At 50.1% G+C, this 57,671-nt stretch carries 55 protein-coding genes, 2 tRNA genes and 1 other annotated feature (1 of these 58 only partly in view); of the genes, 51 read left to right on the forward strand and 6 right to left on the reverse strand.

All coding sequences use genetic code 11. The features are described from left to right. Positions 1 to 49 precede the first annotated feature (49 nt). From mraZ to PAEVO_RS01510, 28 genes are all read left to right on the forward strand, one after another. Positions 50 to 487 carry a division/cell wall cluster transcriptional repressor MraZ gene (gene mraZ / locus PAEVO_RS01375; RefSeq protein WP_009590832.1) on the forward strand — a complete coding sequence of 146 codons (438 nt, stop codon included), beginning with the start codon at positions 50 to 52 and terminating at the stop codon, positions 485 to 487. A 77-nt stretch (positions 488 to 564) separates the two neighbouring features. Further along, positions 565 to 1,518, forward strand: coding sequence for a 16S rRNA (cytosine(1402)-N(4))-methyltransferase RsmH (gene rsmH, locus PAEVO_RS01380; RefSeq protein ID WP_100535950.1), 954 nt, complete (start codon positions 565 to 567; stop codon positions 1,516 to 1,518). A 34-nt stretch (positions 1,519 to 1,552) separates the two neighbouring features. Further along, entirely contained in the window at positions 1,553 to 1,966 is a 414-nt protein-coding gene (locus tag PAEVO_RS01385; RefSeq protein WP_100535951.1) for a cell division protein FtsL, read from the forward strand. Positions 1,967 to 1,984: 18 nt separating this feature from the next. Further along, on the forward strand, positions 1,985 to 4,291 hold the full coding sequence (locus PAEVO_RS01390) for a penicillin-binding transpeptidase domain-containing protein (protein ID WP_100535952.1): 2,307 nt from the start codon (positions 1,985 to 1,987) through the stop codon (positions 4,289 to 4,291). A gap of 86 nt (positions 4,292 to 4,377) precedes the next feature. After that, positions 4,378 to 6,321 carry a stage V sporulation protein D gene (locus PAEVO_RS01395; protein ID WP_100535953.1) on the forward strand — a complete coding sequence of 648 codons (1,944 nt, stop codon included), beginning with the start codon at positions 4,378 to 4,380 and terminating at the stop codon, positions 6,319 to 6,321. Between the two features lie 61 nt (positions 6,322 to 6,382). Next, positions 6,383 to 7,867 (forward strand): UDP-N-acetylmuramoyl-L-alanyl-D-glutamate--2,6-diaminopimelate ligase, encoded by a 1,485-nt coding sequence (locus tag PAEVO_RS01400; RefSeq protein WP_100535954.1) that lies wholly within the window; start codon positions 6,383 to 6,385, stop codon positions 7,865 to 7,867. After that, entirely contained in the window at positions 7,867 to 9,285 is a 1,419-nt protein-coding gene (locus PAEVO_RS01405; RefSeq protein ID WP_100535955.1) for a UDP-N-acetylmuramoyl-tripeptide--D-alanyl-D-alanine ligase, read from the forward strand. Before PAEVO_RS01400 ends, PAEVO_RS01405 begins: the two co-directional genes overlap by 1 nt. A 4-nt stretch (positions 9,286 to 9,289) precedes the next feature. Beyond that, positions 9,290 to 10,255: a phospho-N-acetylmuramoyl-pentapeptide-transferase gene (gene mraY / locus PAEVO_RS01410; RefSeq protein WP_100535956.1), complete on the forward strand. Its 966-nt coding sequence runs from the start codon at positions 9,290 to 9,292 to the stop codon at positions 10,253 to 10,255. Between the two features lie 3 nt (positions 10,256 to 10,258). Further along, on the forward strand, positions 10,259 to 11,692 hold the full coding sequence (gene murD / locus PAEVO_RS01415; protein WP_100535957.1) for a UDP-N-acetylmuramoyl-L-alanine--D-glutamate ligase: 1,434 nt from the start codon (positions 10,259 to 10,261) through the stop codon (positions 11,690 to 11,692). Between the two features lie 49 nt (positions 11,693 to 11,741). Beyond that, positions 11,742 to 12,839, forward strand: coding sequence for a stage V sporulation protein E (spoVE, locus tag PAEVO_RS01420; RefSeq protein WP_100535958.1), 1,098 nt, complete (start codon positions 11,742 to 11,744; stop codon positions 12,837 to 12,839). A gap of 5 nt (positions 12,840 to 12,844) precedes the next feature. Beyond that, positions 12,845 to 13,954: an undecaprenyldiphospho-muramoylpentapeptide beta-N-acetylglucosaminyltransferase gene (murG, locus tag PAEVO_RS01425; protein ID WP_100535959.1), complete on the forward strand. Its 1,110-nt coding sequence runs from the start codon at positions 12,845 to 12,847 to the stop codon at positions 13,952 to 13,954. Between the two features lie 158 nt (positions 13,955 to 14,112). Continuing rightward, complete coding sequence (gene murB / locus PAEVO_RS01430; protein WP_100535960.1) at positions 14,113 to 15,018, forward strand: UDP-N-acetylmuramate dehydrogenase; 906 nt, start codon at positions 14,113 to 14,115, stop codon at positions 15,016 to 15,018. A gap of 16 nt (positions 15,019 to 15,034) precedes the next feature. Beyond that, positions 15,035 to 16,318, forward strand: coding sequence for a UDP-N-acetylglucosamine 1-carboxyvinyltransferase (gene murA / locus PAEVO_RS01435; protein ID WP_071222989.1), 1,284 nt, complete (start codon positions 15,035 to 15,037; stop codon positions 16,316 to 16,318). Positions 16,319 to 16,378: 60 nt separating this feature from the next. After that, a complete protein-coding gene (locus PAEVO_RS01440; RefSeq protein ID WP_100539286.1) occupies positions 16,379 to 17,134 on the forward strand; it encodes a cell division protein FtsQ/DivIB in 756 nt (251 codons plus the stop codon). Positions 17,135 to 17,349: 215 nt separating this feature from the next. Next, on the forward strand, positions 17,350 to 18,633 hold the full coding sequence (gene ftsA, locus PAEVO_RS01445) for a cell division protein FtsA (RefSeq protein ID WP_100535961.1): 1,284 nt from the start codon (positions 17,350 to 17,352) through the stop codon (positions 18,631 to 18,633). 57 nt (positions 18,634 to 18,690) lie between these two features. After that, the gene (gene ftsZ / locus PAEVO_RS01450) at positions 18,691 to 19,818 is read left to right on the forward strand and encodes a cell division protein FtsZ (RefSeq protein ID WP_100535962.1); all 1,128 of its coding nucleotides are present in this window, start codon (positions 18,691 to 18,693) and stop codon (positions 19,816 to 19,818) included. A 390-nt stretch (positions 19,819 to 20,208) separates the two neighbouring features. After that, positions 20,209 to 21,225 (forward strand): sigma-E processing peptidase SpoIIGA, encoded by a 1,017-nt coding sequence (spoIIGA, locus tag PAEVO_RS01455; protein WP_243390838.1) that lies wholly within the window; start codon positions 20,209 to 20,211, stop codon positions 21,223 to 21,225. Positions 21,226 to 21,397: 172 nt separating this feature from the next. Continuing rightward, positions 21,398 to 22,120 (forward strand): RNA polymerase sporulation sigma factor SigE, encoded by a 723-nt coding sequence (sigE, locus tag PAEVO_RS01460; RefSeq protein ID WP_071222992.1) that lies wholly within the window; start codon positions 21,398 to 21,400, stop codon positions 22,118 to 22,120. Between the two features lie 77 nt (positions 22,121 to 22,197). Further along, the gene (gene sigG, locus PAEVO_RS01465) at positions 22,198 to 22,980 is read left to right on the forward strand and encodes an RNA polymerase sporulation sigma factor SigG (protein WP_006209087.1); all 783 of its coding nucleotides are present in this window, start codon (positions 22,198 to 22,200) and stop codon (positions 22,978 to 22,980) included. 199 nt (positions 22,981 to 23,179) lie between these two features. Then, positions 23,180 to 23,479 carry a YlmC/YmxH family sporulation protein gene (locus tag PAEVO_RS01470; protein ID WP_243390607.1) on the forward strand — a complete coding sequence of 100 codons (300 nt, stop codon included), beginning with the start codon at positions 23,180 to 23,182 and terminating at the stop codon, positions 23,477 to 23,479. Between the two features lie 69 nt (positions 23,480 to 23,548). Further along, positions 23,549 to 24,406 (forward strand): peptidoglycan editing factor PgeF, encoded by an 858-nt coding sequence (gene pgeF / locus PAEVO_RS01475; protein ID WP_100535964.1) that lies wholly within the window; start codon positions 23,549 to 23,551, stop codon positions 24,404 to 24,406. An 8-nt stretch (positions 24,407 to 24,414) separates the two neighbouring features. After that, complete coding sequence (locus PAEVO_RS01480; protein ID WP_100535965.1) at positions 24,415 to 25,104, forward strand: YggS family pyridoxal phosphate-dependent enzyme; 690 nt, start codon at positions 24,415 to 24,417, stop codon at positions 25,102 to 25,104. 2 nt (positions 25,105 to 25,106) lie between these two features. After that, a complete protein-coding gene (locus PAEVO_RS01485) occupies positions 25,107 to 25,553 on the forward strand; it encodes a cell division protein SepF (protein WP_009589651.1) in 447 nt (148 codons plus the stop codon). Between the two features lie 8 nt (positions 25,554 to 25,561). Then, positions 25,562 to 25,831 carry a YggT family protein gene (locus PAEVO_RS01490; protein ID WP_100535966.1) on the forward strand — a complete coding sequence of 90 codons (270 nt, stop codon included), beginning with the start codon at positions 25,562 to 25,564 and terminating at the stop codon, positions 25,829 to 25,831. A 15-nt stretch (positions 25,832 to 25,846) separates the two neighbouring features. After that, positions 25,847 to 26,629, forward strand: a complete 783-nt coding sequence (locus tag PAEVO_RS01495) for a YlmH family RNA-binding protein (RefSeq protein WP_100535967.1) — start codon at positions 25,847 to 25,849, stop codon at positions 26,627 to 26,629. Between the two features lie 172 nt (positions 26,630 to 26,801). Then, complete coding sequence (locus PAEVO_RS01500) at positions 26,802 to 27,296, forward strand: DivIVA domain-containing protein (protein WP_100535968.1); 495 nt, start codon at positions 26,802 to 26,804, stop codon at positions 27,294 to 27,296. A gap of 65 nt (positions 27,297 to 27,361) precedes the next feature. Continuing rightward, positions 27,362 to 27,643, forward strand: a binding site (T-box leader). Positions 27,644 to 27,704: 61 nt separating this feature from the next. Beyond that, positions 27,705 to 30,794, forward strand: a complete 3,090-nt coding sequence (ileS, locus tag PAEVO_RS01505; RefSeq protein ID WP_100535969.1) for an isoleucine--tRNA ligase — start codon at positions 27,705 to 27,707, stop codon at positions 30,792 to 30,794. 241 nt (positions 30,795 to 31,035) lie between these two features. Continuing rightward, on the forward strand, positions 31,036 to 31,383 hold the full coding sequence (locus PAEVO_RS01510) for a DUF5665 domain-containing protein (protein ID WP_100535970.1): 348 nt from the start codon (positions 31,036 to 31,038) through the stop codon (positions 31,381 to 31,383). A gap of 75 nt (positions 31,384 to 31,458) precedes the next feature. Here PAEVO_RS01510 and PAEVO_RS01515 read toward each other — a convergent pair whose 3' ends face one another. Then, positions 31,459 to 32,199, reverse strand: coding sequence for a TraR/DksA C4-type zinc finger protein (locus PAEVO_RS01515; protein WP_100535971.1), 741 nt, complete (start codon positions 32,197 to 32,199; stop codon positions 31,459 to 31,461). Positions 32,200 to 32,409: 210 nt separating this feature from the next. Here PAEVO_RS01515 and lspA point away from each other — a divergent pair, with 210 nt between their 5' ends. From lspA to PAEVO_RS01610, 21 genes are all read left to right on the forward strand, one after another. Further along, a complete protein-coding gene (lspA, locus tag PAEVO_RS01520) occupies positions 32,410 to 32,910 on the forward strand; it encodes a signal peptidase II (protein WP_100535972.1) in 501 nt (166 codons plus the stop codon). After that, positions 32,910 to 33,881 (forward strand): RluA family pseudouridine synthase, encoded by a 972-nt coding sequence (locus PAEVO_RS01525; RefSeq protein WP_100535973.1) that lies wholly within the window; start codon positions 32,910 to 32,912, stop codon positions 33,879 to 33,881. Before lspA ends, PAEVO_RS01525 begins: the two co-directional genes overlap by 1 nt. Before the next feature lie 152 nt (positions 33,882 to 34,033). Beyond that, positions 34,034 to 34,189: a hypothetical protein gene (locus PAEVO_RS33610; RefSeq protein WP_164817395.1), complete on the forward strand. Its 156-nt coding sequence runs from the start codon at positions 34,034 to 34,036 to the stop codon at positions 34,187 to 34,189. A gap of 142 nt (positions 34,190 to 34,331) precedes the next feature. Beyond that, complete coding sequence (gene abc-f / locus PAEVO_RS01530; RefSeq protein ID WP_100535974.1) at positions 34,332 to 36,296, forward strand: ribosomal protection-like ABC-F family protein; 1,965 nt, start codon at positions 34,332 to 34,334, stop codon at positions 36,294 to 36,296. Positions 36,297 to 36,448: 152 nt separating this feature from the next. Further along, positions 36,449 to 37,702 (forward strand): LL-diaminopimelate aminotransferase, encoded by a 1,254-nt coding sequence (locus tag PAEVO_RS01535; protein ID WP_100535975.1) that lies wholly within the window; start codon positions 36,449 to 36,451, stop codon positions 37,700 to 37,702. A gap of 317 nt (positions 37,703 to 38,019) precedes the next feature. Further along, positions 38,020 to 38,580, forward strand: coding sequence for a bifunctional pyr operon transcriptional regulator/uracil phosphoribosyltransferase PyrR (pyrR, locus tag PAEVO_RS01540; RefSeq protein WP_100535976.1), 561 nt, complete (start codon positions 38,020 to 38,022; stop codon positions 38,578 to 38,580). Then, a complete protein-coding gene (locus PAEVO_RS01545; protein WP_272868143.1) occupies positions 38,580 to 39,491 on the forward strand; it encodes an aspartate carbamoyltransferase catalytic subunit in 912 nt (303 codons plus the stop codon). Before pyrR ends, PAEVO_RS01545 begins: the two co-directional genes overlap by 1 nt. A 121-nt stretch (positions 39,492 to 39,612) precedes the next feature. Beyond that, a complete protein-coding gene (locus PAEVO_RS01550) occupies positions 39,613 to 40,914 on the forward strand; it encodes a dihydroorotase (RefSeq protein WP_100535978.1) in 1,302 nt (433 codons plus the stop codon). 60 nt (positions 40,915 to 40,974) lie between these two features. Continuing rightward, a complete protein-coding gene (locus PAEVO_RS01555; RefSeq protein ID WP_100535979.1) occupies positions 40,975 to 42,111 on the forward strand; it encodes a carbamoyl phosphate synthase small subunit in 1,137 nt (378 codons plus the stop codon). 1 nt (position 42,112) lies between these two features. Continuing rightward, a complete protein-coding gene (gene carB, locus PAEVO_RS01560) occupies positions 42,113 to 45,319 on the forward strand; it encodes a carbamoyl-phosphate synthase large subunit (protein ID WP_100535980.1) in 3,207 nt (1,068 codons plus the stop codon). A gap of 19 nt (positions 45,320 to 45,338) precedes the next feature. Further along, positions 45,339 to 46,076, forward strand: a complete 738-nt coding sequence (gene pyrF / locus PAEVO_RS01565; protein ID WP_100535981.1) for an orotidine-5'-phosphate decarboxylase — start codon at positions 45,339 to 45,341, stop codon at positions 46,074 to 46,076. Further along, positions 46,073 to 46,714 (forward strand): orotate phosphoribosyltransferase, encoded by a 642-nt coding sequence (gene pyrE / locus PAEVO_RS01570; protein WP_100535982.1) that lies wholly within the window; start codon positions 46,073 to 46,075, stop codon positions 46,712 to 46,714. Before pyrF ends, pyrE begins: the two co-directional genes overlap by 4 nt. A gap of 200 nt (positions 46,715 to 46,914) precedes the next feature. Next, positions 46,915 to 47,499: a TetR/AcrR family transcriptional regulator gene (locus PAEVO_RS01575; protein WP_100535983.1), complete on the forward strand. Its 585-nt coding sequence runs from the start codon at positions 46,915 to 46,917 to the stop codon at positions 47,497 to 47,499. A gap of 217 nt (positions 47,500 to 47,716) precedes the next feature. Next, positions 47,717 to 48,502: a hypothetical protein gene (locus PAEVO_RS01580; RefSeq protein WP_100535984.1), complete on the forward strand. Its 786-nt coding sequence runs from the start codon at positions 47,717 to 47,719 to the stop codon at positions 48,500 to 48,502. Between the two features lie 72 nt (positions 48,503 to 48,574). After that, a complete protein-coding gene (locus tag PAEVO_RS01585; protein WP_100535985.1) occupies positions 48,575 to 49,648 on the forward strand; it encodes a WXG100 family type VII secretion target in 1,074 nt (357 codons plus the stop codon). Between the two features lie 14 nt (positions 49,649 to 49,662). Further along, on the forward strand, positions 49,663 to 50,427 hold the full coding sequence (locus PAEVO_RS01590; RefSeq protein WP_100535986.1) for a hypothetical protein: 765 nt from the start codon (positions 49,663 to 49,665) through the stop codon (positions 50,425 to 50,427). A gap of 2 nt (positions 50,428 to 50,429) precedes the next feature. Then, the gene (locus PAEVO_RS01595) at positions 50,430 to 50,699 is read left to right on the forward strand and encodes a DUF4176 domain-containing protein (protein WP_100535987.1); all 270 of its coding nucleotides are present in this window, start codon (positions 50,430 to 50,432) and stop codon (positions 50,697 to 50,699) included. Positions 50,700 to 50,743: 44 nt separating this feature from the next. Next, complete coding sequence (locus PAEVO_RS01600; RefSeq protein ID WP_071223018.1) at positions 50,744 to 51,016, forward strand: WXG100 family type VII secretion target; 273 nt, start codon at positions 50,744 to 50,746, stop codon at positions 51,014 to 51,016. Positions 51,017 to 51,194: 178 nt separating this feature from the next. Further along, positions 51,195 to 51,359 (forward strand): hypothetical protein, encoded by a 165-nt coding sequence (locus tag PAEVO_RS33615; RefSeq protein WP_164817394.1) that lies wholly within the window; start codon positions 51,195 to 51,197, stop codon positions 51,357 to 51,359. Positions 51,360 to 51,441: 82 nt separating this feature from the next. After that, positions 51,442 to 51,518: transfer RNA gene (locus PAEVO_RS01605), tRNA-Met, on the forward strand. A gap of 55 nt (positions 51,519 to 51,573) precedes the next feature. Next, a tRNA-Ile gene (locus tag PAEVO_RS01610) sits at positions 51,574 to 51,647 on the forward strand. Positions 51,648 to 51,787: 140 nt separating this feature from the next. Here the strand turns inward: PAEVO_RS01610 and PAEVO_RS01615 are convergent. Both PAEVO_RS01615 and PAEVO_RS34075 read right to left on the reverse strand, forming a co-directional pair. Next, entirely contained in the window at positions 51,788 to 52,078 is a 291-nt protein-coding gene (locus PAEVO_RS01615) for a phosphatidylinositol kinase (protein WP_100535988.1), read from the reverse strand. 259 nt (positions 52,079 to 52,337) lie between these two features. Beyond that, the gene (locus tag PAEVO_RS34075; RefSeq protein WP_207797436.1) at positions 52,338 to 52,436 is read right to left on the reverse strand and encodes a YjcZ family sporulation protein; all 99 of its coding nucleotides are present in this window, start codon (positions 52,434 to 52,436) and stop codon (positions 52,338 to 52,340) included. A gap of 298 nt (positions 52,437 to 52,734) precedes the next feature. On the opposite strand from PAEVO_RS34075, the gene PAEVO_RS01620 reads away from it, so the two are divergent. Beyond that, positions 52,735 to 53,553, forward strand: a complete 819-nt coding sequence (locus tag PAEVO_RS01620; RefSeq protein ID WP_100535989.1) for a DUF2935 domain-containing protein — start codon at positions 52,735 to 52,737, stop codon at positions 53,551 to 53,553. Between the two features lie 793 nt (positions 53,554 to 54,346). After that, positions 54,347 to 54,535: a hypothetical protein gene (locus tag PAEVO_RS01625; protein WP_071223022.1), complete on the forward strand. Its 189-nt coding sequence runs from the start codon at positions 54,347 to 54,349 to the stop codon at positions 54,533 to 54,535. Positions 54,536 to 55,163: 628 nt separating this feature from the next. Here the strand turns inward: PAEVO_RS01625 and PAEVO_RS01630 are convergent. The 3 genes from PAEVO_RS01630 to PAEVO_RS01640 form a co-directional block, all read right to left on the reverse strand. Continuing rightward, the gene (locus tag PAEVO_RS01630; RefSeq protein WP_100535990.1) at positions 55,164 to 56,369 is read right to left on the reverse strand and encodes an MFS transporter; all 1,206 of its coding nucleotides are present in this window, start codon (positions 56,367 to 56,369) and stop codon (positions 55,164 to 55,166) included. A gap of 120 nt (positions 56,370 to 56,489) precedes the next feature. Next, the gene (locus tag PAEVO_RS01635; protein WP_100535991.1) at positions 56,490 to 57,089 is read right to left on the reverse strand and encodes a TetR/AcrR family transcriptional regulator; all 600 of its coding nucleotides are present in this window, start codon (positions 57,087 to 57,089) and stop codon (positions 56,490 to 56,492) included. Positions 57,090 to 57,276: 187 nt separating this feature from the next. Next, positions 57,277 to 57,671 carry the 3' portion of a polysaccharide deacetylase family protein gene (locus tag PAEVO_RS01640; RefSeq protein ID WP_100535992.1) on the reverse strand. The gene runs 370 nt beyond the window's last position, so the window shows 395 of its 765 coding nt (coding positions 371-765); its start codon lies off the right edge, out of view; it ends in the stop codon at positions 57,277 to 57,279.

Genomic DNA, 57,671 nt, shown 5'->3' on the forward strand with positions numbered 1-57,671 from the left:
TGGAAAGTGGTGCAAAGTGGGGAATCGGGGTTAAGGGGTGGAGTGCCTGATGTTCATGGGGGAGTTTCAACATAGCATCGACGATAAGGGGAGAATCATTATCCCTGCTAAGTTTCGTGACCTCCTGGGCACCTCGTTTATCGTAACCCGCGGATTGGACAATTGCCTCTTTGTATACCCCAAAGATGAATGGGCCATCATGGAACAGAAGCTCAAATCCCTCCCACTCATGAAGTCGGATGCACGCGCATTTACACGGTTTTTTTTCTCCGGGGCGACGGAATGTGAATGGGATAAACAGGGAAGGGTAAATTTGCCGGGCAATTTGCGCGAGTTCGCCAAGCTCGAGAAGGAATGCGTCGTCATCGGCGTATCGAGCCGAGTGGAGATCTGGAGCAAGGAGCAGTGGCAGAATTACTATCAGCAGTCGGAGGAAGCATTCAACGACATTGCTGAGAAGCTGGTAGACTTTGATTTTGATTTATGACAAGCGTAGGAACATCGTATTGAAATGGACAAGTTACACTTAAAATCATGAATGAGACACAATGGAGGGCTGCAGCTTTGTTCCATCACATCACAGTGCTTAAGCAAGAAGCGACAGAAGGGCTGCGCATCAAACCAGACGGTATATATGTTGACTGTACGCTCGGGGGAGCGGGGCACAGCTCGCTTATTGCTTCCCAACTAAGTTCAAAAGGCCGGTTAATCGCATTGGATCAGGACGATTGGGCATTGAATAACGCCCGGGAAGCCATGAAGCCTTATGTGGACCGGATTACTCTCGTCAAAACCAATTTTCGTGATTTGGAGGAGGTGCTCCGAAACGAAGTGGAGGTTGACGAGAACGGGCAGCCGCAAGTTGACGGTATACTGTTCGATTTGGGCGTATCCTCACCGCAGTTCGATGAAGGGGAGAGAGGGTTTAGTTACAATCACGATGCCCCGCTGGATATGCGGATGGATCAGTCCGCTGAGCTTACCGCAGCCAAAATTGTAAACGAATGGCCGGAACAGGAAATCGCACGAATATTGTATGAATACGGCGAAGAGAAATTTTCAAGGCGAATTGCCAAGGTCATTGTTGAAAGAAGGGCACAGAGTCCTATTCAGACAACCGGCGAGCTTGTCGAAATGATTAAGGAAGGGATTCCGGCCGCAGCTCGGAGAACGGGCGGCCACCCAGCTAAACGAAGCTTTCAAGCGTTTCGCATTGCAGTAAATGATGAGCTTGGCGCATTCAAAGACGCGCTTCACCAAGCTGTGAGATGTCTTGCACCAGGAGGAAGAGTCTCGGTTATCACATTTCACTCGCTCGAAGACCGAATATGCAAACAGATTTTTAACAGCTATATTCCCAAGTGTACGTGCCCCCCGGATTTTCCGATGTGTGTATGCGGAGGCGGCCAAGGTGATCTGAAGCTGGTTAACCGCAAACCGCTGATCCCATCGGCGGAAGAGATTGAGAGTAATCCAAGGGCGCGTTCGGCAAAACTGCGGATTGCGGAGAAACTGTAGAAACATAAAATCCCTGAAAGAAGGAGAATCAGCTATGGCTTACACGCGCGGCAATTTAGCCGTACAGGAGAGACAGAAGGAAACGCAGCAGTCCGCTTATCTTGAGAAGACAAAAGTCGTCAAGCGTCGTTCCCAGCTTCCGCAAAAAGAAAAGCTGTTGTATTTGTTGTCCGTGGTGTTTGTGGTAGCCATCATGGGCGTCATTGGCATGAGTCATGTTCATTCCTATGATTTGAACCGGCAGATCCATGATACCGACAATAAAATAGTCAAGGCGAAACGAGATATTGATCAGCTTCAGGTGGAAAAGCAAACACTGGAGACGCAAATATTGGACAAGGCGAAAGAGTTGGGGTATGTCCCTATTGAGGACAACCATACGATCCAGCTATCACCCGTCTCGGGGTCATCCGAGACACAGAATTCGGACTCGGGACAAAATGATTGAAGTGTGAGGTTTTGACCGATGATAAAAAAAATCAAACTGCGTACCGTGCTAATAGGGGGATGTATAACCCTCTTTTTTGCTTTATTGATTGGTCGGGTGTTTTGGCTGCAGGTGATCGATAACGACTTCTGGAAGGAACAAGCTTTATCGAAATGGTCGCGAAAACAGGATCTTCCGGCCACGCGAGGAACGATTACGGACCGGGACGGCGATATTCTTGCTATGGACGCGCCTGCCTTTACGGTCATTGTGAACCCTGCGGTCATTCAGGCTAACGGCTTGGAGAATGAGGTAGTTAAAGGGCTGCATGAGATTCTTAGCAAGGATGAGGACGAACTCCGTGAACTGGTTAAGGCTAAAGACGATAAGGGGGAATACCTCAAGGGCCGCGAAGTCCGCAGCGAAGGATGGAAGATTGACCAGGAGAAGATGGAAGAGGTTAAAGCGTTTAGTGAAAGCTTGAATCAAAAATTAAAGGCTGCCGGTAAAGTTCCCGATTCGGGCATAGGCTTTCAGCGAGAGTCCAAACGATTTTATCCCAAAGAGACATTGGCTGCACATATTTTGGGTTATACCGATCGTCAGGGTAAGGGAATCGGAGGCATTGAGCAACGTTATGATGAGTTCCTGAAGGGAACCGACGGATTCGCTTCTTACAAGAGTGACAAGAAGGGGGTCAAGCTGCCGAGTGAAGACGATTTATACCAGCCTGCAATAAATGGGAAAAATTTAGTGCTGACGACCGACGATACAATCCAGTATTATATCGAGGAAGCGATGCGCGACACGTATAACCAATATAAACCAATCAGTATGACGGTAATCGCAGCGGATCCGAACACGATGGAAATACTGGGGATGGCCAACATGCCGACTTTTGATCCCAATACATATTCGGAATGGAATCAAAAGAGTTTTATCAATCATGCCGTAAGTTCAAGATATGAACCTGGCTCCACCTTTAAAATCGTAACCCTGGCAAGCGCCGTGCAGGAAAAGCTGTTTAATCCGAATGCTGCCTACCAATCCGGTTCCATTCGGGTAGGGGGAAGAACCCACCGAGACATTAATAGCGTAGGGTGGGGGCCGATCTCTTATCTGGAAGGTGTTAAGAGGTCCAGTAACGTGGCCTTTGTTAAGCTTGGATTCGAAATGCTGGGCAAGGAGCGTTTCACCAATTACATCAAGGAGTTTGGGTTTACGGAGAAGACCGACATCGATCTTCCGGGTGAGATTCTGGGTAGTCTTAATATGACTTATGATTCCGATATTTCAACCATGACCTACGGTTATGCCGTTTCGGTAACGCCCATTCAGCAAATCGCTGCGATCTCGGCCGTAGCGAATGGCGGTAAATTGATGAAACCGCACATGGTGAAGGAAATCGAGGATCCGAATACGGGCAAGATTGAGAAGATTGAGCCGGAAATGATTCGGCAAGTTATTTCTCCAGAAGCAGCCAAAGAGACAGGTAAGTATCTGGAACAGGTTGTTGCGGACCAATCAATTGGTACGGGTAGAAAAGCGTATATCGATGGTTACCGTGTAGCAGGGAAAACAGGAACCGCGATTAAATCCAATGGCGGATACGCAGATCGTTCCAAACAAATTGTTTCATTCATCGGCTATGCACCTGTGGAAAATCCGAAGATAGCCGTACTGGTCATTATTGACGAAGCGAATGATGAACAAGGTGGCGGTGCATTGGCTGCTCCGATATTTAAAGAGATTGTATCAAAGACACTAACATACTGGGGTGTCCCTAAATCGAATACGACCCAGCAATCAGACAAGTCCAAAATAGCGACGATTCCGGATAATGCTCGCATATCTCCTAACTTGAAGGGCATGAAAGTCAGCGAAGTGAAGACCAAGCTGCTTGACGAGGGCATGACTTTCGAAACGCTGGGGAGCGGCAGCACGGTTAAGCAACAGTATCCGCCTGCTGGTGTGCCTTTGAGCAGCGGACAGAATATCTATCTAATCACCGAGGACAATGCATCCATGGAAATCCCGCACTTACAGGGGGAATCCCTCCGGGATGCCATGGAAGTACTCACCTTGATGAAGGTGAAGGTAAGTGTACAAGGTGAAGGCTACGTTGCTGAACAATTGGAAACGACCGAGAATGGTCAGCGAACCGTACATTTGACCCTCAAATCGGCTCAAGAGTTGATAACGGGAAAGAGCAGTTCCGATGAAACTTCCTCCGTTGGCACCGAAAATGCGAACGGGGAAGAAACCGGTGGAAAAGAGTCGGAAGGAACTGCCGATAACGATGCCGAGGCAACCGACCAAGGGCAAGGCAATACAGAAGGGGAATAGCTTGTTCTAACCCGGGTTTGTCCCGAATACTCATGTGAAGAACGCATATCATGAGCTTTCGGGTTCAAACAGGGAGGGAAGCTTAGGTGAAAGTATCCAAGGTATCGCAGCGGAGAAGACTGCTCTGGAGCCTGCTGCTGCTGCTCCTGCTGTTCTCTGCACTGATCATCAGACTGGCTTATGTGCAGATTGGGAAAGGCGCGGAGCTGTCGGCGAAGGCGGAGGATCTTTGGCGCCGCGACATTCCGTTTGCGGCACAGCGTGGTGAGATTTTGGATCGTAACGGAACCGCATTGGTTACGAATATAACGACACCGACCATTTGGGCGATTCCCGTACAAATCAAAGATCCGGACCATACGGCCGAAACCTTGGCTGGGCTTATCAGCATGGACAAAGCCGATATCAAGAAAATCATTACGAAACGTTCGAGGTTGGAACGGATAAATCCCGGTGGACGAAAAATTACGATGGAGCTGGCTCAGGAAATTCGTGATTTGAAGCTGCCGGGTATCGTTGTTGCTGAGGATAACAAACGGTATTATCCCTATGGCGATCTCGCAGCCCATATTTTGGGGTTCACGGGGGCCTACAGCCAGGGACTTACCGGCTTGGAAGCCATGCATGACGATAAGCTGAAAGGCTTCGAAGGCGGAATATCCTATCTGTCCGATGCAGGCGGAAGAATCATGCCGGGCTCCTCGGAAAAGTATGTCGAGCCTCGTGATGGTCTGAACCTGGAGCTAACGATCGATAAATCCATACAGTCCATTATGGAGCGGGAGCTTGACCAGGCCATGGTGAAGTATCAGGCGAATGGGGCATGGTCGATTGCCATGAATCCCAAGACAGGCGAGATTTTGGCGATGGCCAGCAGGCCGGGTTATTCTCCAGCCAATTACCAGGAGTTTTCAGCCGAGACGTACAATCGCAACCTGCCGATCTGGATGACCTATGAGCCGGGCTCGACGTTCAAGATTATTACGCTTGCCGCTGCCCTTGAAGAGGACAAGGTCGATCTGAAGAACGACCACTTCTTTGACAGTGGAGCGGTAGAAGTCGGTGGAGCGAGACTGCGCTGCTGGAAAAAAGGCGGCCATGGCAGCCAGTCCTTCATGGAGGTTGTCCAGAACTCCTGCAACCCGGGCTTTGTGGCGTTAGGTCAGAAGCTGGGCAAGGAAAGCCTGTTCCAGTATATCCGCGATTTTGGTTTTGGGGCGAAGACGGGCATCGATTTGAACGGTGAAGAGAATGGCATCCTGTTCAAGCTTGATAAGGTCGGTCCTGTTGAGCTGGCAACAACGGCATTTGGGCAAGGGGTATCGGTTACGCCGATCCAGCAGGTTGCTGCAGTGTCCGCCGCCATTAACGGCGGCAAATTATTTAAGCCGCATGTGGCCAAGGCGTGGGTCAATCCGGAGACGGGCGAGACAGTCGAGGAAATCAAGCCGGAGCTCGTCAGACAAGTCATTTCGGAAGAAACGTCCAAGCAAGTGCGCGAGGCACTCGAAAGCGTCGTTGCAAAAGGGACCGGACGCCCGGCCTTCATCGACGGTTATCGTGTCGGAGGGAAGACGGGTACCGCCCAGAAGGTTATTAACGGCAGATACTCCTCAACCGAGCATATCGTATCTTTTATCGGATTCGCACCTGCCGATGATCCTGAGATTGTGGTGTACACAGCGGTAGATAACCCGAAGGGCATTCAGTTCGGTGGAGTCGTGGCTGCTCCCATCGTCCAGAACATCCTGGAGGATGCGCTGCATTACATGAATGTTCCGCCGCGCAAAGACCAGCTTGCCCGTGAATACAAATATGGCGAGACGCCAACCGTGACTGTGCCGAACCTGGTCGGAGCGACCGTTCAGGATCTGTATGAGGACCTGAATATGAATTTCATGCTGGCCAAGTCCGGAACCGGCAACACGGTCATTTCCCAGGCACCGAAGCCGGGAAGCCGGGTGGAGCGAGGATCCACCATTCGGATTTATATGGGTGAAGATCCGGAGGAATCCAAGCACGAACATTAAGGCATCATCCGATTCACGAGTGAGGACGGATGGTGCAGATATATAGAGAGAGGGATAACAAATGAAATTGAAGCAATTATCATCCGTATTGGCTGCTGCTGTTATCGAGGGGTCCGGAGATGTTGAAATAACAGGGATTGAGACAGACTCGAGACAAGTGAAGGCGGGGGATTTGTTCATTTGTCTGCCGGGCCATACGGTAGATGGACACCAGTTTGCAGCCCAGGCTGCAGACCAAGGCGCTGCGGCCTTGGTCGTTGAGCGGAAGCTTGAGATAGACCTTCCGCAAGTCATTGTGAAGGACAGCCGCTTTGCGATGGCGGGTTTGGCGAATGCCTTTTTTAATCAGCCAAGCTCCCGCATGAAGATGATCGGCGTGACCGGAACGAACGGCAAGACCACAACAACGTATTTGATTGAGTCGATCATGAACGATTACGGTTTGAAGACCGGGTTGATCGGCACCATTCAGATGAGATACGACGGCCGTTCGTTCCCGATGCCGAGAACGACGCCTGAGGCGCTGGAACTCCAGCGTTATTTGAACGATATGGCGAACGCAGGCACCGAGTGCTGCGTAATGGAGGTATCCTCGCACGCGCTCGAACAGGGGCGGGTGAAGGGAACGGATTTCCGGACAGCTATATTCACTAACCTGACGCAGGATCATCTGGACTATCATCATACGATGGAAGAATACCGCGGGGCCAAAGGGTTATTTTTCTCCCGGCTGGGCAACGCTTTTGCCAAGGATGAATCGTCGCGCAAATATGCCGTCCTGAATGCGGATGATGAGGCTTCAGCTTATTTTGCCAAGCAGACCGCGGCGGAAGTGATTACCTATGGTTTGGGAGACGATGCGGATATACGGGCAAGCAACATCTCGATCACCGCTCAAGGCACCTCGTTCCATGTGAATACATTCCGCGGCAGTGCGGATATTTCGATTCGAATGGTAGGGAAATTCAACGTGTATAACGCGATGGCGGCGATTGCTGCCGCGCTTCTTGAGGGAATCCCGCTCGAGGATATTAAGAACAGCCTGGAGTCCGTACCCGGAGTTGACGGCCGCGTTGAGGTCGTGGATGAAGGTCAGCCGTACGCCGTGATCGTGGATTATGCGCATACGCCGGACGGGCTCGAAAATGTACTGCGAACCGTTAATGAATTTGCTGAAGGCCGGGTGCTTACGGTATTCGGCTGCGGCGGTGACCGGGATCGGACCAAACGGCCGATCATGGGTAAAATTGCTGCGAAATATAGCGATGTTGTATTCGTGACTTCCGATAATCCCCGTACGGAAGACCCGGATTTGATCCTGAAGGATATCGAAGCCGGCTTGATTGAAGACGGAGTGTCAACAGAAAGCTACAAGCTCATCGTTGATCGCCGGAAAGCGATCGAAAAGGCTATTGAAATGGCAAGCCCGGGCGATGTAGTATTGATTGCGGGGAAAGGTCATGAGACCTACCAGCTGATTGCGGGCGAAGTGCTAGATTTTGACGACCGCATCGTAGCCAAAGACGCGATAAGGGGCAGACAATAGTGATCCATAAATCATTAAAGAGCATCGCCGACATGTGCGGCGGGACGCTCTCACGTAACCAAGATGACAACATTATCATTCAAGGGGTCGGTACCGACTCCCGAACCATACAGCCGGGAAATCTGTTTGTTCCGATTGTGGGCGAGAAATTTGATGGGCACGAGTTCGCGGAGAGCGTGCTCGCCAGCGGAGCTGGCGCAGTGCTCTGGCAGAGAGATCATCAACCGATTCCCGACCTCCCGCTCATTCTCGTTGAGGATACATTAACGGCGCTCCAGTCGCTTGCGGCGGCTTATTTGTCCGAAAGCAGCGCAAAGGTGATCGGCATTACCGGCAGTAACGGGAAAACCACAGTGAAGGACATGGTCTCCGCACTGCTTGAAACCACGTTTAACGTTCACAAGACGCAAGGCAATTACAACAATCATATCGGTCTTCCGTTAACCGTACTCGCGATGAAGGAAGATACCGATATGATCGTGCTTGAGATGGGCATGAGCGGACGTCACGAGATAGAACTGCTTTCGACCATTGCGCGTCCGGATATGACGGTGATTACCAACGTAGGGGAAGCGCATATGCTTCAGCTCGGCTCGCGTGAGGAAATCGCCCGCGCCAAGCTTGAAATCATCAGCGGCATGAAGCCGGGCGGCTTGCTGATCTATCACGGGGACGAACCGTTGATCCGTCAGGTGCTTGCTGAAGAAACGACGGTGAAGCCAGAAGGACTGCGAACGTTTACGTTTGGCAATCAAGAAACCAATGATGATTATCCGACGGGACTCATGTTCCATGCAAAAGGAATCATATTCACTTCGAACCGGCATGCGGGCGAAGGCTTCAGCCTGCCGCTTCTCGGCCGTCATAATGTAGTCAACGCGCTGGCGGCGATGGCTGTAGCGGCCCATATGGGAATCGGCGATGAAGCGATTCGCAGCGGGTTTGCCAATCTGAAGCTGTCGAGCATGCGGATCGAAGCCGTGGAGACTGCGTTCGGGGTCACCGTGCTGAACGATGCTTACAATTCCAGTCCTACCGCGGTTAAGGCGGCATTGGACGTGCTTGGGGATATGAAAGGCTACCACCGACGAATTGCCGTTCTCGGGGACATGCTGGAACTTGGTCAGCGGGAAGAGGAATTCCATGCCGAGATTGGAGATTACTTATCTCCGGACAATGCGGATTTTGTGTTCACCTACGGCCCATTGTCGCTTCACACGGCGAGGAAAGCGAAAGATCGCTTCCCTGAAGGGGCTGTGCTTCCGTTTACGGATAAAGAGAGACTGATCGAAGCCTTGCTGGAGCGGGTAACGGAGAAGGATATCGTATTGGTGAAAGCCTCGCGCGGCATGAGGCTGGAACATGTGGTTGACGCCTTGAAGGCCCTGCCTGGCGGCAACAACGGAGTGAGGGGGTGAGCAGATGGACTTTCAATTGCTGTTATTGACAATCGGTGTAGCGTTTGTGCTTGCGGTGATATCGGCTCCGCTGCTCATTCCGCTGCTGCGGCGGATGAAGTTCGGCCAGCAGGTCAGGAGTGACGGTCCGCAGAGCCACTTGAAAAAAGCCGGAACGCCAACGATGGGCGGCGTTGTGATTTTGCTTGCTTTTACACTGACTTATATTAAGTTTTCTCCTGTCGATACTGATTTCTATGTGATGATCGTAGCGACGCTCGGTTTCGGTTTGATCGGCTTTCTTGACGACTATATTAAGATCGTATTTCGCAGATCATTAGGACTCACGGCCAGGCAGAAGCTGTTTGGACAGCTTCTGTTTTCCGGTATTATGTGCTGGCTGTTGATCTCCAACGGGCATAGCACGGCGATAAGCGTTCCAGGGATGGATTGGTCCTTTGATTGGGGGCCTTGGTTCTACTATCCGTTTATCGTGGTCATGATGCTGGCGATCAGCAACGCGGTCAATTTTACCGATGGAGTGGATGGTCTTCTGTCCGGTGTCAGCGCGATTGCCTTCGGCGCTTATGCCATTGTGGCCATTCAGTCTACTTCGTTCGCGGCGGCATTTTGTGCAGCGGCGATGATCGGTGCGGTTCTCGGTTTCCTGGTATTTAACGCTCACCCTGCCAAGGTGTTCATGGGAGACACGGGGTCTTTAGGAATCGGGGGTGCTATTGGCGCCATTGCGATCGTTACCAAGAGTGAGCTGCTGTTCCTCATTATTGGCGGGGTATTCGTCATTGAGATGTTATCCGTTGTGCTTCAGGTGGTCTCCTTCAAAACCAGAGGCAAACGAATATTCAAAATGAGCCCGATCCATCACCATTATGAACTATCCGGGTGGTCGGAGTGGCGCGTCGTCTTTACATTTTGGGCCGTGGGACTGATACTTGCGGGACTCGGACTTTATATCAACAAGGGGTTGTAACATATGAAGCAGCTAGATGATTATCGGGATAAGAATATCGTCGTACTGGGACTGGCCAAAAGCGGAGTACAGGTAGCTAAAGTGCTGCATCAAGCCGGTGCCTCCGTCATTGTGAACGATAGAAAGGAAAGAGAACAGTGTCCTGAAGCTTCGGAGCTCGAGGCTTTGGGTATTTCTGTTATTTGCGGTGGACATCCCGATGATCTTATTCATCCCGGTGTGACGCTTCTTGTCAAAAATCCCGGGATTCCGTATTCCGTCCCGCCTGTCCAAAAGGCGCTTGAGCTTAAGATTCCTGTCGTGACCGAAGTTGAAATCGCCTATCACCTGTGTGAAGCTCCGATGATCGGCATTACGGGCTCGAATGGCAAAACAACGACGACAACCTGGGTAGGCAAAATGCTGGAAAGCGCAGGTCTTTCCCCGATTGTAGCCGGTAATATCGGCACGCCTCTATCCGAGGCTGCAGCAGAAGCAACGGAAAACAACTGGATGGTTGTTGAGCTGAGCAGCTTTCAGTTAAAAGGAACAGAGAAGTTCAGGCCGCGCATTGCCTGCCTTCTCAACATTGCGGAAACGCATCTTGATTACCATGGCGGTATGGATGATTATGTTGCATCCAAAGCCAAGCTGTTCGCTAACCAGACTGCGGATGATACCGCTGTGCTCAATTGGGATGATCCCGTGTGCAGAAACCTTGTTCCGTATATCAAGGCGCGCATCGTGCCTTTTTCGATGAGTGAGAGCCTTCGTGAAGGGGTTCACGTAATGCCGCCATATGTTGCCGGTGCTCAGGACTCGATTGAAGACGATCAGGGACGTACCCTGATTTATACAGATGGCGAAGGGTTTACGCATGAGATCATCCGTGTGGAGAACATCGGACTGCCCGGAAGATTTAATGTAGGGAATGCATTGGCGGCCTGTGCGATTGCGATAGCGGCCGGCGTTGCTCCCGATAAGCTGGAAGATGCTTTGTCCAGCTTCCGCGGCGTTGAACACCGCTTGGAATACGTTGCCGAACTTCAGGGCGTATCCTATTACAACAACTCGAAGGCAACGAACTCCAAGGCGACGCACATGGCATTGACTTCGTTCAAGGAGCCTATCGTATTAATCGCAGGTGGGCTTGATCGTGGGTCGGATTACGAGGAATTGATTCCTTCCTTGCAAGGAAGGGTGAAAGCCATTGTGCTTCTTGGCGAAACGAAGGAGAAAATCGCGAATGCTGCTGCCAAAGCCGGATTAAAGGACATCATCCTCGTCGATAATGGAGAGGACGCCGCCGCGACTTTGACCTCGGCTGTCCAGAAGGCTGCCGGGCTGGCAGAGAGCGGGGATATTGTTCTACTATCACCCGCATGTGCGAGCTGGGACATGTTTCCTTCCTATGAGGTACGAGGACGCATTTTTAAAGAGGCGGTGCATAACCTTTAAGTAGGGGGGTGGATAAGCCCCTACTAAGGATGTACGAGGTGGCCTTTCCATGAACAAGAACCGCCAGGCGCCCGATCTGTGGCTGCTTATCTGTATTTTGGCCCTGCTGGCCATCGGAATCGTCATGGTATACAGTGCAGGATCCGTCCTCGCTTTTCATGACTACGGCGATAAGTTTTATTTTGTGAAGCGTCAGCTGTTTTTTGCCTGTCTGGGGCTTGCTGCCATGTATTTCACATCGAGGATCGACTATCGGGTTTGGAAGAAATACAGCAAGATTGTACTGCTGGTCTGCTTTTTTATGCTGATTATCGTACTTATTCCAGGGGTCGGCGTTGTTCGCGGCGGAGCCAGAAGCTGGCTCGGCATCAGCTCGTTCGGCATTCAGCCCTCCGAGTTTATGAAGCTGGGCATGATTCTGTTTCTATCGCGCTGGCTTAGTAAGCAAGATTATGATATTACGTCTTTTACCAGGGGGCTTTTGCCGCCGCTTGGTTTAATCGGACTGGCCTTCGGATTGATTATGCTGCAGCCTGATTTGGGTACGGGTGCCGTTATGCTCGGAGCTGCGATGATGATCGTATTTACCGCAGGGGCACAGATGAAGCATCTGGGCTTTCTCGCATTAGGCGGGGTAGCCGGTTTCATTGGCTTGATTCTGGCAGCCCCTTACCGGCTGAAGCGGATAACCGGATTTCTCGATCCATGGTCCGATCCGCTTGGCGCAGGCTATCAGATCATCCAATCCCTCTATGCCATAGGGCCGGGCGGACTTGGCGGACTCGGACTTGGCATGAGCCGTCAGAAGTACGCTTATGTACCTGAACCGCAGACTGATTTTATTTTTTCGATCTTGGCCGAAGAGCTTGGGTTCATTGGCGGTTTGATTGTCCTGCTCTTGTTCGCTGCCTTGGTGTGGCGGGGCATGAGGGTGGCCATGACCGTATCCGATGGTTTTGGAAGTTTGCTGGCTGTTGGTATCGTAGGCATGGTCGCCATCCAGGTCGTTATCAATATCGGTGTCGTTATCGGTTTAATGCCGGTGACAGGGATTACGCTGCCGCTCATCAGTTACGGAGGCAGCTCACTGACGCTGATGCTGACGGCGCTGGGCATTCTATTAAATATTTCCCGTTATGCGAGGTGAAGGGTATGCGTGTCGTATTGACCGGCGGCGGAACGGGGGGGCATATTTACCCCGCCGTTGCCATTGCAAGACAATGTGAAAAGGAAGATCCGAAAACGGAGTTTTTATATATCGGAGGCCAGCGGGGTCTCGAAAGCAAGCTGGTACCCCAAGAGAAGCTGCCGTTTGAGAGCATCGATATCACGGGGTTCCGGCGCAAGCTGTCGCTGGATAACGTGAAGACCATTATGCGTTTTTTCAAAGGCGTGAAGCGATCGAAGGCCCTCCTGAAGGAGTTTAAACCCGATGTTGTGATCGGTACCGGAGGTTATGTGTGCGGTCCGGTGGTTTATGCAGCGGCCAAGCTCGGAATACCGACCATGATTCATGAGCAGAATGCGATCCCGGGCCTCACCAACCAGTTCCTCAGTCGATATGCGGATACGGTTGCCGTCAGCTTTGAGGGATCAGAGTCTTCTTTTCCTAAAGCCAAAAGAACGGTATATACAGGAAATCCACGTGCGACAACGGTATTATCCGCCAATCGTGAACGTGGATTTGCTACGCTCGGCATTCCGATGGACAGCCAGGTCGTACTGATCGTCGGCGGAAGCCGGGGGGCCAAGGCGATCAATAACGCGATGATCGGGATGGCGCCGTTCATACAGAAGCTGCCGGGCGTACATTTTGTGTTTGTTACAGGCGATACTTATTTTGAGAACACGCGGGAATCTATCCTGTCGCAGCTCGGTACCATGCCGAATCAACTTCATATCGTGCCATACGTTCATAATATGCCGGAAGTGCTTGCGGCTACTTCGCTGATTGTAAACCGTGCAGGAGCTTCATTCCTGGCGGAGATTACATCGCTTGGCATTCCATCCGTACTTATACCTTCACCTAACGTCACCAATAACCATCAGGAGGCGAATGCGAGGCAATTGGAGGAAGCGGGCGCATCCAGCATGATTCTTGAAAAGGATTTGACGGCTGAATCGCTGTTCGGAAAGCTTGAGGAGATCATGACCAGTCGCTCTACAAGAGAGGCGATGTCCGCGGCTTCGAAAAAGCTCGGCAAACCGGATTCGGCTACCGTCATTGTTCAAGAAATCCGCCGGTTAACCGGCAAACGCTAAAACGGCTGGGCGATTGTCACACACCTATGGAGCCTGACATAAGATACTCTATAATCGTGACACACCCATGAGGCCGGCATTACTGACAGCGGCCATCTCTTCATCAAGTTGAAGGAATGGCCTTTTGGTTTTGAAAGTCAAGGGGAGGTTTATTTAAAATGCAGCAGTGGAAATCGCTACTATCAGAGGCCAATATCGGAACAGTGTTATGGAATGAACCGCTGGCAAAATACACGACGTGGAAAATAGGCGGACCAGCCGATTGCCTAATTATTCCTGAGAACAAGGAACAGCTCAGGGAACTGGTCACTCTTCTCCATGCCCATCACATACCTTGGACACAATTGGGCCGCGGTTCTAACATGTTGGTTGCCGATAAAGGCATTCGGGGAGCGGTCATCAAGCTGGGCCAGGGATTTGAAGAGCTTCATTTTGACGGAGAGACGGTTACTGCAGGCGGCAGTCTGTCTTTTGTCAAGCTCAGTGTTCTGGCCGGAAAAGAAGGATTATCCGGTCTTGAATTTGCCGGAGGCATTCCTGGATCGGTCGGAGGGGCCGTCTACATGAATGCAGGTGCCCATGGGTCTGATGTGTCACGCATATTCAAGTCCGCTGACATTGTACTGGAAACAGGGGAATTGGTTACGTATGCTGCGAAAGATATGGCGTTTGATTACCGACACTCCATTCTGCATGAACGAAAAGGGATTGTGACTGAAGCGGTATTTGGGCTCCGTCAAGGAGACCGCAAAGAAATTTCAGCTGTTATGGCCTCCTACAAGGACCGTCGCCGGCGTACACAGCCGCTCCAATCCGCAACGGCAGGCAGTGTGTTTCGCAACCCGCCCGGCGATCATGCCGCGAGGTTGATCGAGGCTGCCGGTCTTAAGGGCCTACGGATCGGGGGCGCAGAAGTTTCTTTACAGCATGCCAATTTCATTGAGAACACCGGTCAAGCGACAGCAGAGGACGTGCTCGCTTTGATGGAACGCATCAAGGAAACCATCTCGGAAAAGAACGGAATTCATATGGTGCCTGAGGTGTACGTTCTGGGCGAGCGGTAAACTCGGAGGTGATACATTGGACAAATTGGTGATTGAGGGTGGAAGGCCCCTATCAGGAACCATTCGTATCCATGGCGCAAAAAATGCAGCTTTACCTATTCTAGCAGCAAGTCTTCTGGCAGAAGGGACTGTAAGGTTAAGCAATGTCCCGCACCTGCTGGATATTGAAGTGATGCTCAGCATTCTCAGCCGTCTTGGCTCCAAATGCAAGCATGAGCTGGAGACGGTTACCGTGGATACCTCGTCTGCCAATTCGTTTCATGTCCCGGAAGATTTAATGAAGCAGATGCGATCCTCCATCTTTTTGATGGGACCTCTGCTGGCCCGTTTTGGTGAAGTGACGATCTATCAGCCTGGAGGCTGCGCGATCGGAGAACGCAAGATCGACCTCCATCTTCAGGGGCTGCAGGCGCTTGGTGCGGAAATCGAGGAGAGTAACGATAAGATCCATTGCAGGGCAAGCCGGCTGGTCGGGACTGATATTCATCTGGATTTTGCCAGCGTAGGGGCAACGGAGAACATCATGATGGCAGCAGCAACGGCGCTTGGCACAACGGTGCTCACCAATGCCGCCAGAGAGCCTGAAATTCAGGACCTTCAGCATTTCCTGAACAAGATGGGAGCGAACATTATCGGCGCAGGAACGGATACCATCACGATCCATGGGGTGGAGCGTCTGGAGCCTTGCGAGTACGAGATCATACCGGACCGGATCGTAGCTGGCACCGTCATGATAGCAGCGGCAGTTACCCGCGGTAGTGTAACGCTTACGAAGACCAATCCATCTCATTTAACTTCCCTTATACATGTGCTAAAGCGCGCCGGTGTTCAAACCAGTATATGCAATGATATAATAAACATAAGCTGTATGAGCCGTCCTAAAGCGGTAGAACGTATTGTGACTTCACCGTATCCTTCGTTCCCGACGGATTTGCAATCCCAGGTCATGGTCCTGCTGTCCTTGGCGGACGGATTTAGCGTGATGAAAGAGACGGTATTCGAAGGACGGTTCAAGCATGTGGAGGAGCTCTCCCGTATGGGAGCGGACATTTCCACGGATCTGAACTATGCGTTCATACGCGGCGTTCAGAGAATTTATGGAGCTACTGTGGAGGCAACCGATCTTCGGGCTGGAGCGGCGCTCGTCATTGCCGGTTTGGCCGCGCAGGGAACGACCGTGGTGGAGCAAGTTCACCATATTGATCGCGGTTATGATCGTATTGAAAACATGTTCCAAGGTTTAGGCGCACGGATCTATCGTCAATCCCCGGTGCCAAAACCGCTTGATTTAGCCAATTGAGGTCCTGGGCTTCCCCTCCGAAAAAGGAGGGGATCACAGGTCTTTATGGAGAGAGTGGATATGTCCAAGACACATATGCCTGTCCTTAAGCAGGACAAGCCCAAACCGAAAACAGCCAAAAAAATCATATGGATACTTTTGCTGCTGTTCGTAGCCCTGCTGACGATTCTGTTTTTCCGGTCGTCTGTCAGCCAAGTTACCGAGATTCATTTTACAGGCAATACGTTTAATACAAATGAGCAGCTTATCAAGCAAAGCGGACTCCATATCGGAGACCAGTACTTTGGCGTTGAACCGAAAGATGTGCAGGAACGCCTGATGAAGCTGGGAACGATTAAGTCGGCTGAAGTGGTCAAGAGCTTTCCGGGCGAAGTCAGCATCGTAGTGACGGAGCATCCTACGGTGGCCTACGAGTTGTCCGAAAGCGGGGAACTTCAAGCCATACTGGCCAGCGGCACCTCGGTTCCCGTTACAGCGAGCGGCATCGCCGTTGAGAAGCCGATTTTGACCAATTGGGACCCGGACGATCCGAACAAGGCCGAGCTTAGCGAAGTGCTTGCCGAGATTTCGGGCAGCCTGACCTCCGATATCTCGGAAATCATGCCGTCGCCGACGTTATCTTTTCCGGATCGGATCAAGATGTATACACGTTCCAAGTTCGAAGTCATTACTTCGGTTGCCTTGCTCCGTGACAAAGTAGAGTACCTGAATCAGGTTACCGAAATGGAGCGGCCGGGTGTCATTACGATGCTGGAAGCGGACTCTTACGTGCCGTTTGTAGAAGAAGTTGAAGAAGGCACGGAAGAAGGGCAATAACCCCCTACTCAGGGGTTGGAATAAATGGTACAATTGAAAGTATTGACAACTTGTTTCGGCACTTCTTTTTTGAATGACTTTTACGGCCTGTTATAGCAAATGTTGGCAGTAAAAAAAATGTTGAAAAAAGAGGGAAAGACCTACGAGTGTTGAATAAGTAGAAATGTATTCTTTATTATCAAAATTAATTTGCTAAAAACAGGAGGTGCCAGGGCTTGAGCAACAATGACATCATTGTTAGTTTGGACATCGGTACATCCAAAGTTCGTGCTATTATTGGGGAAGTTAATAATGGAACCTTTAATATTATTGGAGTTGGATCTGCCGACTCGGAGGGAATTCGCAAAGGTGCAATTGTAGATATCGACCAGACCGTACAATCCATTCGCAGCGCTGTTGATCATGCGGAGCGTATGGTCGGTATTCAAATATCCGAAGTATATGTCGGCATTTCTGGAAATCATATCGGACTTCAATCCAGCCATGGAGTTGTGGCAGTATCGAACGAGGATCGCGAAATTGGTGAAGAGGACATCGACCGCGTGCTGAAAGCAGCGGAAGTCGTGGCGCTTCCTCCGGATCGTGAAATTATCGATGTGGTTGCTAAACAGTTTGTAGTTGACGGTTTGGAAGGAATCTCTGATCCGCGAGGAATGATCGGCGTAAGGCTAGAAGTTGAAGCGACGATTATTACTGGCGCCAAAACGGCAATACATAACCTGTTACGTTGTGTGGAGAAATCAGGTCTAAAAGTGAAGGATCTGGTGCTGATTCCGCTTGGAGCCGGGCAGCTAGCCTTGTCCAAGGATGAGAAAACGATGGGTTCGGTGCTGGTTGACGTCGGGGCGGGCTCAACCACCTTGGCCGTGTTCGAGGGAGGCAGTATTGCCGCAACTTCGACGCTGCCGGTTGGTGGAGATTTCGTCACGAATGATATTGCATATGGCCTGCGAACGCTGACGGATCAAGCAGAGAAGGTTAAACTGAAGTACGGATGCGCACTGATCGAGAGTGCCGCACAAGAAGTAACGTTTAAGGTAACTAGAATTGGAAGCAATGTGGACAAGGAGTTCACGCAAGAAGATTTGGCAGCTATCATAGAACCTCGCGTTCAGGAAATTTTCCAATTGGTGCGCCAAGAAATCAAGCGCTTGGGTTACAGTGAGCTTCCTGGTGGTTATATACTTACTGGGGGCACTATGTCCATGCCTGGTGTGCTGCAGGTGGCACAAAATGAGCTGGCGACTTCCGTACGGATTGCGGTTCCCGATTTCATCGGTGTTCGTGATCCGGGATACTGCAGCGGAGTCGGCATCCTCCATAATGCAATCCGGAACGTACGTGTACGCAATACAGGAGGAAGCAACAACAACAGCGGAAATAGCAAGAAACCGGTGAACCGTGCTAAGCAGCAAAATCCTGTCGCAGCAACTCAGGAGACCAGCCAGAAGCCGGGATTTATTGAACGCCTGAAAAAGATGTTCAGCGAGTTTATATAGCGGATTCATTCGACTGTGGACGTGCCATCCACGCACATTGAGGGGGAGATGGATTAGATGTTGGAATTTGATTTTGAAATGGAGAGCTTAGCTCAAATAAAAGTAATCGGAGTAGGTGGCGGCGGAAGCAACGCGGTTAACCGAATGATTGAAAATGGTGTGCAAGGTGTTGAATTTATTACGGTCAATACGGATGCTCAGGCACTCCACCTTGCTAAATCCGAACATAAACTGCAAATCGGGGACAAGCTGACTCGCGGTCTTGGTGCCGGCGCCAATCCTGACGTAGGCAAGAAGGCGGCGGAAGAATCCCGCGATTTGATCATGAACACCCTGAAGGGTGCCGATATGGTATTCGTTACGGCCGGTATGGGCGGCGGAACCGGAACGGGTGCTGCTCCTGTCATTGCTGAAATCGCCAAGGAATGCGGCGCACTGACCGTAGGCGTGGTGACTCGACCGTTTACGTTTGAAGGACGCAAGCGCTCTTCTCAGGCTGAGCTTGGCATTGAAGCTCTGAAAGAGAAGGTCGACACGCTGATTGTCATCCCGAATGATCGACTTCTCGAAATTGTCGACAAGAAAACACCCATGCTGGAAGCCTTCCGTGAAGCGGATAATGTTCTTCGCCAGGCAGTCCAAGGCATCTCTGATCTAATTGCTGTACCGGGTCTGATCAACCTTGACTTTGCCGACGTGAAAACGATCATGACAGAACGCGGCTCGGCCCTGATGGGTATCGGATTGGCTACTGGTGAGAACCGTGCCTCCGAGGCTGCCCGCAAGGCGATCATGAGCCCGCTCCTTGAAACCTCTATCGAAGGTGCGCGCGGTGTGATCATGAATATTACGGGAGGAACCAATCTCTCCTTGTATGAAGTGAATGAAGCGGCCGAGATCGTAACTTCAGCTTCCGATCCGGAAGTGAACATGATCTTCGGTGCGATTATTGAGGAAAACATGAAGGATGAAATCAAGGTAACGGTGATCGCTACCGGCTTTGAAGGCAAGCCTTCTCCAATCCCTCCTGGACGTCGTCCTGTGCCTCAAGGGGAACAGCAGCAGCAACAGCAGCCGGCAACGGACAAGAGTAATGTGAATCTGAAGCCATTTGGCAATCAGAACAGCAATGATCAGCTTGATATTCCTACTTTCCTTCGCAATCGTTCCCGCAATAATGATTAAAATCAGTAAGCCTGTGCTTCGTCATCATGATGAAGACAGGCTTATTTTTGTAACCCAACCTCGCCATCTTCCTTTCACTTCATTGTCAGGACCATACGGCTGATGCTGTCACACTTTCACGAATAAGAGCCCCATGCGAAATTACAGTGGACTTTAAAGATTTTCCCCAAGCATTCCTTCCTAGAAAAGAGATCGCTGATAACGCCAAGAGGTCTGCTCTTGGTTCTCGGCTCTAAAAACTGCCCTTCATCGACAAAAAAAGTCTGTAATCCGCCCACAGGTTTAGACAGACTTTGAATTCTATTCTTCTTATACTAGTAACATCTCCCATTGCCCAGAAAACAACAGAAGGATAACCGAAGTGATTCTTCGACTAGGCAGGTGAATAACCTGGTTGTTTATATTGATCTCATATTTTTGGCAAACCTCGTCATTGACGGCATTTTGCTGGCTTTGACCGCCTGGATGCGCAGGGTCAAGCCAAGGTGGTGGAGACTTGTATTATCCTCTGTGGTAGGCGCGTTGTATGTCGTCATGATGTTTGTCCCGCAACTCTCATTTTTGTTTACCTTTCTCATCAAATTTGGACTTTCGTTGATCATGTTGTGGATCGCTTTCGGCTTTGCAAGCTTACAGAGTTATCTGCGGAATTTGGGAGCATTTTATATGGTGAATTTTGCCGCGGCCGGAGGCATTATCGGTGTTCATTACTTGCTCCAAAATTCGGGAGAATTGTTCAGCGGGATATGGTATACGACATCGGGAGGGCTATCGTTTGAATTGAAGGTGGGATTCTGGTTTGCGTGCATTACCTTTTTTGTAGTTGTATTCGCGTTTAAAGCCGTTCAGACCACGAAACGCAAAACCGAGAACCGGGAGGCCTTATTGGGAGAGGTGTCCGTATGGATCGGCAGCGCCAAAATATCCTGTGTGGGGCTGCTCGATACTGGTAACCAATTGAGTGATCCCTTAACGCGCACGCCGGTTATGGTGATGGAAGCAGCACTGTGGGAAGCCCACCTGCCCCAGGGATGGAGCAAACAGTTGATGGAGGGGGAACCGGACAAATTAATTATGGGGCTGGCGGCAGAGGAATTTGAATGGCAGGACCGTCTGCGGCTTGTTCCGTACCGCGGTGTCAACCGGGGGGCTGCTTTCATGCTTGCGTTGAAGCCCGACAGGGTACGGATCGAACTGGGAGGATTTGAATATTCGGCATCCAAGGTGTTGATTGGTCTTGATGGCGGGACGCTCTCGGGTGACAGGGCATACAGGGCCATCATCCATCCAGCGTTGACGGAAGGAGAAGGTACGCCGAAGATAAATGCACATTCCGCCGATATGGACGCACCGTCGCACAATGGGGGAATCGGTTCGGAACCAGGTGAAGCCAAGAATGCAGGATGATACGATGAAGCCATTTTCATAGTGTTCGCGTGTTGCCATCCTTACGGCCGAACGTTAAGGATAAGTCTTTGAAAACCTTTATGTCATTTCCGGAACATGCCGGACTAGAAGAATTAAAATTACGCTTACGAAGTCAGTTATCCCTACGGGAAAACGTTTAGGAGGATAAGAGATGCCCGTTAAATGGAGATTAGCATTGCAGCTGCAGTATTATCGCGTACTTTTTTTGCTAGGCCTAAAGAGTCAGGAAATCTACTATATCGGAGGAAGCGAGGCACTCCCGCCGCCGCTTACGAAAGAGGAAGAGGAGTTCTTGCTCAAGAAGCTGCCTACCGGCGATGCGGCCACCCGTGCCATGCTTATCGAACGTAACCTGCGTCTGGTTGTTTACATTGCCCGCAAATTCGAGAACACCGGCATTAACATCGAGGATTTGGTATCGATTGGTGCCATCGGTTTGATTAAGGCGGTGAATACCTTTGATCCGGAGAAAAAAATCAAGCTGGCTACATATGCCTCGCGCTGTATTGAAAACGAAATTTTGATGTATTTGCGCCGGAATAACAAAACCCGCAGCGAGGTTTCTTTTGACGAACCGCTGAATATCGATTGGGACGGCAATGAATTGCTCTTGTCCGATGTATTGGGCACTGAAAATGATACCATCTACCGTAACATCGAGGAGCAGGTCGACCGGAAGCTGCTGCAAAAAGCACTTGATAAATTAAGCGACCGGGAACGCATGATTATGGAGCTTCGTTTTGGTCTTCAGGACGGCGAGGAAAAGACGCAAAAAGACGTGGCAGACCTGCTTGGAATCTCACAATCCTACATTTCCCGATTGGAGAAGAGAATTATTAAACGGCTCCGCAAAGAATTCAACAAGATGGTGTAACTGGAAATCGTAAGGAATAAAATAGCCCCCCTCGGAGATAATGTACAGTAATGTTTCTCCTTGGGAGGTTAGTCATCATGACGCGAAACAAAGTTGAAATTTGTGGTGTGGATACGTCAAAACTGCCTGTTCTGACGAATGTGGAAATGAGGGAACTGTTTCATAATCTGCAGCAGAATAATGAACGATCGGCTCGAGAAAAACTGGTGAATGGCAACCTGAGACTGGTGCTCAGCGTCATCCAAAGGTTTAACAATCGGGGAGAGTTTGTTGATGATCTGTTTCAGGTAGGCTGCATCGGATTGATGAAAGCCATCGACAATTTTGATTTATCGCAAAATGTTAAATTTTCCACTTATGCCGTACCGATGATTATCGGAGAAATACGTCGATACTTAAGGGACAATAACCCGATTCGCGTCTCCCGGTCACTGCGTGATATTGCTTACAAGGCACTTCAGGTCAGGGATCAGCTGACAAATGCGAACTCGCGTGAACCGACGATTTTTGAAATTTCCGAAGCGCTGAACGTGCCCAAGGAAGACGTTGTTTTTGCACTTGATGCTATTCAAGATCCCGTTTCGCTGTTTGAGCCGATTTATCATGACGGTGGCGATCCGATTTATGTGATGGATCAAATCAGTGATGATAAGAACAAGGATGTGTCCTGGATTGAGGAAATTGCTCTCCGGGAAGCGATGCACAAGCTCGGACAACGCGAGAAAATGATTTTATCCATGCGGTTTTATGAAGGCAAGACCCAGATGGAAGTTGCGGATGAAATCGGCATCTCCCAAGCTCAAGTGTCCCGCCTGGAGAAGTCAGCGATCAAGCAGATGCAGAAGCACGTCAAAACTTAAGAAGACCAGCAATCAATCGAACAGATAACGATCCCGTTTATGGGATCGTTTTTTTAATTTTAAATAAGCTATTTTACCCAAGCGGCTCATATATTGAACAGAGGGATATGGATGAACGAAAATGGATGGACGGCTAACCTTCAAATACATCTAAGGTGTGATGCGCATGATACCTGATAATCAAATGGTGGGGAAAAAGATGAAAATTTCCGATTTTCAAACGAAGGATGTTATTAATATCATTGATGGCAAGCGGCTCGGACAGATCAGCGATCTGGAGCTGGACTTGAGGCAGGGCCGGATTGAAGCGATTGTGGTGCCAAGCTACGGTAAATTTATGGGGCTGTTCGGCGGAGGGAGTGACCTGATCATTCCGTGGCGGAATATCGTCAAGATTGGCTCGGATGTCGTCCTTGTCAAAATGGAGGAATTGCGAAGAACGCCCGATGATCCGGAATCGGTGGAATACCTTGAACGGCCGGACCGGCGATCCTTCTAAACAGACAGATCGGTTAATGTGTCTCCGGCGCAGGTTTTCTGTTACACTGGTCATAGAGGTGGGATGCTCATGGAACCGTTTGTTAGGCAAGATCAGCAGACACCGAGTCTGTTTGTGCTCGAAAAATGGAGTGGGGGATCGGGAAGCGCCGCACTCACGGCCGGTTTTACAGGCCGGCATGGCGGCGTTAGCCGTGCCCCCTATGACAGTTTGAATTTAGCTTTTCATGTCGGCGACGAGCCGGGTGACATTGTAGAGAACCGGAAAAGGACCGCTGCCGCGCTTGGCTTTTCTCTGGAAGACTGGACTTGCGGTGAACAGGTCCATGATGTTCAGATTGGCGTGGTTCAGGATAAGGACAGGGGCAGAGGGAGCTTGGACCGAGCCTCGGCTTTCCAAGATACGGATGGACTTGTAACTAATGTTCCCGGCGTTTTATTGACGTCTTTCTATGCCGACTGCGTGCCGCTTTATTTTTGGGATCCGGTTACGGGTGCTGTTGGTTTGGCTCACGCTGGCTGGAAGGGGACCGTGGGAAGCATCGCCAAGAAAATGGTGGACAGGATGGCTGTGGAATACGGAAGTCTGCCTCAGCACATCCACGCAGCGATTGGTCCATCCATAGGCGAGTGCTGCTACGAGGTGGATGATCGGGTAATGGATCGTGTCCGCGATATGGGGATAATGGAGTTTATATCCGAGGAAGTTACAAATTCAGCTGTTTATATCGACAAGGGACAAGGGAAATACATGCTGAACTTGAAAGAAATAAACAGACACATTATGATTAAAGCAGGAATATTGGCGGAACATATCGAATGTACATCATGGTGTACAAGCTGCAATCATGATCTGTTCTTCTCTTATCGTAAAGATGGAGGGACTACGGGTCGTATGGCAAGTTGGATCGGGATGAGAAAGAGGTGAGTCGTCCCTTGAGTTTGAAGGAACGTATCGATCAAGTAGAACAGCGAATAACGGAGGCTTGCGCAAGAAGCGGCAGGGACCGGAGTGATGTAAATATAATTGCGGTCACGAAATATGTCTCCTTGGATATGACAGCTTCGGTACTGGATCAGGGACTGCAGCATATCGGCGAGAATCGCTGGCAGGATGCCCAAGCGAAGTGGAACGCTCTTGGAAACCGCGGCACGTGGCATTTCATCGGCCATCTTCAGACCAATAAGGTTCGGGATGTCATTGATAAATTTCAATATATTCATTCGCTCGACCGCTTATCCTTAGCCCATGAGCTGGAGAAGAGAGCTGCTGCGCTCAATTTGCAGGTATCCGCCTTTATGCAGGTCAATATTTCGGGTGAGGAATCCAAGTATGGCTTGCCTCCTGAGAAAGCAGCCGAGTTTTTGAAGGAAATCAACAGTCTTTCACACGTAAAGGTGACCGGACTCATGACCATGGCTCCATACGAATCATCGGCGGAGCAGACGCGTCCTGTATTTCGTGGTTTAAGACAACTAAGAGATGAGCTGAACGAGCAGGCGCTTACGGCGGAGCCATTGACCGAATTGTCCATGGGCATGTCCAATGACTTTGAAGTAGCCATAGAGGAAGGGGCGACCTGGGTGCGTCTCGGCTCGATTTTAGTAGGGAAAGAGGAGGATTGACGATGGGCGTGATGAACCGGTTTATGAATTTCTTGGGACTGCAAGAGGAAGAAGAAGTTGTGGAACGCGAGGTTCTGGCCTCGCAGGAAGAGCCGGTGGAGGCAACGCCGTTTGATCATCGGAAGAACCAAAAGAGCGGTAATATCGTTAGCATTCATTCACAGAAGAACGTTAAGGTGGTATTAGTGGAGCCTCGTTCATATGATGAAGCACAGGAGATTGCAGATCATCTGCGGTCCTTCCGAACCGTTGTAGTCAACCTGCAGCGTGTGAGGAATGATCAGGCGTTGCGCATTATCGATTTTCTTAGCGGAACCGTTTATGCGCTTAGCGGCGGAATCTCGAAGGTGGGCGGTAACATCTTCCTATGCACGCCGGATACCGTGGAGATCCAGGGTTCGATCTCGGAGATTCTAGCAGATGAGCATGAATATAACAGAATGAGGTGATTTAGGCTTTGACCTACGAAATTATTAGCGTTGTTAGCACGCTATTCCGTATTTACTTCTACATGATTTTGGTTTATGTTTTGATGTCTTGGCTTCCGAATGTGAGAGAAAGCTTTGTCGGAGAATTGCTGGGCAAGTTGGTGGAACCGTATTTAGCACCATTTCGCCGGTTTATTCCCCCGATCATGGGGATGATTGACATTTCGCCCATTATTGCATTGTTTGTGCTCCAGTTAGCGGAGCGAGGCGTATACGCTATTCTCGGATATCTCCTGTAAGCAGGTGAATGAGCGATGAAACTAGACATCTACGATCATTTTCACAAGGATGAACGGGAGTTTGTGGACCGGGCTTGGGAATGGGTTGTCAATGCCGGACAATACCATGAAGCGAAGCTGACGGATTTTCTGGATCCTCGCCAGCGATTCATTCTGGAATCGCTCGTGAATCGTCATCCGGACGTGCATGCCATGTTTGATGGCGGACATGCTGATTCAGAACGCGTCCGGGCGCTGATTGCTCCGGATTACCGAGAGCTTGAAGGCGAGGATTTAAAGATGAAGGTGCTCAGCATCTCTTCCGGAGACCAGAAGTTTCTGGAGCTGGAGCATGGCGACTACATGGGTTCGATTTTGGGTCTTGGCATTAAGAGATCGAAGATCGGAGACATCCATGTGCTCGCGGACGGCTGTCATGCGGTCGTTGCCGACGATATCAGCGCGTTCCTGCATCTGAATCTCAGCCAGGTCCACCGGGTGCACGTGATGACGGAATTGCTGCCGCTGGACAAGCTTCAGGTTGCCCGCACGAATTTCGAAACGATGGATATTACGGTATCTTCCATGAGACTCGACGGGATCGCCAGTGATGCCTACCGAATCAGCCGTACGAAAATCGTGGTGCCGATCAAGGCGGGCCGATGCCGCGTGAACTGGAAAGTGGAAGAGGATCCCTCAACGAATTTAAAAGAAGGCGATGTCGTTTCCATCCAAGGATTTGGACGGTTTAAAGTTTTGGAGACAGGAAGCCTGACGAAAAAAGGGCGGTACCGTATCAAGGTTGGGAAATATGCCTGACCTTTGAAGGAATTGCCGTTTTTTTGTCGAATGAGTACAAAGAGTTATTCAAAATAACAATAGATTTACCGATAAATCGTAAATGACCGCTATTGTCTTCAAGGACTGGTGGTTTGGCTAACACAGCGGATGAACCGTCCTGTAAGGCCCATATATTTAGGAGGTGCACACCATGCCATTGACGCCGCTTGATATACATAACAAGGAATTTGCCCGTCGAATTCGGGGTTATGATGAGGACGAGGTCAACGAGTTTTTGGATCAGATTATTAAGGATTATGAAAGTGTGATCCGGGAGAACAAAGAGTTGGGCAACCAGCTTATTGCGATGCAAGAAAGACTGGATCATTTTTCGAATATTGAGGAAACCTTGTCTAAGACCATCATTGTCGCCCAGGAGGCGGCGGATGAGTTGAAGAACAACGCGAAGAAGGAAGCTCAGCTGATCATTAAGGAATCCGAGAAGAATGCAGACCGGATCATTAACGATGCGCTCAGTAAATCCCGCAAAATCGCGCTTGAGGTGGAAGAGCTGAAGAAGCAGGCTTCCATCTACCGCACCCGCTTCCGTTCCTTGGTTGAGGCGCAGCTGGAGCTGTTGAAACAAGAAGGCTGGGAGACGCTCGAGAACCGGGAACCGAGTCTTGAACCAAAAGAGGTATACTAGACGGATATCCGGTTGACTTTTTCCGCGAAAGAGTCTATAACTAATAACATATTGTTGATTCATACAAGAATTCGTTGATGGGAATAGTACGCGAAGGATCTGTCCCTCAGAGAGCCGGCAGTTGCTGAAAGCCCGGCGTTCAGACCAAGCAGAAGATCATCCCGGAGAAGTGAAGCTGAAGCGTTTAACCGCGTGCGTAAGCTGAACCGTCAGCCGAACGTTACATCGGACCTTGCCTATTACAACAAAGGCATGGACATTGAGGTGTCGCTTGTACAGGCTTTTTAGCAAAAAGTCGGTTAAGCGAAATTAGGGTGGTAACGCGAGAACAGGTTCTCGTCCCTTGGGGGATGAGGCCTTTTTTTATTTTCACAGAACATTTACGAAAAGAGTGAAAGGAAGATCTGCATGAACAGAGTAGACGTCAAGGAGAAGGCGCGGGCAAGAGAGCTGCGCATCTTGAACAAATGGAACGAGGAGAACACGTTCAAGAAATCAATCGAGCTGCGGGCCGGTAAGCCGAACTATGTATTCTACGAAGGTCCGCCAACTGCAAACGGCGCGCCTCATATCGGTCACGTGCTTGGCCGGGTCATCAAGGATTTTGTGGGCCGTTATCAGACGATGAAGGGCTTCCATGTCGTTCGGAAAGCGGGCTGGGATACGCACGGACTTCCGGTAGAGCTTGGCGTAGAGAAGCAGCTGGGCATCTCCGGCAAGCAGGAGATCGAGAATTATGGCGTTGAAGCCTTTATCAAAAAGTGCAAAGCCAGCGTATTTGAATATGAGCATAAGTGGCGCGAGCTGACTGAAGCGATTGCTTATTGGACCGATCTGGATCATCCGTACATCACGCTCGAGAACAACTATATCGAGAGTGTATGGAACATTTTGGCGACGATTCATGATAAAGGGCTTCTGTACCGCGGTCATCGCGTAAGCCCATACTGCCCTTGCTGTCAGACCACGCTCAGTTCCCACGAAGTGGCTCAGGGTTATGAGGATGTTAAAGACCTCAGCGCAACGGCGAAGTTTAAGCTGCATGACAATGAAGAGTATGTATTGGCATGGACGACTACGCCTTGGACGCTTCCATCCCACGTGGCGCTGGCCGTTAATCCGGATATGGATTACGCCCGCGTTGAGCAGGAGGACGGCATCTATATCGTGGCTAAGAATCTGGTAGAGGATGTTATGAAAGGCGACTTTACCGTTCTATCGACGCTGAAAGGTTCCGAACTCGTCGGCAAAACTTACGATCCTCCGTTCCCGTATATAAAAGCCGAGAAAGCGAATCTCATCGTCGGCGCATCCTTTGTTACCGATGCAAGCGGTACGGGGATTGTGCACATGGCTCCTGCGCATGGTGAAGACGATTATCGCGTATGCCGCGAGAATGGCATCAGTTTCGTGAGTGTCGTGAACGGCCAAGGTCGTTATACCGATGAAGTGACGGATTTTGCCGGACGCTTTGTCAAAGATTGCGATCTGGACATTGTGAAGGCATTGTCTGAAAAAGGACTTCTGTACAGCAAAGAGAAGTACGAGCACAGCTATCCGTTCTGCTGGCGCTGTAAATCCCCGCTGCTCTATTATGCGATGGAGAGCTGGTTTATCGAAACGACAGCCGTTAAGGATCAACTTATCGCGAACAACAATGAGGTAACCTGGTATCCGGGCCATGTGCGTGAAGGCCGCTTCGGCAAGTTCCTTGAAGATCTGGTGGATTGGAATATCAGCCGGAACCGTTATTGGGGAACGCCGCTCAATGTATGGGTCTGCGATTCTTGTGAAGGGCAATTCTCGCCGCACAGCATTGCGGAGCTTCGCGCCAACGCGGTAGGTGAGGTAGCGGAGGATCTGGAGCTGCATAAGCCTTATGTGGATGAAGTGAAAGTGAAATGCCCCCACTGTGAAGGCGGCGTGATGGAACGGACCTCGGAAGTCATTGACGTATGGTTTGACAGCGGATCGATGCCGTATGCACAATACCATTATCCATTCGAGGACAAGGAGAAATTCGAACAGCAGTATCCTGCCGATATGATCTGCGAAGGGATCGATCAGACGCGCGGATGGTTCTACAGCTTGCTCGCCGTATCGACTCTCTTCACGGGTAAAGCGCCTTATAAAGCGGTTATGGCCACAGGTCATATCCTTGATGAGAATGGACAGAAGATGTCCAAATCCAAAGGCAACGTTATCGATCCTTGGGAAATCATCGAGGAATACGGCACGGATGCGTTCCGATGGGCTCTGCTGGCTGACAGTGCGCCATGGAACAGTAAACGATTCTCGAAGGGAATTGTAGGCGAAGCTAAATCCAAGGTTGTGGATACGCTGGTCAATACTCATGCATTCCTGACCCTGTATGCCGGTATTGACGGCTATGATCCGAAGGAGCATGAGTTCAAGGGATCGGACCATAAGCTGGACCGCTGGATTCTGTCCCGTCTGAACAGCTTGATTCAGGTGGTTGATAAAGGACTGGCCGTGAATGACTTCCTGAATGCGGCAAAAGCAATCGAAGCTTATGTGGATGAGCTGAGCAACTGGTACATCCGCCGTTCGCGTGACCGTTTCTGGGGCAGCGGACTCGGAGAAGATAAGCTGGCGGCTTACGGAACGCTTACACATGTGCTGTTGACCCTCTCCAAGCTGATGGCTCCATTCACGCCGATGCTGTCTGAAGATATTTTTGTGAATATGGGCGGAGGAGAAAGCGTACATCTGGCCGACTTTCCGCAAGCCGACGAAGCGTTGATCGACAAGGCGCTCGAGCAGGACATGGAGACGGCAAGACAGATCGTGGAGCTTGCGCGTAACGTCCGCAACGAGACAGGGATCAAAACGCGTCAGCCGCTGTCTGAGCTGATTGTGTCCATGGATCGCGAGTTTGATCTCTCCGGTTATGAAGATATCATCAAGGATGAGATCAATGTCAAAGTGATTGAGGTGGAGACCAGCGATAGTGGCTTCGTCGATTTCACACTGAAAATGAACCTGAAAGTCGCAGGCAAGAAATACGGTAAAAATATCGGGTTCCTGCAAGGGTTCCTGAAAGGCATGAGCAGTGACGAGACCCGCAAGGTGGTTCAAACGGGCGGCGTGAACGTTACATCGCCGGAGGGTGAAGAATTACAGATCACGTCCGAAGAGCTGCTGGTGGAGAAAAAGGCGAAGGAAGGTTTCGCATCGGCTTCAGGTTATGGTTTAACCGTGGCACTCAATACGGATATCACGCCAGAGCTGGAGCAAGAAGGCTGGGTTCGCGAAGTGGTGCGTGCCGTACAGGATACGCGTAAGAAACTGGATCTGCCGATCGAAAAGCGGGTTAATTTGACTCTGGATACAGATGATGAGCTTAAAGCTGCGATCACCGCATTTGAAGATGTACTGCGCGAGAATGTCCTTGTAAACGATTTGCAATTCGGACAAAGCGAAGGCATGGAGCGGGTTGAGCTTGGCGGCAAAACCATCGGCATCCACATCGCCTAAGTATTAAATTGGTTAGTAACCACTGCCATTATCAACAGGGGCAGTGGTTTTTTCTTGTTCAAATGAGGGAACGAATATCTTCAAGGGCGTTCTTACGAACGAATGAGATGCTTCCAATAGATGCATAATAATCAGCGAATTCAAATTTAATGATAAGCAGGCAACGAGCACACATGATAGTGGAGCTGCTCTGGATCTAATTTATCTGATGTCGATTTGTATAGGCAAAGGGGCGGTAGACATGGCGGAGAAGCCGGATGCTGGGGTGTCAGCTGATCAAAAAAAGTCAATGGAGAAAGAGCGGGACCAATTGAGCGCCATACACCGTATGACTACGGACATTGCACAGCAGCTGGAGAAGGCCCGAATCGCAGAATACACCCAGCTGCTAAATCGGCCATGGAAATTGATATGGACCAATTTGCTGGCGGGGTCAGCCCGAGGTGTGGGAATCGCGATTGGTTTTACCTTTTTTGCGGCGACCATTATATACGTCCTACAGGCGCTTGGCGCGTTGAACTTGCCTATTATCGGCGACTACATTGCGGATATTGTGCGGATTGTTCAGCGTCAGCTTGAACTAACGTGAGTTTGTCCTATATGAATATGTAATGCCCGGCAGCGCTGCATCCAATTTGTTATGCTGCCGGTCGTAAAAACTTATTTAGCTGAATGATTCATCATCAGGGTCGCCATGGGGATCTAACAGGTAGCTTCCTTCGCCCCGGTTTAGGTAATCGACATATTGCGGACTTCGTACGATAAACACTTCGGAGCCATCGATATTGGTTGCAACGAAATTTTCATACACTTCAACGAATCCACCTTGATCATCGCCATTCTCGATATCCATCTCGTTATAGCTGTCAATTTCGTTGCCTTCGGCCAGAGCAGGGGAATTGGAATTCCCCCAGCTTTCAACGATCTGCCACGCGTCTTCGCCGTCAAACGCAGCATATTCATGCTCGTCCATACTGGATTTTCCAAAAGCGGGAGCAAGGACTTCCTCTTCAACCGGACGATCGCGGGAAACTCGTTCACGAGGCGTATCTTTTACACAATATTGCGTATCCGGAAGAACCTCCAACCGCTCGTACGGAATGGGCTGGCCGCAGGTAAGGCACACGCCGTAACGGCCGTGATGAATCGCTTCAAGCGAAAAAATAACCCGCTGCAGTTCCTGATCCACCCTGTCCTGGAGTGCAAGGTCTTTTTCTCTTTCATACATCTCGCTTGCCAAATCGCCAGGATGGTTATCAATATGGGACAGCTCGCCAGTCATATCTCTCTCTGATTCCCCCAGCCCATGTTGGTCGTTATATACCATGCGCCGTTCAAGCTCAACCTTTCGATCCATCAGCTTTTGTTGCAAATTATTGAGTTGCTCCTGAGTTAGATGCGACATGTCAGGCTCCTTTCATGGTCCGAAGTTGACCTTCTGGTTCATATGTATAGAGTGCACCCATTGAGATGGTTTTACTGACGGAAAATGTTCTCGCCATTGGACAGGAATGGACGGTTTCTGAGCCGCTGTGCTACAATAAGACGAGTTACTGACCGATCAGCGAAGGTGATCGCCTGATTGGAGAAGACAAGAACGGAGTGACATAAACAAGTGGTGTATTATTTGATTGCATTTGTTTTATTTCTTATTGATCAGGGAACCAAGTACTTGATTGCCTCGAGGCTTGAGCTTTATGAACAGATTCCTGTGATCGGAGACTTCTTCCTGATTACGTCCAGCCGAAACCGGGGTGCCGCGTTTGGCATACTGCAGGATCAATTATGGTTCTTCATTGTTGTGACGCTAATCGTTGTGGGCGGGATAGTCTGGTACCTCCGGAAGGTATCGAAAGAAGGACGTAAGCTGCTGCCTACGGCTCTTGCGCTTGTACTGGGCGGGGCACTTGGAAACTTCATCGATCGCTTGTTGATGGGAGAGGTTGTCGATTTCCTGCAATTTAATTTTGGCAGCTACACCTTCCCGATTTTTAATATCGCCGATTCTTGTATCGTCATCGGTGTGGGATTGATCATATTGGACACGCTTCTGGAAGGAAGACGCGAGAAGATACAGACAACAAGTGAAGTTTCTGGCACAGAAGGGAATGAATAATGTTGCAAGACGGTATGGATACTGATACGGAATGGACAGGCGAAACGGGGCACGAATCGGAAACCTGTGAGTGGACGGTGGATGCCGAATCTGCCAAAACCCGCATAGATAAATACATAACGGAGAACCTTGGTGAGGATGTTTCACGCTCCCAGGTGCAGTTATGGATTACGGATGGACATGTCATCGTTAATGAAGGTCCGGTTAAGTCCAATTACAAAGTGAGTCAGGGTGACCGCATCCTGCTGAAAGTTCCTGAGCCATCGGCAGTAGAGATTATTCCGGAGGACATCCCGCTTGAGATCGCGTTTGAAGACGTGGATGTGATTGTTGTAAACAAACCTCGAGGGATGGTTGTCCATCCGGCTCCGGGACATTCGTCGGGTACACTTGTGAATGCGTTGATGTTTCACTGCAAAGACTTGTCGGGAATTAATGGGGAGCTTCGTCCTGGCATCGTCCATCGGATTGACAAAGATACAACCGGTCTAATCATGGCAGCGAAGAATGATAAAGCTCATGCTTCTCTTGCCGGCCAACTGAAGGATCACAGCGTGAACCGCCGTTACTTGGCCTTGGTGCACGGCAACATCAGTCATGATCAAGGCACCATTGATGCCCCTATCGGCCGTGACGCGCAGGATCGTAAACTGTATACCGTCACGGACCGGAACAGCAAACATGCGGTTACTCATTTTACCGTTGTGGAACGGTTCGGGGATTACAGTCTTCTCGAGCTGAAGCTGGAGACGGGACGTACGCATCAAATCCGCGTGCATATGAAGTATATCGGCCATCCTCTCGTAGGTGATCCTGTATACGGCAAGAGCAAGGGGATTAAATTAAACGGTCAGGCGCTTCATGCCGCCATTTTGGGCTTTGTCCATCCTTCGACCGGGGAGTATATGGAGTTTTCGGCACCGATGCCGAATGATATGGAAGAACTGCTGACGATTCTAAGGGGCCGCTAGCGGTTCCTTTTTGCATTTAGATGTTTTGGGTCCCCGCAAAGTATTTGGAGAAAGCATCGAAGTATTGGCTCTACTTTGTGGGGCTATTTTCCTTGCCATTTTATCCAAGGAATGTTATAGTGACGATAACTTTGATGAAGGAGGTGAGCAGGATGAATATCGAGATGGTTAACAACCGTATTAGCCAGCTGCCTATAGCTATGGCTGGCATTGTTCATGCATTTCTCTACAACGGGAGAGGTCTGTCCAATTTTAATGATACGGTTTGTACCATCGCGAGAAGTCACCTGCCTGCCTGCACGGATTAAGCCTATTTAGGCTTACCATTCTTAAGGGTCCGCGGAGCTTGCTCTGTGGGCCCTTTTTGCGTTTGCAGTCCGGGTCTTCTCCCTAATCTATACGCTTTAGCGAACAGGTTGACTGTTCGCAGCATACAGGAGGAAACCTAGAATGAATATGATCAATGTACAGAAACTGACGCAATATCACGGTGCTCATCTGGTACTGGACCAGATATCGTTTGAAATACAGGAAGGCGAGAAGGTCGCGCTTATCGGAAGGAACGGCAGCGGAAAGTCGACGCTGATGCGCCTGCTTGCGGGTCTCGATCAGCCAAACGAAGGGCAGCTGGCCATAAAGAAGGGGGCAAAAATCGGATATTTGGAGCAGATTCCGAGCCATATGGATTCCTGGACGGTGCTGGATGTACTTGAACAGGGGTTGAGTCACTTAAAGGATTACCGAGCGGAAATGACGGAGCTTGAGAGAAAAATGAGTGACCCGGACATTGCCGGAAATGCTGGGCAGCTCGATCGAGTGCTGCGGAAATACTCAGCCCTTCAGGAACGCTTTGAAACAGAGGGCGGCTATGAGCTGGAAGCAAGCATCGACAAAATCGCTACCGGGCTGCAAATACCCAAGAGCGAATACGGACTGGCCTTTGGCTCGTTGTCCGGTGGAGAACAGACTCGAGTCGTGCTGGCATCGCAGCTGATCGTACAGCCGGATTTGCTCCTGCTCGATGAACCGACCAACCATCTGGATTTGGCACGCACGGAATGGCTGGAGGAATTCTTGCGCGAATATCCGGGAACCTGCGTCATGATCTCTCACGACCGATATTTTCTGGATCGGGTCGTGTCCAAAACGATTGAGCTTGAAGATGGCGAAGCTTTCACTGCGCAAGGTGGCTACACCACGTTCATGAACGATAAGGAAGAGCGTTTGCTGCAGCAGTTCGCCGACTACCAAGAACAGCAGAAAGTAATCAAGAAGATGAAGGAATCCATCAAGCAGCTTGAAGAGTTCGGCCGGATTGGCGGCAATGAGAAGTTTTTCAAGCGCGCGGCTTCCATGAGGCGAGCACTGGAGCGAATGGAGCGGGTCAAGAGGCCCGTACTGGAACGCAGACAGGCTGATTTTGAACTGAATCCTCAAGATCGTTCCGGTCGCCGCGTGGCATACTTTGATCAAGTTAAGGTTTCCTATGGGAATCAGGCGGTGCTGAGAGGCGCATCCGGTCTAATCGAATTCGGCGAAAAAATTGCACTGATGGGCTCGAACGGCAGCGGGAAAACAACGCTGTTCAAAGTGCTGTTGGGTGAGCTGACGCCCGATTCCGGTTCGCTTGAATGGGGTTCGCGTGTCGATGTGGGTTATTTGGCTCAGCAGGAGGAACCGGACAATCCGAAGGAAACGGTGCTTCAATATTTCCGGGAGAAGGCCGGAGTTGAAGAGGGGGAAGCTCGAGGGATATTGGCAAGGTATCTGTTCTATGGTGCGGCCGTGTTCAGATCGGTGGGGCAGCTGTCCGGCGGGGAATGGACACGATTGAGGCTCGCGCTGCTCATCCATCAGAAGCCGAACCTGCTGCTTCTGGATGAACCCACGAACCATCTGGATATTGCCTCCCGCGAAGCGTTGGAGGATGCGCTGCAGGGGTATGCGGGGACCGTTCTTGCCATTTCCCATGACCGTTATTTCGTGAATCAAGTGTCTCGTAAAGTATGGGATTTGAATCAAGGGAAGCTGACTGTCTATCATGGAAATTATGATGATTTCCGGGATAAGAAAGACCGGCTTGACGCGGAATTGCAGGCAAGGGAGCTATCAGCGGGATTTGATGTTATTCCCAAACAGAAGGTGATCCAGCAGGCCCAAGCGAAGGATAGCTCTGCTCAGCTTTCCAAACGCGTAAACCCGGATCGCTCTTCCGCCGAAAGGTCCAAATGGTTGGAGGAGGAGATTGCTCGTCTAGAAACCCGTATCCGGCAGCTTGACGGCTGGCTTGAGATGGAAGGCGACGATTTACACGAGGATACGGATCTGTCACTGCTCGAGCAGCGGTGGAACGAGCGGGAGTCGCTATCCGCGAGTCGTGACGAGCTTCTCGCGGAATGGCTGGAGCTAACTTAAGTGTGTTTTCAAATAGGAACACCATAGGATCTACCAGCTCCACCCAGCCGAAAAAGTACAAATCATTTGATATATAATGCATGGCTCCCGTTGTGATTTTCCTGCATATTTAGGATGAGTATGAAAGCTAGAGTAGGAGATGAATACAAATCATGAGTATGGATAAGTATCAGGAAACGTACATTCAACAGAGCTTTGCCAACCGGATCGGCGGCGCTAATTATGGCAAAGATACAGCCATTTATAAATTCGAGAAAATCAAAAGAGCGAAGGCAGCTGCGAAGCAGGAACATCCTGGGACGGAGCTGATCGATATGGGGGTTGGCGAGCCGGATGAGATGGCCGATGCAGGCATCGTGGCGAAGCTGGCAGAAGAAGCAGCGAAGCGGGAAAACCGGGGCTATGCGGATAACGGAATTCCGGAGTTCAAGGAAGCAGTTGTTCGCTACTTGAAGAATGTATTTGGGGTTGAAGGCATTGATGCCGCTACAGAAGTTCTGCATTCCATCGGTTCCAAGCCGGCACTGGCCATGCTGCCGTCCTGCTTCATTAACCCTGGGGACATCACCATCATGACGGTTCCTGGATATCCTGTACTCGGTACGCATACCAAGTACTTGGGCGGTGAGGTTTACAATGTGGAGCTGAAAAAAGAGAACGGATTCCTTCCGGATCTCAGCTCGATCCCTGAGGACATTGCCCACCGTGCCAAACTGCTCTACCTGAACTATCCGAACAACCCGACGGGTGCCAGCGCAACGGTCGAGTTTTTCACCGAGGTTGTCGAGTGGGCCCGCAAGTATGGTGTTGTTGTTGTCCATGACGCTCCTTATGCAGCGCTGACTTACGATGGCTTGAAGCCGCTCAGCTTTCTCTCCGTCCCCGGTGCGAAGGATGTTGGCGTGGAGCTTCACTCCCTGTCCAAATCTTACAATATGACGGGATGGCGCATTGGCTTCATCGCCGGTAATCCGCTTGTGGTTAAAGCGTTTGGCGATGTGAAGGACAACAACGATTCAGGACAATTTATAGCCATTCAAAAGGCTGCCGCATACGGTCTGGACAATCCGCAAATTACGGAGAAGATCGCTGAGAAGTATTCCCGCCGCCACAACATGCTGGTAGACGTGTTGAACGGGCTTGGTTTTAAGGCCGAGAAGCCGAAGGGCTCCTTCTTCCTCTACGTTGAAGCTCCAAAAGGCGTTAAAGGCGGGCGCCGCTTTGAATCCGGCGAAGATTTCTCCCAGTATCTGATTCGCGAGAAATTGATCTCCACCGTGCCTTGGGATGATGCGGGACATTTCGTACGCTTCTCCGTTACCTTCATTGCTGACGGTGAGGAAGAAGAGAAACGCGTCATTTCCGAAATTCGCAGAAGACTTAGCGATGTTGAATTTGAATTTTAATGACATGTTATAAACTCCGCGTAGTACGTGACATCATTCGACATGATTGCTGTTGACAGCTCCTGTAGGGTCTGTCATAATGAAATCAATCGAATAGCACCTTTAAATCAGTCCCGTGAGGCTGGCAAGGTAACGTGAACCGAGGTTCATTAACAGGAGGCATAGTTCTGTCTGCGGATAGATGCTGCGCTTTCCACACTATCTCTATGAGATCAACTCCTTGTCCAGCCGGGCAAGGAGTTTTTTTGTGTGTAATGAACTCACGGATCGTCTGAACTAAAAAGGGCTAATCAAACGTTTAGAAGGAGGACTTAAGGATGAGCAACGAACAGCATGTGATTATGGACGAGACGGCCATCCGCCGCGCCCTAACGAGAATTGCCCATGAAATATTGGAAAAGAATAAAGGGATTGAGGACTGCGTCCTGGTCGGCATCCGCACACGCGGCGTGTTCCTTGCCCAGCGGATCGCTGAGCGAATGAATGAGATTGAAGGTACGCCGATTCCATGGGGAGAGATCGACGTGACTTCCTACCGCGATGACCGGGACAGCAAGGGAGCCGCTGCTGAACGGGGAGAAGGAGCGAAGCTCAGCCTTGCACATCTGAACATTCATGACAAGAAGGTCATTTTGTTTGATGACGTGCTGTACACCGGACGGACGATCCGTGCTGCAATGGACGCCCTGATGGACTGCGGACGGCCAAGAATGATACAGCTTGCGGTTTTGGCAGACCGGGGACATCGCGAACTGCCGATCCGGCCGGATTATATCGGAAAGAACGTTCCTACCTCCAAACACGAGGAAATTACGGTGGCATTAACCGAAATCGACGGCAAGGACGAAGTGACCATTAGCCAAAGAGAGGAACGATAATCATGACAACAGCCATTTCATTGAAAGAACGCAGCCTCTTAGGTTTGAAGGATATTAGCAGAGACGAAATCGGATCGATCCTGAATCGGGCGGCATATTGGGAAGCGCAGTCCGAGAAAGTGGTGCCGGTACTTCAATCGAAATTTGCGGTTAATATGTTCTTCGAGAACAGCACCAGAACGAGATTTTCGTTTGAAATGGCTGAGAAAAGACTCGGTGCTGAGGTCATGAACTTTGCGGCGGCAGCATCCAGCGTCGAGAAAGGCGAGTCGATCTACGATACGGTTAGAACGCTGGAATCCATGGGAATCGACGCGGGCGTCATCCGGCTGAAGCCAGCCGGAGTACTGCAGGAGCTAGCGGAGCGGATCTCGATTCCGCTGGTCAATGCGGGCGACGGCAACAATGAGCACCCCACGCAGGCGCTGCTTGATCTTTATACGATGAAGAAAAGCTTCGGCGAGCTTAAGGGATTAACGGTATCCATCATCGGAGACATCAAGCACAGCCGGGTTGCTCGTTCGGACCTGTGGGCCCTGCAGAAATTCGGTGCCCATGTACAGTTCTGCGCACCGGAAACGATGCAGGCTCCGGAGCTGGCCCGGTATGCACCTTACGTATCGATGGAAACGGCACTCAAGGCGGATGTAGTGATGATGCTGAGAGTTCAACTGGAACGGCATAATGAAGGAGTATTCAAATCCAGCGCGGAATACCGGGAACAGTACGGTTTGACGGAAGAGCGGGCGGCCAAGCTGTCGGGGCACACGATCATTATGCATCCGGCACCGGTGAACCGGAACGTAGAAATCGACGACGCGGTCGTGGAAAGCGCAAGATCGATGATATTCAAGCAGATGGCGAACGGAGTGCCGATTCGCATGGCAGTCATGGAACGGGCGATGGTCTGATTGAAAACGCGGAATACGGTTTACAGAATGAATAAATATTAATATTTATACACAAATATGAATTTTTATTATACAATATACTAAGAAGCGAGCGGTGCTTCTGCTGCGGAGGGGAACCAAGATGCAAATGCAAGTGATAAAGAATGCCAAAGTGATCAATGAACAAGGACAGCTCGAAGATAAACATATCGTCATTGCAGACGGATTGATTCATTCGGTTGCGAGTGATATCGCAGCCTTGCCGGAACCGGGCGATAACGTTCAGATAATCGATGCCGAGGGGAAACTGGTCACACCGGGATTCATCGATATGCATGTGCACTTGAGAGAGCCGGGATATGAGCACAAGGAAACGATCGAGAGCGGCAGCCGCTCGGCAGTCAAAGGCGGCTTTACAACCATTGCCTGCATGCCGAACACAAGACCGGTGACCGATACGCCGGAAACGGTGAAGCTTGTGCTGGATAAGGCTAGCGAGGCTGGTCTTGCGAAGGTGCTGCCCTATGCAGCCATTACGAAGAACGAGCTGGGCCGCGAACTGACGGACTTTGAGGCCTTGAAGGCCGCGGGTGCAATCGGGTTTACGGACGACGGCGTTGGTGTGCAGAACGCACAGATGATGAAAGATGCCATGAACAAAGCGAAAGCGCTGGGCATGCCGGTCATTGCGCACTGCGAGGATGACTCGCTGGTAAAAGGAGCTTGCGTGACCGAAGGCAAATTCGCTCAGCAGCACGGCCTGAAAGGAATACCAAACGAGTCGGAAGCGATCCATGTTGGACGGGACATTCTGCTGACCGAAGCCACCGGCGTACATTACCACGTATGCCATGTGAGCACAGAGCAGTCCGTACGCTTGATCCGCCAGGCAAAAGCGATTGGCATCTCGGTAACGGCCGAGGTATGCCCGCACCATCTGGTTCTCTCTGACGAAGATATTCCCGGCCTGGATGCCAACTGGAAGATGAACCCGCCGCTGCGCACCCCGCGTGATGTGGAGGCTTGTATAGAAGGTCTGCTGGATGGAACGCTCGATATGATCGTAACGGATCATGCACCGCACAGCGCGGAAGAGAAGGCGAAAGGCATGGAGCTTGCACCATTCGGTATCGTGGGATTCGAAACAGCCTTCCCGCTGCTCTATACCAAATTCGTCGCAACAGGCAAATGGGATCTCGCCTTGCTCGTGAAGCGGATGACCAGCGATCCGGCAAGAGTATTCGGTCTTGCAACGGGCGTGCTGGAGGCCGGTAAAGCAGCGGATCTGACCATGATTGATCTCGATGCAGAGAAAGAAGTGAATCCGGAAGAGTTCGCAACGAAAGGCCGCAACACGCCATTTACGGGCTGGAAGCTGAAAGGCTGGCCCGTGATGACTTGGGTGGACGGCGAAGTGAAATGGTCAGAGCAAAACGGATTTTGAGTAACACGTAGGCAAAAGACTTATAAAATAAATTACACATAGATGACAGGAGTGATCGGGATGCAGGCAAGATTGTTACTGGAGGACGGAACGCTGTTCAGCGGAAAATCCTTCGGCGCGGATGCTGAAATGACCGGAGAGGTTGTTTTCAATACAGGAATTACAGGATATCAAGAGGTGCTGAGCGACCCGTCTTACTGTGGACAGATCGTGACCATGACGTACCCTTTGATCGGAAACTACGGCATCACGCGGGATGACTTTGAATCCATCCGGCCGTTCGTCCACGGATTCGTTGTTCGTCGTCATGAGCCTGTTCCTAGCAACTGGCGTGCAGAATATAGCGTTGACAGCTTATTGAAGGAATATGGCATTCCAGGAATCAGCGAGATTGATACACGGATGTTGACCCGGATCATCCGTCACTACGGTACGATGAAGGGCATTCTGACAACTTCCAACAAGCCGGTGGAAGAACTTAAGGAAATGCTCGGCGATACGACGATCGCCGAACTCCGCAACCAGGTGGCAAAAACCTCTACACCGCAAATGTTTACAAGCCCGGGCTCCAAGGAGCGGATCGTTTTGGTTGACTTCGGTGCAAAGAGCGGAATTCTGCGCGAACTGACTTCCCGCGGTTGTGATGTGATGGTCGTTCCGCATGACACGACGGCTGATGAAATCCGCAGACTTCACCCGGACGGCATTCAGTTGTCCAACGGCCCTGGGGACCCGAAGGATGTTCCTTACGCGGTGGACATGGTCAAAGAACTGCTTGGCGAATATCCGATCTTCGGCATCTGCCTGGGGCACCAATTGTTTGCACTGGCTGCGGGCGCGGACACCGAGAAGCTGAAATTCGGACACCGTGGCGGGAATCATCCGGTAAAAGAGCTTGCCAGCGGACGCTGCTACATCACTTCCCAAAACCACGGATATACCGTCAACGAAGAATCCATCACAGGGACGGATCTGGAAGTCACGCATATCAACAATAACGATAAAACGATCGAAGGCTTGAAGCACTCGAAATTCCCTGCCTTCTCCGTGCAATATCACCCTGAAGCTGCACCTGGTCCGCAAGACAGCAGCTATCTGTTCGATCAATTCCTTGAGATGATAAGAGACCATAAACAGAATGAAATCCGGAAACCGCGCCAAGCGGTTCTGGCCGCAGCCGTGAAAGGAGCTCATTAATATGCCTAAAAATGATACATTGAAAAAAATTCTCGTCATCGGCTCCGGTCCGATCGTCATCGGGCAAGCAGCGGAATTTGACTACGCTGGAACACAGGCTTGCCAAGCATTGAAAGAAGAAGGTATCGAGGTTGTGTTGATTAACAGCAACCCGGCAACCATCATGACCGACACGAACATGGCGGATAAAGTATATATCGAGCCGATCACCCTCGACTTTGTTACACAGATCATCCGTCAAGAGCGTCCGGACGGATTGCTCCCGACGCTTGGAGGACAAACGGGCCTGAATATGGCGGTTGAGCTTGCACGCGCCGGTATTCTGGAGCAGGAGAATGTGAAGCTGCTCGGAACGCAGCTGGAGTCCATCGAGAAAGCGGAAGACCGCGACCTGTTCCGTGATCTGATGCGCGAACTCGATCAGCCCGTACCGGAAAGCACGATTGTAACGACCCTGGAAGAGGCGCTTGACTTCGCAAATGAGATTGGTTATCCGCTGATCGTGCGCCCGGCCTACACTTTGGGCGGCACCGGCGGCGGTATCTGCGCAACCGAAGAGGAACTGCGTGAAACCGTCAGCTCCGGACTTCGCTACAGCCCGATCACGCAATGTTTGGTCGAGAAGAGCATCGCGGGAATGAAAGAAGTTGAGTATGAGGTTATGCGCGATGCGAATGATAACTGCATCGTGGTATGTAACATGGAGAACTTTGATCCGGTCGGCGTTCATACCGGCGACAGCATCGTCGTGGCGCCAAGCCAGACCCTATCCGATCGCGAGTATCAAATGCTCAGATCCGCATCGCTGAAAATCATCCGCGCCCTGAATATCGAGGGCGGATGCAACGTGCAATTCGCGCTGGATCCAAACAGCTATCAATATTATGTCATCGAGGTAAACCCTCGGGTCAGCCGCTCTTCCGCCCTTGCTTCCAAGGCAACGGGCTACCCGATCGCGAAGATGGCAGCAAAAATCGCGATGGGTTACACCCTGGACGAGATCGTCAACCCGGTAACGGGACAGACTTATGCTTGCTTTGAGCCTACGCTGGATTATATCGTCAGCAAAATTCCGCGCTGGCCATTCGACAAGTTTATTCACGCCAACCGGAAGCTGGGAACTCAGATGAAGGCAACCGGCGAAGTGATGGCGATTGGCCGCACCTTCGAAGAGTCGATCCATAAAGCGGTTCGTTCTCTGGAGATCGGCGTGCACCGCCTTTACTTAAAAGGTGCTGACGAGCTGAGCGATGAAGTGCTCCAGCAGCGTCTGATCAAAGCCGACGATGAGCGGATGTTCCTGATCGCGGAAGCGTTCCGCCGGGGGTATGGACTTCAGCAGATCCAAGACCTGACGAAGATCGACTGGTGGTTCCTGGACAAAATCGAACGCCTGATCCAATACGAAGATCACATTCGCAGCGAAGCGTCACTGACTTACGAAACGCTGTACGAAGCGAAGCGACTCGGCTTTACGGATCGCGCCATCGCTGAGCTGCGCACGGAAGGTAAAGCCAGCACGCACACAACCGAGGAGTCGATCGGATTCCTGCGCCGCGAGCATGGATTGCGCCCGGTTTACAAAATGGTGGATACTTGCGCCGCGGAGTTTGAAGCAACGACGCCGTATTACTACTCGACGTACGAAACGGAGAATGAAGTCATCGAATCCGCCAAGGAGAAGGTCATCGTGCTGGGCTCCGGACCGATCCGGATCGGTCAAGGGATCGAGTTCGACTACTCCACGGTGCACGCCGTATGGGCAATCCAGAAGGCTGGATACGAAGCGGTTATCATTAACAACAACCCGGAGACCGTCTCCACTGACTTTAATACGTCGGACCGTCTCTACTTCGAACCGCTCTTCCTTGAAGATGTCATGAATGTCATCGAGCAGGAGAAACCGATCGGTGTCATCGTACAGTTTGGCGGGCAGACAGCAATTAACCTCGCTGAGCCGCTCAGCAAAGCGGGCGTGAAAATTCTGGGTACCAGCCTGGAAAGCATTGACGAAGCCGAGGATCGTAAAAAATTCGAAGCGCTCCTGTCCAGACTGGAGATTGCCCAGCCGAAAGGAAAAACCGTGACTTCGGTTGATGATGCTGTAGAAACCGCGCAATCGCTGGGTTACCCTGTTCTGGTAAGACCATCTTATGTACTCGGTGGACGCGCCATGGAGATTGTATACTCTGACAGCGAGCTGCTGAGCTACATGAAAGAGGCGGTTAAGATCAACCCGGACCATCCAGTTCTGATCGACCGTTACATGATGGGTAAAGAAGTGGAAGTCGACGCGATCTGCGATGGCGATACGGTGCTGATTCCAGGCATCATGGAACATGTAGAGCGCGCAGGCGTTCACTCCGGTGACTCGATTGCGGTATATCCTCCTCAGTACTTGTCCCAGGACCTGAAAGACAAGATTACCGAAATTACGATCAAGATTGCCAAAGAGCTGAATACACGCGGACTTGTTAACATCCAGTTCGTTATCTATAAAAACGAAGTGTACGTGATCGAAGTGAATCCGCGTTCTTCCCGGACGGTTCCGTTCCTGAGCAAGGTTACAGGCATCCCGATGGCCAACCTGGCAACACAGGCGATCATGGGCAGCAAGCTGAAGGATCTTGGATACGAGGAAGGCATGTGGCCGGAAAGCGAACATGTATCGGTTAAAGTGCCGGTGTTCTCCTTTGCTAAACTTCGCCGCGTTGAGCCTACCCTTGGACCGGAAATGAAATCCACCGGTGAGGTTATGGGCCGCGACGTGAAGTATGCCAAAGCGCTGTACAAAGGTCTGATCGGTGCAGGCATGAAAATTCCTTCAACGGGTGCCATTATCGCTACCATCGCAGATAAAGATAAAGCCGAAGCTGCGGCACTGCTGAAAGGCTTCCATAAGCTTGGTTATAAAATCATCGCCACAGGCGGCACGGCAGCAGCATTGAAAGAAGCGGGGCTTGATGTGACCACCATCCATAAGCTGTCCGAGGGAACGCCGAACATTCTGGATATGATCCGCACAGGTGAAGCGAATTTCGTCTTCAACACATTGACCAAAGGGAAAACGCCGCAGCGTGACGGATTCCGAATCCGCCGTGAAGCGGTAGAAAACGGTGTGGTATGTATGACCTCGCTCGATACGGTTCGTGAGCTTCTCACGATGCTGGAGACCATCAACTTCTCTTCTGAAGCGATGCCGGTTTAATCGAGAAGGAGGGATATAGATGAACACCAGCTACAACGAAATGGCGGGCCGCCTGATGGTGGCCCTGGATTACCCGGATGCCGAACGTGCGAAAGCATTGGTACGTCAGCTGGAAGGTATCCCGTGTTATATGAAGGTCGGCATGCAGCTGTTCTACGCTGCCGGTCCTGATTTTGTCAAAGAATTGAAAGCCAAAGGCTATTCCGTGTTTCTGGACGTGAAGATGCATGATATTCCGAACACGGTAAAAGGCGGGTCGGACAGCGTAACGCGGCTGGGTGTGGACATGTTTAACGTCCATGCCAGCGGCGGCGCTCTTATGATGCAGGCGGCAAAAGCCGGGGCGGAGGCCGCAGTGGCGGACACCCCGGGTCTTGCCATGCCTACCATCATAGCTGTAACCCAGTTGACTAGTACGAGTCAGGATGTCATGAATAACGAAATCGGCATTCCGGGTTTGGTAGCGGATGCGGTCGTACGATATGCGAAGCTTGCTCAGCAAGCGGGGCTGCATGGCGTCGTCGCTTCATCGCTTGAAGTGGAGGCCATTCGATCCGCATGCGGCCAAGCGTTTAAGACCGTTATACCGGGTATCCGTCCGGCTGGTGCGGATATCGGAGACCAGGCTCGGGTTCTTACACCAGGGGAAGCCATTCGCAAGGGCAGTCATTATTTGGTTGTCGGCCGCCCAATTACGGAATCCCCGAGCCCGAGACAAGCTGCAGAACAGATTATTGAGGAGATGATTCAAGCATGAGTACACTCGCGAATATTCCACATCAGATCGCATCTTATTTGCTGAAGATTGAGGCCGTTTCCCTTAGACCTCATCAGCCGTTTACATGGACGTCGGGAATAAAATCCCCGATCTACTGTGACAATCGCTTGACGATGTCTTATCCCGAGATTCGCGACTACATTGCTGAATCGTTCGCAGCCGTCATCCGGGAGCAATATCCGGAAGCCGAGGCCATTGCCGGAACGGCCACAGCCGGGATTCCGCATGCGGCCTTTGTATCCCAGAAAATGAACCTGCCGATGTCCTATATTCGGGACAAAGCAAAGGGTCATGGCAAGGAAAACCTGATTGAAGGCTTGATCAAGCCGGGACAGAAGGTGGTTGTGATCGAGGATCTGATCTCCACGGGCGGCAGCTCGCTTAAAGCGGCACAAGCGGTTAAGGATGCAGGGGCCGAGCCGCTGGCGGTACTGGCTATATTCAGCTATCAGCTGGATAAAGCGGTACAAGCCTTCGCCGAAGCCGGGATTCCGCTGCAGAGCTTGTCCAACTACGGTGCGCTGATTGATGTAGCGCTATCCGAGAATCGGATTCAGGAACAGGATGTGGAGCTTCTTCAATCCTGGAGATCGAATCCTGCGTCCTTTGGCATGTAAACAACTTAAACCAGCTAGGAATCAGGCTGTCGTCTTTGTGAGTTATCGCAGAGCGACAGCTTTTTTTATACCGAGGCCGAAGATATCCTTGATGGGCGCCGGGTTGACAGCGGTAGGCCGGATCGTTACATTAGGACTGTAAGCGGCTGTAGCCAGCCATGATGTCCTTATGCTGATATAGAAGGGATATAGTCTAACAGATGAATGCAAAGAAAGAAGCGGTGCTTGAAGCCGGGAAGCGGCTGTTCATGGAGCAGGGGATTTTGCATACGAGCATGGAGCAGATTGCCGAAGCTGTCCCGGTTTCCAAGATGACGATTTATAACTACTATCAGAGCAAAGAGGGCTTACTGGATCATGTCGTGGACCGGATGGTCGAGGAGCTCATGGCGATTTACCGCGATATCATGGATCAGGCAAATGATCCGCTTGAGGCGTTAACCGTCTTCTACAAGGATCAGCACAAATTTTCGGCGTTTGTATCGCAGAAATTTGTGGCGGATCTGGCCAAATTCCCGGAGCAGATGGACAAGCTGCTTCAATTCAACCAGAAATTCGTTGTTCCGGAATTTGAAATGCTGATCTTTAAAGGTCAGCAGCTTGGACAGATACGGAAAGATATCTCTCCCCAGGTATTGGTCGCGTTCCTTACTTTTATCAAGGAATTTACGGCACGGAATGAATGGTACCATGGTCTGGGAAGCCTGAACGCGGTCAGTGAACAGCTGATGACGATTCTTTATCACGGTATTATCCAGCAGGAAGATCCGTCTAATCTAACATGAGAACAAAAACATTCCAGAGGTGATCTCGACCCGGGAATGTTTTTTTATGAAATTTTATGGCTGAACGGTTTGAAAACCGGCTGATTTGGGTATATGTTCCTATAAATTTAGGGCCACGACTTGGTAGAGGGGAAGGAGATGTCTCACCTATAATAGTAATGATAACCTCAAGATTAATGACAAAATAGGCGGGGCTGACCGTAAGGAGGAGAGATCTTTGGAAATTCCGTCCAGGATCCAACTGACCGGCAAACAATTCTTTGTACTAACCGGCATTGTCGGTGCGCGGGCTGTCATTGGGTTAGAGGACCCTTTTCGCGGAACGCTGGCCGAGGAGATGCCTGTAGAAGTGGCTAAGATTGAGCAGGAGCTGCAGGAGAAAGGCTTGATTGATACGGCTGATAACGAGCCGGTTCTTGTGCAGGAACTGCTGGAATACATAGAAGTATGCAGCCGGACCCTGCTAACGATACATATGAGGGTGTCCGGTTCCGACGAAGGGCAGAAGGAGTGTTTCATTTATTACAGTTCAAGCCTGGTGGTAAAGGCCGATATTGAAAGCGGGCCTGACGGTGCGAGAGCCTATGTGCTGGAAGCGCTGGGAACCCCTTCGGAAGCTTGGCTTAAAATCATCCGTCACCTGCAGCTGGAGGATAGGAAGAACCGTGATACAGCTCCATTGGCTATGCCTAAAGGCTGGTTCCAGCAATGGATGAGTGCCGAGCAAGGGGAGCAGGAGCCTCGGAAGTACTTGCTTGCACAAGGCTGCCCGGAATCCGTCGTTTCCGCCTTGGCCGATTGCGTCACCGATCCGGAGAGATATGCTGCCTTCACGGCGTACTATTGTCCGGATCTGAACTGCAGAATAGAGGGAATCGAACTGTTGAGAGGAAAGCATTCCAATTGGCTGATTCGCAATGAAGGCGAACAGGATCAAATTTGGGGCGCGACGGTAACTGAGATCATCCGGGAACTCGGCGCAGTCATCGAGCGTATTAAGTGAGAAACGTAGCATCCTGATCCCGCATACTGTAATTTTTGCCTTCTCGATCAATGACATGGAGGATTGTTAGATATGACCAAAATACGTGTGGTACCCGAAATGCTGAACCAGCAAGGAGCAGCGGTATCTGATATTGCACGGGAAGTCCAGCAGCTCCAGGAACGCATGCAGCAGCGTATCCAGAGCATGTCCTGGGAGTCGCGTCATCGTGCCCAGGTCGAACAGCGCCTGGCCCAATGCAGGGCTGCCTGCCAATCGGTGGTAGGCCGTCTGGAGCAGAATCGAGGGCAGCTGGTGAAAAAGGCGGGGGATTTTTCGCAGACCGATCAATCGCTCGGGAACAATCTTACCTTCGGCAAACAATCGATTGCCCAGGTTAGTCCGCATCTGCTGCTTCAGGCGAGTCTGGCACAGAACGGGAATAAGAAAACGGATCCACCCGTGACGGCAGCGGGCGTTGAATTCAATGCGCTTGCGCCTTTCGGCGGAACGGCGGATCAATGGACCGGTAACCCGCTCGCGTCCGCCGGCGTACTGTTCGGTACGGTAACCGCGTCCGGGACGATGTACAAATACTGGGATATGTACCGGAACGGCTTTGGCGTGTGGCTTGAGAAAGACAAGCGCGGCAATATGCGAGCCAATGTGACGAACGGCATGCTGGCCAATATCCGCAAAAAATCCTATGCCGAGTACAATTGGCGGAATCACCCCCGAATTCCAAAATACGTCCTTCCCGGCGCAGCCGTTAAAGACTCGCTCAGCTGGAAGGGGGGCAAGCTTGGTTATGCAGGCATCGCCATGCAAACGGTGGGGAATCTGGTCACGAATATCAACGACAATAAGAGCGGGGCAAAAATAGCCGGAGACGCCGTTGTGGACGTGGGTGTCGGCGTGGGAACCGTCGTGGCTTCCGCAGCGGCTGGCGCCAAGGCAGGAGCCCTCATTGGAACAGCGGTAGGCGGTCCCATCGGCACTCTTGCGGGTGCGGCTATCGGCTTCGGCGTGTCGGTGGGCGCTTCCTATGTCATGGACGGCATCAAGTTCACGGATTTTGACGGGGACGGGAAAAAGGATACTGTCACCGAAGGATTGAAAATGGGGGCAGAGAAGCTAGGTTCTACGATAGCCGGATGGTTCAAATAAGGGGAGTGTCAAAGATGAGCACGAAGATTTCAGAGGAAGAACAGTTTCATTTCCGGTTAATCCCCGCCGAGCAAATTCGGGGCGGTATCGTATGTTTTTTATTTATAATGCTCATCCCCGCACTAGTCACGCTGGCAGCGCCGATGATGTCGGTTTATTTTTATGCGGCGGCGGCGGTATGGGCGGTTATGCTGCTGTGGGGGATTGGTCTGAGTGTAAATCCGTACCGGTCTGAGGTCGGTTTTGTGCTGTACTTGGGGATATACGGATTGGCGCTGGCGGTCACTTGCCAGCTTGCTATACTGAAAATGATGTATGACATGGCCAGAGTTGATTCCATCGGGTATGGGCTTAGCTCGATCGCGGTGATGCTGCTGCTGCTCGTTGTGTTTTATGTTTTGCATTTCAGAGCGCTGCAGCAAGGGACGTACCAGTCCATGGAGCGCAAAGGCGGCGTCGGAAAAGCGGGCAAAGCCGCCTTGCTGTTAGCGGCCATCGGTTACACAGGGTATTACGTCGTGGTGGCGGTAACCGGCGATCTTGGCGGATTTGTGATGGGCATGGCGGCCTTTTCCGTTCTGTTGATTCTCGGTCTGTACATGGCGGTTGTGTTCATTCATCGGTATAGGTTCATCCAAAATAATATGGATAAGCTAAAAGCTCATTATCCTGTTCTGGGATTGCCGAAGGAGCAGCGGAACGCCGCGTTTCTGAACAAAATGAATCAGGGCCGCACGACGGCGGCACCGCACCGGAAGAGCAAGAAAAGGAGAGGGTAATTATGACGCAGCAGCTGCTGCCGAACGGATCGATTGTCATTTTGAAGGAAGGCGAGAAAAAGCTGGTGATCTATGGGCGCAAGCAAATTCTGGCGCTAGAGGAGCCGCAATTGTTCGACTATCTGGCTTGCCCGTATCCGGAAGGGTATGTGAGCCCGGAGTTTGCCTACGTTTTTAATCATGAGGATATCCAGGAGATTATATTTACCGGTTACCAGGATGAAGAGGAAGAACAGTTTCAGGCCGTACTGGCTGAGACGAAGGCTACATAACAAACGAGAGTATATCCATAAAGGGAGGAGCGTGAGGTAGATCCATGTCAGGACGTATAGAGGTATCCCCCGAGGAGCTGCGTCGGGCTGCGGCAGACATTCGAAGCGGGAGTGACTACGGCGGGGAATTGGTCGCCCGATTGTCCCAGGTCATTGAAACGTTGAATGCCGAATGGGAAGGCGTTTCCCAGCAGCGGTTTCGTACGGAGGCCGAGGAGACGAAAGCGCAGCTGATGAATTTTATCCAGATGATGAATTCGATGGAGCAGGAGCTTATGAGCATTGCTGCCCGGTTTGCGGAGGCTGACGGCCAATAGGCACGGTTTACTTAAGGTGACAATCAATCGTATTCGTATCCCGATGTGGTACGAGGTATGGCTGATTGTTTTTTTATCGGAAAATCATGGAGAAGTTTGTTAGGCTGCGGTTTTTTTGTGGAAGTTTGGACATAATATGACAGCACCACATTATCATTCGGGCAAGGAGTCGCATAGGATGAACTGGGTATATTACGGAAAGCTGTATACAAGCAAATTTCAGGCAGGGTGCTTTGCTAAACGTTTGGAGCAGGATGGCTGGCTGTTCGGATACCATGACCCGCGGATGGTGGAGGTTTACCGTTCCAAAAAGGGCCGCTATGGCGTGCGGTTTATGCCTTGAGGAAATTCCATTAAAACAGCACTTGACTTGATGCAGGGTAATGGTGTATATTTATTCTTGTCGCTGTTTGATACAGCATTGACGCGGGGTGGAGCAGTTCGGTAGCTCGTCGGGCTCATAACCCGAAGGCCGCAGGTTCAAATCCTGCCCCCGCAACCAATTTTTAAACGATGTATGTATGACGTCCTTATGTTTATGTGTACATGTATGTTCAGGGCCCTTAGCTCAGTTGGTTAGAGCGGTCGGCTCATAACCGACTGGTCGGGGGTTCGAGTCCCTCAGGGCCCACTTTATCGAAGACCCTTGCGATGCAAGGGTTTTTTGCTGTTTATAGGGCTGTTATGCGGAGAACAATAATAGGGTACATATAAAGCCTCAATAGAGAGAGAAAGGGATATGTTTTCTCCATATCCCTCTCAGCCATTGGATCATATGAAGAATGGAAGCAAGAATATAGCACTAATGGGAAAAGGAATACGGCGCTGCAAGAAACGACGACGAGGGAAGAAGCCTGGATGGAAACCGAATTGTCTGTAGGTTGATTCCTGTGCAGGCATCCCTCGCATCTCCTCAATCATTTCATCCGTTGGAACAGCAAGAGTGACATACTCATTATCGACATGAGTAATAAATCCATCATAAGAGTGACCATCTGTTGTATTAATTCCAACATATTGATTCATCAATCTCCAACATAATTGTTTATAATCAGTTTCCATAGTTAACCTCCTTAGGTAAATGTAATACAACATCAGTCTATGGACTATAACCTGAACTGCTCACGACACTTGCCTAGTATCATATTTATGGGCAAATCCCAATTAGGGATATAAATAATTGAAAAAGGCTTGTTCTATGAACTCACACAAAAAAACGGCAAACTAAGAAGTGGAATTAAGTCATAGTTTGCCGTTTTCTTTTTTGAACTAACGTTTCCCGTTAGGTAGAAATAGCTTTTTCTAAGAACGTGCAACTTAATTAAACGAAAAACGCTCCAGCGATAATAACCAGCAAAATAAATAGGACCAACACTGTACCGACTGAGCCTCCACCATAAGCCCCTCCAACTCCGCTCATTGCACATCCTCCTCAATTTTAAGATACATAACAGGGTATGCATAAAAGAACTGGCGGTGAAGGCGACCCGGCAAAGGCTGTAAATCGAAACTTAATTGTAGAACAATAATGATTTCGCTTGTTAATTTTCCTGCCTCAGATGGCAAATAAGCCGGAGAGGCTTTTTAATTTTTTTACCCTAATTGATCTTGATTTTTATTGTCCGATAGCATATTGAAACATGTCATCCCCATATACTCTGCTATCAAGCAAATATCAATGGTTGTCTTATTAAGTGGCCCGAAAGGTGGGATATGGGTTGTCGGATCCTTTTGTAATCAGATCATTAGATGAGATACGTTTTTGGTCACGCATAATGAAAGAACATTCCTTTTTTCTTCGACTAGGATTTAGGTGCGAGGACACGCAGTTAATTAATGAGGCAAATCAATTTCATAAAATCTTTGAGGATATTGAAAGAAGATCACATTCATTTCAAGCAGATACTGATCCCCAAATCATTAGACAGTTTAATTCAGAAGTTCACAATGCGGCTGCACACATTTGGGCATTTAAGAGAAAGGTACTTGGGCTTATATTACGGTGCCAACTTCCCGGGGGTACAAATTTTCCTCTGCTTGTAGATCATGTTAGCCGAGAAGCAAATTATTTTAAAAATCGGCTAGAGGAACTGAATAACGGGAGACTTGAACCATTACCAGATGCGATTATCGATGAAAATGTCTTTTTCCTAAAAATCATGGCTGACCATGCAAAATTTATAGGTCATCTACTTGATCCATCCGAGCGAAAATTAGTGGAGCAAGCTAGGGAGTTTAGCCAAGACTTTGATACGCTGATGTTTCAAGCCATTGACTTAAGTTCCATGCGTCCACAATCGCAAACCCATCCATTACTAAGTCAATTTGTGGATGAAAACCGTGTTTCAGTCAAATCATTGCGAGATTTTAAGAAGACTGCACGTGACTTAATTGAGGAGTGTCGAATCAAAAGTATCATTCACCCTTTATTAGCAGATCACGTTTTTCGTGAAGCTGAACGTTTCTTATTTATTCTTGACATGTTCGATCGTTCATTGTCTGGCATGAAGGTAAACAAGAAAGAAATCATGCATTGATATAAGGGAGGTATAACTAAACCAGCTCCAAGTGGCGTTCCACACGTCCATAACTATCATGCCCAATTTGAAACTCCCGATTGAACTTATCATGGACGGTCGGCTCTTAGAAGATAATCTAAAAGCCAATAATATACGACCAGATTGGATGGCCGTCGGCTCATAACCGACTGGTCGGGGGGGCGAATTCCTGAGGGCCTACTTTATCGAACACCCTTGCGAATGCAAGGGTTTTTTGCTGTTTAAAGGGCTGTTTAGTTGAGCGGAAAAAACTATGGTGAAGAAGTAGGGTCCTTTTTTGCATTTTGAGAAGCGACTATTTTTCGTCCTTGCTTCTCGAATTTATGTAAATGAGTATGCATACAAAAAATGCAGGGCCAATCGAACCAGTAATGATCCTCATCAACCGCGTTTCGCCAAAATCAAATAGTATATGCCCAATGATGTATAATGCTAATAGAACAATAACCCACCGAAGTATTGTTTTTTTCATTAGCTCACTCCTTATTTAAAACAATTATACTCGAAACAGCAGAACAAACTGTTTTTTTAACTGCTTGATTAACCTGAGGGGCTATCTTGTTCAATGATCGAGGTATCTCCACAATGCAATTACTTCAGTACAGGTTCTTCTCGGTTTAGCTTCTCCCGGAGATCGAGGATTCCTACAAGCTAGATTTGTAATCGGGGGCGACTTACGGTACATTTTAATGGAGTCGTTGGGGACACGCTATTTATACGGCTGCTGCTGGTTGGATGCAGCTCATATTAGTATCTAGGATGGGGGATCAAGGTGTCAGAATGGGTATTGAATCAGTCTTGGGGATTGCCGGTCTTACTCGCCTTCTTGGTGATCGTATTTGTATTTGAGTCCAGGAAAGCCTTCAAGGCATATAAAGAAAAAAGACGTTTTGAATTGGGATGGTCTCTATTGTTTGCGCTTGTGGCTTTATTGGCGATGATCGTCCTGGTGGCTTACTGAATGTAATTCTGTAACAAGCCCTATACATACAATGTTAACTGTTAACATCAAGTCGTAAGAAACAGCCAAAGGAATCGAAAATACAGTATAAATAAGACCCAGCACCGTGGCACTGGGTTTGTTTCTAAAGATGAAGGCCATCGTTTTATAGAGCTCTTTGGAATGGTCTATCTATCAAAGATATAGATGATTAGTACGTGTTTGTGTTTAATTTGCCCAAAATGGAAAATGGTTAGAACAAAGCAGCGACTAAAGAGGGCCAGCGAATGGCCCTCTTTAGCAAGAATGATAATATTGTGATTCTTCTGAAGCGATCCTACAACGCCTTTATTTACTTTACAACGATGATGATGACTACTTTCTTTTGTTTACGACAAGACATAGAAATCACCTCCCGTTGCTAGATAATTCAACATATTCAAATATCGTAAGCTGGCTTGGGTTTCTACTAAAAATAGTTAAATAGAGTATATGGTTTAGTAGTTTTATTAGTCGCCATTTGTATTATTACTGACAAATAAGTGGATAGCCTGAAGGAAAATAAAAAAAGCAAGACCCCGCCAGAAGCTTACGGCGGGGTCTTGCTCAATGATTGGCTGTAAACGTTGAGGAAGGCAGTTACCCTTCGTCAACGCTCATTCATGACGGCTTCCGTAGCCGCCCAGGCTCTGCCGGCGCGCATGGCCAGGAAGAAGCAGAGGATGAGGACGATGGACGCGGAAATGTAGGGAAAGTTGATGTCCACATCAAACAGGTACCCTGCCACCAGCGGTCCGGCAATATTCCCCAGACTGGTGTAGGCCGAGTTCAAGCCGGCCACGTAGCCCTGCTGATCCTTCGCCAGTTTGGACATTTGCGTACCGATGGCGGGACGCAGGATGTCGATCGACAGGAAGACCAGGAAGGTAACGAGGAATATCAGCCAGTATTTATGCACAAACAGGGTTAACAGGATACAGATCCCCGCGGTAAGCAAACTGAGTGTAATGACTCTTTTCTCACCGAACCGGTTCAGGATCCAACCGAATATCGTCGCTTGCACGACGGCACCCGCAATCGATCCGAACGTGATGATCATGGCAATATCTTTAGGGGTGAACCCGAATTTATGATCCACAAACAGGCCGAACACCGTTTCGTAATTGGCAAGACCGAACGAGAGCACAAATACAATAATCAAACTCAGGAAATAAGGTTCCCTGAAAGAACGCACCAACTGGACAGCCAGGCTCTCCTTCTTCCGTCCCAGTACGGTAGGTGCTTCCTGCTTGGCGGATGATTCCGGAAGCAGCAGCAGCGTGACCAGCGCAGCAATTCCTCCCGCAACGGCCGCGGCGTAGAAAGGAACGCGAATGCCAAACTCGGCGATAAATCCACCGATGCCCGGTCCGATGATGAAGCCTGTCGTAATCGCAGCATTAATGAACCCCATACCCCTGGCGCGTTCCTCATTCGAAGTCACATCAGCCGTGTAGGCCATGACAGCGGGCATAATCAGTGCAGCGCCGATTCCGCCCAGCATTCTCGAGGCGAACAAGAGCGGCGGTGTGCTGGCAGCTCCGAACAACCATTCCGATACGGCGAACACAATCATGCCGGAGATGATGATTTTTTTACGTCCGATGGTGTCGGACAATCTTCCCGCAAGTGGCGAGAATAACAGCTGTGTTAATGAAAAAGCGGCAACGAGCATACCTACCGTGCTTCCGCTAATATGCAGTTCCGTCATATAGGTTGGCATAATAGGTATGACGAGCCCGATCCCGGTGAAGACTAGAAATATATTGAACATGAGGAGCAGAATGGCTCCATTGTTTCGCATCAGTAATGACATGATGATTCCTCCAAAAATAAAAGACGATTTAATAAGGCCATGATGAAAATGATCGTCATTCGATTGATTATATACTGAACGTTCGGTTTATAATAGAGCATGAAAAAAGGGGCCTGTTTTTCATGATTTCTTTTCAATGCCATGCAGAAATACTTTGATGGCGGCATGATAAAGGGAAAGGGCATTTTCCACCTTAGTTATACGGGACATCTGGCTTAAGCCAACAATGAGGCTCTCAAAGATGACGGACAGCTGCTCCACATTATGATTCTCAAACTCCCCGCGATCCATCCCTTGCTGCAGCAATTTCTGATTGAATTCCAAATGGCTCCGGATAATCTGGACGATTCGTTGCTCTACTTCCTCGGTAACAGCTCCATTGCTGTTCATAAATTCATCAAGTGCCTTGGAGAAGGGGTGGTTCAGATCATCAAACACCAATTGTTCGGCTATTCCGTACAGCTTGTCGACGGTGGTGATGTAATGCTGCTCTTTACTGTTCCATTTCTGTTCCCACTCGAGGTCCCATTCCTCGATCAGATACAGAAACAGCCCTTCCTTGCTCTTAAAATGATAATAGATATTCCCTTTGCTGCTTCCGGTGGCTTCAACGATCTCCTCTATAGACGTTGATTTGTAACCCTTCTGCATAAAAAGCGCCTTGGCGGCTTCGGCTATGCGTCGCTTGGTATCTTCGGTTTGTTGTTGTTTTTTGTTCACGCATGCACCCCCTCATAACCCTCGGCCATATTCAAAATTTATATACTGAACGTTCGTTCTGTATCTTATCAGATGAAATTGATAAGTTCAAGAGAAAATTGGACTGTGTGTTTCGAATCCAGCAGCTTCAAAAATAACCGTTACCATTAGGAGGCAGCGGTTATTGCAGAACGTGGCATCTGTTTCATTAATGGTTAACTTCAATGAACTTACGCGTTTTCTCGTGATAGGAGAGCAGCTCCGAAACGGTCACAAACTCGTAGCCTCTCTTTTGCAGCTCCGGTAAAATCACTTTGAGAGCCTCTACCGTCTGTGTACTGCTTGGCACAAAGTCGTGCATCAGTACGATGTCTCCATTGTGAGCATTATCCAGCACTTTTTTGACAATCCGGTTAACGCCGGGCTTTCGCCAGTCCAGCGTGTCCTGGTGCCATGACCATAATACGGTCAGCATACCGAAATCCTTGCTCGTTCGAACAATCGCTTCATTATAGCTGCCTCCGGGTGGACGAAAGAGAGCGGTTCGAATGCCGGTTGCATGAAAGATTGCATCCTGCGTCCGGTTCAGTTCGCTCGTTAACT

This window comes from Paenibacillus sp. GM2FR (assembly GCF_002803325.1).
In the GTDB taxonomy this organism is placed as follows: domain Bacteria; phylum Bacillota; class Bacilli; order Paenibacillales; family Paenibacillaceae; genus Paenibacillus_AQ; species Paenibacillus_AQ lautus.

What these genes read in the sequence shown, in the direction of transcription:
- mraZ (WP_009590832.1), top strand. Translation starts at nt 50, where the DNA reads ATGTTCATGGGGGAGTTTCAACATAGCATCGACGATAAGGGGAGAATC.
- PAEVO_RS01385 (WP_100535951.1), top strand. Translation starts at nt 1,553, where the DNA reads ATGGCTTACACGCGCGGCAATTTAGCCGTACAGGAGAGACAGAAGGAA.
- PAEVO_RS01390 (WP_100535952.1), top strand. Translation starts at nt 1,985, where the DNA reads ATGATAAAAAAAATCAAACTGCGTACCGTGCTAATAGGGGGATGTATA.
- PAEVO_RS01400 (WP_100535954.1), top strand. Translation starts at nt 6,383, where the DNA reads ATGAAATTGAAGCAATTATCATCCGTATTGGCTGCTGCTGTTATCGAG.
- mraY (WP_100535956.1), top strand. Translation starts at nt 9,290, where the DNA reads ATGGACTTTCAATTGCTGTTATTGACAATCGGTGTAGCGTTTGTGCTT.
- murD (WP_100535957.1), top strand. Translation starts at nt 10,259, where the DNA reads ATGAAGCAGCTAGATGATTATCGGGATAAGAATATCGTCGTACTGGGA.
- spoVE (WP_100535958.1), top strand. Translation starts at nt 11,742, where the DNA reads ATGAACAAGAACCGCCAGGCGCCCGATCTGTGGCTGCTTATCTGTATT.
- murG (WP_100535959.1), top strand. Translation starts at nt 12,845, where the DNA reads ATGCGTGTCGTATTGACCGGCGGCGGAACGGGGGGGCATATTTACCCC.
- murB (WP_100535960.1), top strand. Translation starts at nt 14,113, where the DNA reads ATGCAGCAGTGGAAATCGCTACTATCAGAGGCCAATATCGGAACAGTG.
- PAEVO_RS01440 (WP_100539286.1), top strand. Translation starts at nt 16,379, where the DNA reads ATGTCCAAGACACATATGCCTGTCCTTAAGCAGGACAAGCCCAAACCG.
- ftsZ (WP_100535962.1), top strand. Translation starts at nt 18,691, where the DNA reads ATGTTGGAATTTGATTTTGAAATGGAGAGCTTAGCTCAAATAAAAGTA.
- sigE (WP_071222992.1), top strand. Translation starts at nt 21,398, where the DNA reads ATGCCCGTTAAATGGAGATTAGCATTGCAGCTGCAGTATTATCGCGTA.
- sigG (WP_006209087.1), top strand. Translation starts at nt 22,198, where the DNA reads ATGACGCGAAACAAAGTTGAAATTTGTGGTGTGGATACGTCAAAACTG.
- PAEVO_RS01470 (WP_243390607.1), top strand. Translation starts at nt 23,180, where the DNA reads ATGAAAATTTCCGATTTTCAAACGAAGGATGTTATTAATATCATTGAT.
- pgeF (WP_100535964.1), top strand. Translation starts at nt 23,549, where the DNA reads ATGGAACCGTTTGTTAGGCAAGATCAGCAGACACCGAGTCTGTTTGTG.
- PAEVO_RS01485 (WP_009589651.1), top strand. Translation starts at nt 25,107, where the DNA reads ATGGGCGTGATGAACCGGTTTATGAATTTCTTGGGACTGCAAGAGGAA.
- PAEVO_RS01495 (WP_100535967.1), top strand. Translation starts at nt 25,847, where the DNA reads ATGAAACTAGACATCTACGATCATTTTCACAAGGATGAACGGGAGTTT.
- PAEVO_RS01500 (WP_100535968.1), top strand. Translation starts at nt 26,802, where the DNA reads ATGCCATTGACGCCGCTTGATATACATAACAAGGAATTTGCCCGTCGA.
- ileS (WP_100535969.1), top strand. Translation starts at nt 27,705, where the DNA reads ATGAACAGAGTAGACGTCAAGGAGAAGGCGCGGGCAAGAGAGCTGCGC.
- PAEVO_RS01510 (WP_100535970.1), top strand. Translation starts at nt 31,036, where the DNA reads ATGGCGGAGAAGCCGGATGCTGGGGTGTCAGCTGATCAAAAAAAGTCA.
- PAEVO_RS01515 (WP_100535971.1), bottom strand. Translation starts at nt 32,199, where the DNA reads ATGTCGCATCTAACTCAGGAGCAACTCAATAATTTGCAACAAAAGCTG.
- PAEVO_RS01525 (WP_100535973.1), top strand. Translation starts at nt 32,910, where the DNA reads ATGTTGCAAGACGGTATGGATACTGATACGGAATGGACAGGCGAAACG.
- PAEVO_RS33610 (WP_164817395.1), top strand. Translation starts at nt 34,034, where the DNA reads ATGAATATCGAGATGGTTAACAACCGTATTAGCCAGCTGCCTATAGCT.
- abc-f (WP_100535974.1), top strand. Translation starts at nt 34,332, where the DNA reads ATGAATATGATCAATGTACAGAAACTGACGCAATATCACGGTGCTCAT.
- PAEVO_RS01535 (WP_100535975.1), top strand. Translation starts at nt 36,449, where the DNA reads ATGAGTATGGATAAGTATCAGGAAACGTACATTCAACAGAGCTTTGCC.
- pyrR (WP_100535976.1), top strand. Translation starts at nt 38,020, where the DNA reads ATGAGCAACGAACAGCATGTGATTATGGACGAGACGGCCATCCGCCGC.
- PAEVO_RS01550 (WP_100535978.1), top strand. Translation starts at nt 39,613, where the DNA reads ATGCAAATGCAAGTGATAAAGAATGCCAAAGTGATCAATGAACAAGGA.
- PAEVO_RS01555 (WP_100535979.1), top strand. Translation starts at nt 40,975, where the DNA reads ATGCAGGCAAGATTGTTACTGGAGGACGGAACGCTGTTCAGCGGAAAA.
- carB (WP_100535980.1), top strand. Translation starts at nt 42,113, where the DNA reads ATGCCTAAAAATGATACATTGAAAAAAATTCTCGTCATCGGCTCCGGT.
- pyrF (WP_100535981.1), top strand. Translation starts at nt 45,339, where the DNA reads ATGAACACCAGCTACAACGAAATGGCGGGCCGCCTGATGGTGGCCCTG.
- pyrE (WP_100535982.1), top strand. Translation starts at nt 46,073, where the DNA reads ATGAGTACACTCGCGAATATTCCACATCAGATCGCATCTTATTTGCTG.
- PAEVO_RS01575 (WP_100535983.1), top strand. Translation starts at nt 46,915, where the DNA reads ATGAATGCAAAGAAAGAAGCGGTGCTTGAAGCCGGGAAGCGGCTGTTC.
- PAEVO_RS01585 (WP_100535985.1), top strand. Translation starts at nt 48,575, where the DNA reads ATGACCAAAATACGTGTGGTACCCGAAATGCTGAACCAGCAAGGAGCA.
- PAEVO_RS01590 (WP_100535986.1), top strand. Translation starts at nt 49,663, where the DNA reads ATGAGCACGAAGATTTCAGAGGAAGAACAGTTTCATTTCCGGTTAATC.
- PAEVO_RS01595 (WP_100535987.1), top strand. Translation starts at nt 50,430, where the DNA reads ATGACGCAGCAGCTGCTGCCGAACGGATCGATTGTCATTTTGAAGGAA.
- PAEVO_RS01600 (WP_071223018.1), top strand. Translation starts at nt 50,744, where the DNA reads ATGTCAGGACGTATAGAGGTATCCCCCGAGGAGCTGCGTCGGGCTGCG.
- PAEVO_RS33615 (WP_164817394.1), top strand. Translation starts at nt 51,195, where the DNA reads ATGAACTGGGTATATTACGGAAAGCTGTATACAAGCAAATTTCAGGCA.
- PAEVO_RS01615 (WP_100535988.1), bottom strand. Translation starts at nt 52,078, where the DNA reads ATGGAAACTGATTATAAACAATTATGTTGGAGATTGATGAATCAATAT.
- PAEVO_RS34075 (WP_207797436.1), bottom strand. Translation starts at nt 52,436, where the DNA reads ATGAGCGGAGTTGGAGGGGCTTATGGTGGAGGCTCAGTCGGTACAGTG.
- PAEVO_RS01630 (WP_100535990.1), bottom strand. Translation starts at nt 56,369, where the DNA reads ATGTCATTACTGATGCGAAACAATGGAGCCATTCTGCTCCTCATGTTC.